The 57671-nt window shown below is 42.9% G+C and carries 55 protein-coding genes (1 of these 55 running past the window's edge); 9 read left to right on the plus strand and 46 right to left on the minus strand.

The genetic code is table 11. The annotated features are described in order from the left end of the window. Positions 1-313 (plus strand): cation:dicarboxylase symporter family transporter (locus EAG18_RS08580; RefSeq protein WP_125251973.1); only part of this gene is annotated, 313 nt, incomplete at its 5' end. A gap of 105 nt (positions 314-418) precedes the next feature. Here EAG18_RS08580 and EAG18_RS08585 read toward each other — a convergent pair. The 3 genes from EAG18_RS08585 to EAG18_RS08595 all read right to left on the minus strand — a co-directional run bounded on the left by EAG18_RS08585 (position 419) and on the right by EAG18_RS08595 (position 5225). Continuing rightward, the gene (locus EAG18_RS08585) at positions 419-3085 is read right to left on the minus strand and encodes a TonB-dependent receptor (RefSeq protein WP_125251974.1); all 2667 of its coding nucleotides are present in this window, start codon (positions 3083-3085) and stop codon (positions 419-421) included. A 672-nt stretch (positions 3086-3757) separates the two neighbouring features. Further along, positions 3758-4414: a DUF2987 domain-containing protein gene (locus tag EAG18_RS08590; RefSeq protein ID WP_125251975.1), complete on the minus strand. Its 657-nt coding sequence runs from the start codon at positions 4412-4414 to the stop codon at positions 3758-3760. Next, positions 4404-5225 carry a glucosaminidase domain-containing protein gene (locus tag EAG18_RS08595; protein WP_125251976.1) on the minus strand — a complete coding sequence of 274 codons (822 nt, stop codon included), beginning with the start codon at positions 5223-5225 and terminating at the stop codon, positions 4404-4406. The genes EAG18_RS08590 and EAG18_RS08595 overlap by 11 nt, the downstream gene beginning before the upstream one ends. Positions 5226-5482: 257 nt before the next feature. Here EAG18_RS08595 and EAG18_RS08600 point away from each other — a divergent pair, with 257 nt between their 5' ends. Next, on the plus strand, positions 5483-6775 hold the full coding sequence (locus EAG18_RS08600) for an anti-phage deoxyguanosine triphosphatase (protein WP_185745580.1): 1293 nt from the start codon (positions 5483-5485) through the stop codon (positions 6773-6775). A gap of 170 nt (positions 6776-6945) precedes the next feature. Here EAG18_RS08600 and EAG18_RS08605 read toward each other — a convergent pair whose 3' ends face one another. After that, positions 6946-8178, minus strand: coding sequence for a DEAD/DEAH box helicase (locus tag EAG18_RS08605; protein ID WP_125251978.1), 1233 nt, complete (start codon positions 8176-8178; stop codon positions 6946-6948). A 192-nt stretch (positions 8179-8370) separates the two neighbouring features. Between EAG18_RS08605 and EAG18_RS08610 the strand changes: the two genes are divergently transcribed. Further along, the gene (locus EAG18_RS08610; protein WP_125251979.1) at positions 8371-8631 is read left to right on the plus strand and encodes a hypothetical protein; all 261 of its coding nucleotides are present in this window, start codon (positions 8371-8373) and stop codon (positions 8629-8631) included. 198 nt (positions 8632-8829) lie between these two features. Here the strand turns inward: EAG18_RS08610 and putP are convergent, their stop codons facing one another. Beyond that, positions 8830-10311, minus strand: coding sequence for a sodium/proline symporter PutP (gene putP, locus EAG18_RS08615; RefSeq protein ID WP_125251980.1), 1482 nt, complete (start codon positions 10309-10311; stop codon positions 8830-8832). 415 nt (positions 10312-10726) lie between these two features. On the opposite strand from putP, the gene EAG18_RS08620 reads away from it, so the two are divergent. Together EAG18_RS08620 and EAG18_RS08625 are read left to right on the plus strand one after the other, a co-directional pair. Next, entirely contained in the window at positions 10727-11947 is a 1221-nt protein-coding gene (locus tag EAG18_RS08620) for an HDOD domain-containing protein (protein ID WP_125251981.1), read from the plus strand. Between the two features lie 91 nt (positions 11948-12038). Continuing rightward, positions 12039-14057, plus strand: a complete 2019-nt coding sequence (locus tag EAG18_RS08625; RefSeq protein ID WP_125251982.1) for a TonB-dependent copper receptor — start codon at positions 12039-12041, stop codon at positions 14055-14057. Between the two features lie 369 nt (positions 14058-14426). Here EAG18_RS08625 and EAG18_RS08630 read toward each other — a convergent pair whose 3' ends face one another. Genes EAG18_RS08630 through ccmA form a run of 10 tightly spaced genes read right to left on the minus strand, consistent with a single transcriptional unit; the run spans position 14427 to position 22168 of the window. Then, entirely contained in the window at positions 14427-15158 is a 732-nt protein-coding gene (locus EAG18_RS08630) for a VacJ family lipoprotein (RefSeq protein ID WP_125251983.1), read from the minus strand. Further along, complete coding sequence (gene ccmI / locus EAG18_RS08635) at positions 15159-16442, minus strand: c-type cytochrome biogenesis protein CcmI (RefSeq protein ID WP_125251984.1); 1284 nt, start codon at positions 16440-16442, stop codon at positions 15159-15161. Further along, positions 16439-16903 (minus strand): cytochrome c-type biogenesis protein, encoded by a 465-nt coding sequence (locus EAG18_RS08640; protein WP_125251985.1) that lies wholly within the window; start codon positions 16901-16903, stop codon positions 16439-16441. The genes ccmI and EAG18_RS08640 overlap by 4 nt, the downstream gene beginning before the upstream one ends. Further along, positions 16900-17472, minus strand: a complete 573-nt coding sequence (locus tag EAG18_RS08645; protein WP_125251986.1) for a redoxin family protein — start codon at positions 17470-17472, stop codon at positions 16900-16902. Before EAG18_RS08645 ends, EAG18_RS08640 begins: the two co-directional genes overlap by 4 nt. 1 nt (position 17473) lies before the next feature. Further along, positions 17474-19432, minus strand: a complete 1959-nt coding sequence (locus EAG18_RS08650; protein ID WP_125251987.1) for a heme lyase CcmF/NrfE family subunit — start codon at positions 19430-19432, stop codon at positions 17474-17476. 5 nt (positions 19433-19437) lie between these two features. Beyond that, positions 19438-19917 (minus strand): cytochrome c maturation protein CcmE, encoded by a 480-nt coding sequence (ccmE, locus tag EAG18_RS08655; RefSeq protein ID WP_125251988.1) that lies wholly within the window; start codon positions 19915-19917, stop codon positions 19438-19440. Then, the gene (gene ccmD, locus EAG18_RS08660; protein ID WP_125251989.1) at positions 19914-20117 is read right to left on the minus strand and encodes a heme exporter protein CcmD; all 204 of its coding nucleotides are present in this window, start codon (positions 20115-20117) and stop codon (positions 19914-19916) included. The genes ccmE and ccmD overlap by 4 nt, the downstream gene beginning before the upstream one ends. 2 nt (positions 20118-20119) lie before the next feature. Beyond that, a complete protein-coding gene (locus EAG18_RS08665; protein WP_125251990.1) occupies positions 20120-20857 on the minus strand; it encodes a heme ABC transporter permease in 738 nt (245 codons plus the stop codon). A gap of 1 nt (position 20858) precedes the next feature. Next, a complete protein-coding gene (gene ccmB / locus EAG18_RS08670) occupies positions 20859-21545 on the minus strand; it encodes a heme exporter protein CcmB (RefSeq protein WP_125251991.1) in 687 nt (228 codons plus the stop codon). After that, positions 21545-22168 (minus strand): cytochrome c biogenesis heme-transporting ATPase CcmA, encoded by a 624-nt coding sequence (gene ccmA / locus EAG18_RS08675; RefSeq protein WP_125251992.1) that lies wholly within the window; start codon positions 22166-22168, stop codon positions 21545-21547. The genes ccmB and ccmA overlap by 1 nt, the downstream gene beginning before the upstream one ends. Positions 22169-22271: 103 nt before the next feature. Here ccmA and EAG18_RS08680 point away from each other — a divergent pair, with 103 nt between their 5' ends. Further along, complete coding sequence (locus tag EAG18_RS08680) at positions 22272-24698, plus strand: flagellar hook-length control protein FliK (RefSeq protein WP_125251993.1); 2427 nt, start codon at positions 22272-22274, stop codon at positions 24696-24698. Positions 24699-24704: 6 nt separating this feature from the next. After that, positions 24705-25001: an EscU/YscU/HrcU family type III secretion system export apparatus switch protein gene (locus EAG18_RS08685; protein ID WP_125251994.1), complete on the plus strand. Its 297-nt coding sequence runs from the start codon at positions 24705-24707 to the stop codon at positions 24999-25001. A gap of 24 nt (positions 25002-25025) precedes the next feature. Here EAG18_RS08685 and EAG18_RS08690 read toward each other — a convergent pair whose 3' ends face one another. The 29 genes from EAG18_RS08690 to EAG18_RS08830 form a co-directional block, all read right to left on the minus strand. After that, entirely contained in the window at positions 25026-25457 is a 432-nt protein-coding gene (locus tag EAG18_RS08690; RefSeq protein WP_125251995.1) for a DUF2802 domain-containing protein, read from the minus strand. Further along, positions 25458-25955, minus strand: a complete 498-nt coding sequence (locus tag EAG18_RS08695) for a chemotaxis protein CheW (protein ID WP_010369098.1) — start codon at positions 25953-25955, stop codon at positions 25458-25460. A 24-nt stretch (positions 25956-25979) separates the two neighbouring features. Beyond that, positions 25980-26741: a chemotaxis protein CheW gene (locus tag EAG18_RS08700; RefSeq protein WP_125251996.1), complete on the minus strand. Its 762-nt coding sequence runs from the start codon at positions 26739-26741 to the stop codon at positions 25980-25982. An 8-nt stretch (positions 26742-26749) separates the two neighbouring features. Continuing rightward, positions 26750-27520, minus strand: coding sequence for a ParA family protein (locus EAG18_RS08705; RefSeq protein ID WP_125251997.1), 771 nt, complete (start codon positions 27518-27520; stop codon positions 26750-26752). Positions 27521-27641: 121 nt separating this feature from the next. Next, a complete protein-coding gene (locus EAG18_RS08710; RefSeq protein WP_125252078.1) occupies positions 27642-28787 on the minus strand; it encodes a chemotaxis response regulator protein-glutamate methylesterase in 1146 nt (381 codons plus the stop codon). A gap of 72 nt (positions 28788-28859) precedes the next feature. After that, positions 28860-31067, minus strand: a complete 2208-nt coding sequence (locus tag EAG18_RS08715) for a chemotaxis protein CheA (RefSeq protein ID WP_125251998.1) — start codon at positions 31065-31067, stop codon at positions 28860-28862. Positions 31068-31080: 13 nt separating this feature from the next. Continuing rightward, complete coding sequence (locus EAG18_RS08720) at positions 31081-31854, minus strand: protein phosphatase CheZ (protein ID WP_125251999.1); 774 nt, start codon at positions 31852-31854, stop codon at positions 31081-31083. Between the two features lie 19 nt (positions 31855-31873). After that, positions 31874-32257 carry a chemotaxis response regulator CheY gene (gene cheY, locus EAG18_RS08725; RefSeq protein ID WP_125252000.1) on the minus strand — a complete coding sequence of 128 codons (384 nt, stop codon included), beginning with the start codon at positions 32255-32257 and terminating at the stop codon, positions 31874-31876. 42 nt (positions 32258-32299) lie between these two features. Further along, positions 32300-33034, minus strand: coding sequence for an RNA polymerase sigma factor FliA (locus tag EAG18_RS08730; RefSeq protein ID WP_125252001.1), 735 nt, complete (start codon positions 33032-33034; stop codon positions 32300-32302). A 2-nt stretch (positions 33035-33036) separates the two neighbouring features. Then, complete coding sequence (locus EAG18_RS08735) at positions 33037-33897, minus strand: MinD/ParA family protein (RefSeq protein ID WP_125252002.1); 861 nt, start codon at positions 33895-33897, stop codon at positions 33037-33039. Next, on the minus strand, positions 33890-35365 hold the full coding sequence (gene flhF, locus EAG18_RS08740; RefSeq protein WP_125252003.1) for a flagellar biosynthesis protein FlhF: 1476 nt from the start codon (positions 35363-35365) through the stop codon (positions 33890-33892). The genes EAG18_RS08735 and flhF overlap by 8 nt, the downstream gene beginning before the upstream one ends. A gap of 19 nt (positions 35366-35384) precedes the next feature. Then, positions 35385-37487 carry a flagellar biosynthesis protein FlhA gene (flhA, locus tag EAG18_RS08745; protein WP_125252004.1) on the minus strand — a complete coding sequence of 701 codons (2103 nt, stop codon included), beginning with the start codon at positions 37485-37487 and terminating at the stop codon, positions 35385-35387. 72 nt (positions 37488-37559) lie between these two features. Further along, positions 37560-38690, minus strand: coding sequence for a flagellar biosynthesis protein FlhB (gene flhB / locus EAG18_RS08750; protein WP_125252005.1), 1131 nt, complete (start codon positions 38688-38690; stop codon positions 37560-37562). 15 nt (positions 38691-38705) lie between these two features. Continuing rightward, the gene (fliR, locus tag EAG18_RS08755; RefSeq protein WP_125252006.1) at positions 38706-39485 is read right to left on the minus strand and encodes a flagellar biosynthetic protein FliR; all 780 of its coding nucleotides are present in this window, start codon (positions 39483-39485) and stop codon (positions 38706-38708) included. 2 nt (positions 39486-39487) lie between these two features. Further along, positions 39488-39757, minus strand: coding sequence for a flagellar biosynthesis protein FliQ (fliQ, locus tag EAG18_RS08760; protein ID WP_125252007.1), 270 nt, complete (start codon positions 39755-39757; stop codon positions 39488-39490). 1 nt (position 39758) lies between these two features. Continuing rightward, complete coding sequence (gene fliP / locus EAG18_RS08765; RefSeq protein WP_125252008.1) at positions 39759-40496, minus strand: flagellar type III secretion system pore protein FliP; 738 nt, start codon at positions 40494-40496, stop codon at positions 39759-39761. Then, positions 40489-40926: a flagellar biosynthetic protein FliO gene (fliO, locus tag EAG18_RS08770; RefSeq protein WP_343327575.1), complete on the minus strand. Its 438-nt coding sequence runs from the start codon at positions 40924-40926 to the stop codon at positions 40489-40491. Before fliO ends, fliP begins: the two co-directional genes overlap by 8 nt. Positions 40927-40943: 17 nt before the next feature. Further along, a complete protein-coding gene (gene fliN / locus EAG18_RS08775) occupies positions 40944-41342 on the minus strand; it encodes a flagellar motor switch protein FliN (RefSeq protein ID WP_125252010.1) in 399 nt (132 codons plus the stop codon). Positions 41343-41409: 67 nt separating this feature from the next. Continuing rightward, on the minus strand, positions 41410-42504 hold the full coding sequence (fliM, locus tag EAG18_RS08780; RefSeq protein WP_125252011.1) for a flagellar motor switch protein FliM: 1095 nt from the start codon (positions 42502-42504) through the stop codon (positions 41410-41412). Positions 42505-42514: 10 nt separating this feature from the next. Further along, the gene (fliL, locus tag EAG18_RS08785) at positions 42515-43039 is read right to left on the minus strand and encodes a flagellar basal body-associated protein FliL (protein ID WP_125252012.1); all 525 of its coding nucleotides are present in this window, start codon (positions 43037-43039) and stop codon (positions 42515-42517) included. Between the two features lie 43 nt (positions 43040-43082). After that, positions 43083-45110 (minus strand): flagellar hook-length control protein FliK, encoded by a 2028-nt coding sequence (locus EAG18_RS08790; protein ID WP_125252013.1) that lies wholly within the window; start codon positions 45108-45110, stop codon positions 43083-43085. A gap of 132 nt (positions 45111-45242) precedes the next feature. Continuing rightward, positions 45243-45689 (minus strand): flagellar export protein FliJ, encoded by a 447-nt coding sequence (fliJ, locus tag EAG18_RS08795; RefSeq protein ID WP_125252014.1) that lies wholly within the window; start codon positions 45687-45689, stop codon positions 45243-45245. Further along, positions 45689-47020 (minus strand): flagellar protein export ATPase FliI, encoded by a 1332-nt coding sequence (fliI, locus tag EAG18_RS08800; protein ID WP_125252015.1) that lies wholly within the window; start codon positions 47018-47020, stop codon positions 45689-45691. The genes fliJ and fliI overlap by 1 nt, the downstream gene beginning before the upstream one ends. Positions 47021-47090: 70 nt before the next feature. Continuing rightward, complete coding sequence (gene fliH / locus EAG18_RS08805; RefSeq protein ID WP_125252016.1) at positions 47091-47906, minus strand: flagellar assembly protein FliH; 816 nt, start codon at positions 47904-47906, stop codon at positions 47091-47093. Positions 47907-47909: 3 nt separating this feature from the next. Continuing rightward, complete coding sequence (fliG, locus tag EAG18_RS08810; RefSeq protein WP_125252017.1) at positions 47910-48950, minus strand: flagellar motor switch protein FliG; 1041 nt, start codon at positions 48948-48950, stop codon at positions 47910-47912. Beyond that, positions 48943-50661, minus strand: a complete 1719-nt coding sequence (gene fliF, locus EAG18_RS08815) for a flagellar basal-body MS-ring/collar protein FliF (RefSeq protein WP_125252018.1) — start codon at positions 50659-50661, stop codon at positions 48943-48945. Before fliF ends, fliG begins: the two co-directional genes overlap by 8 nt. A gap of 20 nt (positions 50662-50681) precedes the next feature. Then, positions 50682-51014 (minus strand): flagellar hook-basal body complex protein FliE, encoded by a 333-nt coding sequence (gene fliE, locus EAG18_RS08820; protein ID WP_125252019.1) that lies wholly within the window; start codon positions 51012-51014, stop codon positions 50682-50684. A 255-nt stretch (positions 51015-51269) separates the two neighbouring features. Then, positions 51270-52640: a sigma-54 dependent transcriptional regulator gene (locus EAG18_RS08825; protein ID WP_125252020.1), complete on the minus strand. Its 1371-nt coding sequence runs from the start codon at positions 52638-52640 to the stop codon at positions 51270-51272. Then, positions 52637-53737: an ATP-binding protein gene (locus EAG18_RS08830; protein ID WP_125252021.1), complete on the minus strand. Its 1101-nt coding sequence runs from the start codon at positions 53735-53737 to the stop codon at positions 52637-52639. The genes EAG18_RS08825 and EAG18_RS08830 overlap by 4 nt, the downstream gene beginning before the upstream one ends. A gap of 182 nt (positions 53738-53919) precedes the next feature. Between EAG18_RS08830 and EAG18_RS08835 the strand changes: the two genes are divergently transcribed. Then, a complete protein-coding gene (locus EAG18_RS08835) occupies positions 53920-54522 on the plus strand; it encodes a DNA-3-methyladenine glycosylase I (protein WP_125252022.1) in 603 nt (200 codons plus the stop codon). A gap of 287 nt (positions 54523-54809) precedes the next feature. Here the strand turns inward: EAG18_RS08835 and EAG18_RS08840 are convergent, their stop codons facing one another. Together EAG18_RS08840 and EAG18_RS08845 are read right to left on the minus strand one after the other, a co-directional pair. Further along, positions 54810-56249 carry a sigma-54 dependent transcriptional regulator gene (locus EAG18_RS08840; protein WP_125252023.1) on the minus strand — a complete coding sequence of 480 codons (1440 nt, stop codon included), beginning with the start codon at positions 56247-56249 and terminating at the stop codon, positions 54810-54812. A gap of 145 nt (positions 56250-56394) precedes the next feature. Continuing rightward, entirely contained in the window at positions 56395-57180 is a 786-nt protein-coding gene (locus EAG18_RS08845) for a flagellin (protein ID WP_125252024.1), read from the minus strand. A 222-nt stretch (positions 57181-57402) separates the two neighbouring features. Here EAG18_RS08845 and pseB point away from each other — a divergent pair, with 222 nt between their 5' ends. Then, on the plus strand, positions 57403-57671 hold the start of the coding sequence (gene pseB, locus EAG18_RS08850; RefSeq protein ID WP_125252025.1) for a UDP-N-acetylglucosamine 4,6-dehydratase (inverting). The gene runs 733 nt beyond the window's last position; only the first 269 of its 1002 coding nucleotides appear in the window; its start codon is at positions 57403-57405; its stop codon lies off the right edge, out of view.

Consider the following 57671-nt stretch of genomic DNA (forward strand, 5'->3'; position numbering starts at 1 on the left):
TACAATAAATGATTACTTAATGGTTATTCTTACAGCCACACTCGCCTCTGTTGGTACTGCAGGCGTTCCAGGTGTAGGTTTGATTATGTTGGCTATGGTGTTAAATCAAGTTGGACTACCTGTTGAGGGGATTGCGTTAATTATCGGTGTCGATAGATTACTTGATATGACGAGAACTGCTGTTAATGTCACTGGTGACTGTATGGTCACTTGTGTCGTTGCGAAATCAGAAAATGAATTTGATGTCGCTGTTTTCAATGATCCTGACGCTGCAAAAGAGCTTGAAGAAACAACCTCTAGAGTCAAGGCCTGATCCCAATTATTACAGTTAGTCTTATCCTTATTCGTAACGATAAGACTAAGCACTGAAAAGCCGCACTTCAAAGTGCGGCTTTTTGCTTAATTAAGCAAATTGGTATTAAAATTGATAGGCAAACTTCACGTACGCTTGGCGACCAAGAATACTATGCGTTTTATTATCAATGCCCATAGACTCCGATGGTGCTAATGGTGCTTCTTCATTAAATAGATTAGATGCACCTAATGTCACCGTCAGCTTTTCAACACCGATGTAACTCACACTAGTATCTACTGTAGTCCAAGAGTCAATCTCGTACTTATTGCCTTCACTATCTGCAAGATCTTTATATGAATCGATGTAATTAACACTGATATTCGCTAGCCAATCGTTTCTCGCCCAATCCACGCCAGCAGTCCAGCGAAATTCAGGGTGTTGGTATTCACCATTTAGATCCTCAGAAAGATTGAATGAATTGCCCTGTTCGTCACTTGCAAACGATTGTTCTTCAAAGCTTAACGCATAAGTTAAATTGTAATTAAACTTAAACTCCCCTAACTCTTGCGTTGTTAGTGCATAAGCTAAATTAACATCGAAGCCATCTGTCTCACGTCCGCCGATATTAACGAAAGTATCATTGATTGTTAGAATACGACCTAGTGTACTACCTTGGTTAGGCGCTCGCACAACTAAGTTAGGATCAGTACCACAGCAATCTACCAGCTTTTGCGCACCTATCTTCTTAATAAGATCTTCCTGATCATAATTCCAATAGTCGACACCGATACTAAAGTCTTCAGTGGCTTGCCATACTACCCCTAAGTTATAGTTTTCAGACTCTTCAGGTTGCAAGTTTTTGTTACCAGAGACAATAGCAGTATACTCATAAGGGCTACAGTCATCATCTGCACCAGTTTGGCGACAACGTTCTCGGTCAATCACACTTGGTGATTCGTCAGTCCTGCCAAGGTGTAGCTGGACTAACGAAGGCGCTCTAAATGCAGTACCCCATGAACCACGTACAACTAAACTATCCAGAGGCGCCCATCGGAATGCCACTTTTGGATCTGTAGTGGTACCAAAGTCACTGTAATCTTCATAACGTAAGGCTAATTGTAACTCTAGCGTGTCAAGTAGCGGTACACTAAACTCCGCAAAAATTGCTGTGTTATCACGATCACCATTCGCTTGGGTCGCTTCAGTACCGAAGATTTCTCCTCGAATATACTGGCTATCAGGGTTGTCCTCTATTTTCTCGTAACGATGTTCAAAGCCAAATGCAGCCGCAACATAACCTGCACCAAATTCAAATAATTCACCTGACACCGTACCGTCTAGTGACTGCATTGTTGACGCGCCGTAACGTGTCGTCGTTGTTTCAAAAAATGCCAGTCCCGCTTCTGTGTTAGTACTTGGTTCAAATGGATTCCATAGCCCTTCGTCAATTGCTTGTTGCGCTCTTATTTTGTTAGGGAAACCATCAAAGCCTTTCTCTACTGCACTTGAGCGAATCGCCGAGTAAGCAATTTCCCATGACCAAGCTTGCCACTCACCACGTGCACCAAGTACTGCACGATAATACTCAGAATCAACATCTTTCTTACGATTACCTATATCCACAGTACGACGGCGCATTGAAATATCTACACCATGTAAAAAGTGATCCGGATCGTTAAATAGTGGGTGGTTTGGATTGTCACCATCCATAAATAACTCAGTAAAGCTTGGAGAGCCTGCACCTTGAATAAAGGTTGATGTATGCTGAGCTGAGATTTCTGCAAATCCCTCAACCCCATCCATAATTTCTTGCACGCCATTGTAGTTAAAACTAATACGCTCTGTAGAAGGGATAGCAGTCATATGTGGCGCGTAGTCATAACGACAAATATTGCCAATATCTAATGCGGGATCGCAGGTATCATTGCCCCAAACATCAGTAAAAATTGTTTGCCTTACTTGAGTGCCGTCATCTTCAACACGAACGACTGGCAGTCTTGCCCACTGCTCATCCGTTAGCATACTTCTGACTACCTCAACACTGCCCGGATAACCCGCCGAACTTAGGGAGTTATTTCCTCCTCTAAAGCGTTGATCTGCAGATGCTGTATAGTCCCGATCAGCATAAGTTAAGTGGCCACGCTTAAAGTAATCCAATGAAAAGTTATGATGACCATTTTGCGTTGACGATCCCCATAAAATAGTAAAGTTTTGCTCATCAGCGCCACCATCAGCAGTGTCTGATAGCTTAGCTGCAACTTCAAACCCGTCTATGTCATCGCGTAAAATAATATTAATCACACCTGCAACCGCATCAGAGCCGTACGTTGCTGAAGCACCGTCTTTCAAAATATCAATACGTTTTACCGATGATACTGGTATGGTATTCAAATCGACAAATGACGTTTCAATGTCTTTTGCAAATGGACTGACTGCAACACGTCGGCCATTTATAAGCACCAATGTCGATGACGCTCCTAACCCTCTAAGTGCGACACTAGAGCCGCCATTAGCGGTATCATCGCTCGAGTTACCTTGAGTACTGAATGTACCGGCACCGGATACCGGTAATTTTTGTAATGCACCGATGAGATCTGTTGATCCTGTTGATGCGAGATCCGCAGCAGATAAACTTTGGATAGGTGAAGGACCTTCGAGATCTGTACGCTTAATATGTGAACCTGTCACTTCAATACGTTCTACTTGTTCTGTTTCTTCAGCGTTAACTTGTTGATTCATGCCGATTAACACTGCTATGGAGAGCGCACTGAGTGGTAATTTGTAGGTCATCCTGTTTCCCCTTAAGTTAATAATTACTCTGTAGTTTTTTTAATAATCAAGCCATTATTAACACACCATTGAAACTTTAACAACGCATTTGTTTAACATTAAGTTTCCATTTAAGGGTTGTACCTACAACTATACAAGATGAATGACAAGATTAATTAGATATTGATATTATTGATAAAAGAACAATAAAAATATCAACTGAAAAGAGATGTGCTCAATACCATAAACTTCATTAAGCTTGCTATTTTGAGGCGAGAAAATCTTGTCGATAGCACCACTTCCGCGCCCTACTCTCGCTAAAGTACCTTTCCCCCTCTAGGCAAGGCAAATTCACTTCCAATAGCTGGCTATCGGAAGTGAACCCATCGCAGTTAGCACTAAAACTGGCTACTAGAAAGGCAGTCGTTATTCACAGATCGGGTAATTTAGTTGTTATATATAAGAAATTTTTAACGCAGTTAACGTCTGATTTGCTTCTTCAAACTGAGCAGGCAAGTAGTAGAGCTAATGGGTATAAGGCAAACTTGGAAACGGGCACCACATTGCTTATTTATGTGAAGTTTGGAATTGCTGGTTTTTTTTGGTGTGATAACATGAGTAAAAGTCAGTTCACTGCGCATTTGGCTATCTCAGCACGCAGTGAACGTGACATATCTGTGCTTAAAATTAGTGTTATAACGCGAGCCAAGGTTGAACTGATTTAATATCCGCTGTGGTTGCAAAAGGCGTTGTATCATGCTCCCAGTTTGATGGAATGCTAACTTGGCAGTTCTGCGTGCTACAGTTTGCAGCTGTATTTTTTAATGCTGCGTCAGGATTAAGTGTAACGATTACCCCTTTGTGCTCTGGTAAAAGGAACGATAGTAAATGCTTGATAAAGAAACCTGACAGATCAGCTAACAAGGATTCAAATTCCACCTGCATCCTGTATAAATCAGACCTGCTGATAGAATCCGCGTGAAACAGGTCAGCCTCTATTTGCATTTTTAGCTGGCATTCTGCATTACCACCTTGGGTATCAATAATGACTTTTGCTTTATCCTTRTCAAGCGTTTTATCAAACGGTAACAATAGTTGTGCTTCTTCAGTAAACGATAGCTGGAAGCTGGCCGATTCCGTGACAATGTTACCACTACTGATTTGGCAAGGCTGCATACTGGCAGTATCGACTAAGTAAAAGCCAATTCGAGCAAACTCAAACTCGCCTTTATTCACAACTTTTAGGCGGTCATAAAAACTATCGTAAGAAAATGTCACCGTGTTAGCAAAAGCAAGTGAGCTCCACCACGTAACCAACAGCGTTACCGCCACCACTAGTTTATTCTTCATCAAAATACGCTCTGTTGTGTCTGATCATATCATTAAGTTCACTAACATAATCTTCGCCTCGCTCCGAGTAGCTAAGCAAACCAGCGGTTAGTGCCGTTGCTTCTATAGGTACTTTTTCGGCTCTTAAACCTGCCCGTACCCTTCTTAATTCCCTGTACGCTTCATGCGTATTGATATTTCTAAAGTAGGATTTGACAGCTGCACGTACTGACTTGAATGCACGAACTTCATGCTCAGCCTCGTCGGCACGGCGCTTAGGGATCATACCGCAGCCTTTGGTATAACACCATTGTCCAAAAAAGTTTAATCCAATTCGCGCGAACCGAGAAGTGCCCCATGCCGATTCATTAGCCGCTTGCATTAGTGCTAGCTCTTTTGGAATGATATCCACTCGACGCAGTGCTTTTTTTAATGACGCTTCGTTGATTTTCTCATCTTTTAAATCGTACTTCGAAAAAATAACTGCAACTTTTTCAATCTGTTTACGTGTCAGTGTTTCGCCAAATTGTAACATCATCAGTGCGATATCGAGTGTTGCACGTTGCTCCAAAATCAGCTTGTTTTCAGCCTCAACATGAGGCTTGATAAAATCAAAAAACGCTTTCTTCTTTGCTTGAATATCTTTAATGGCTGAAAAGTTGGGTAACTTGACACTGTGAAGTGGCTTTTCAGGCACTACTTTAACAATCTCAATTTCTTCCTCATCATTTTCTACAGGTGTAAATTGAGGCTCTGGCTGTTGTAGAAACGGATAGATGAGCGCCCAAACCGTCACTAACGCAACCAATAGTTTAATTAATTTTACTTGCATACCTACTCCCCATTGCGACGCTGTTCTAAAGCAGAGCCTATCTCCTTATTACTCTCAGAACCTTGCTATGATCTACACATAATAATTACTTTCTTCTGTTACTATTTGGTGTAGATACACTTAATACGTCATAATTTACAGTATTCAAAATAGCGGCTGATAATATCAAAAGCTGCAATTAAACGCGAATTTTCGTGCAGTTATCGTACAAAGTTTAGACGACATCTTGAATTTAAGAAAAAGGAACAAGTAGTATGATGGTTAACGCTTGGCAGCAGCGGCTTTTAGAGCAGAAAAAGAATAGGCCTCATGACAATCGCTCGGCATGGCAGGTAGATCGCTCGAGAATAATCCATGCAGCAGCTTTTAGGCGCTTACAAGCTAAAACCCAAATCATGGCCATAGGCGTAAATGATTTTTATCGAACACGACTAACCCACTCGTTGGAGGTATCACAAATAGGAAGCGGGTTACTGCGTCACTTGAGAAAGCACCACCCTGAATTTGAACACTTTCCTTCAACCAGTCTGATTGAGACGTTATGTCTAGCTCACGATATTGGTCATCCACCTTTTGGTCACGGCGGTGAGATAGCACTTAATTATCTAATGCGTGATCACGGAGGATTTGAGGGAAACGCTCAGACCTTGCGTATTGTTACCAAGTTGGAGCCTTATACCAAAGGTTTTGGTATGAACTTAACACGCCGCACCTTACTCGGATTTATTAAATATCCTGCATTAATCGACACACTCTGGTATCACCAACCAACGCAAACACAAAGTCGAAAATATATACTCTCGAGTGATTGGCTGCCAGCAAAAGGGATCTATCAATGCGACGAATCTGTATTTGACTGGATCCTCTCTCCATTTTCTCAAAACGACCAGACAAAGCTGCAAGAAACTGAGGTGAAAGACTCCTTCCGTCGTAAGACTAAGTTTAAGTCGTTAGATTGTGCGATAATGGAATACGCTGACGACATCGCCTATGCGGTTCATGATTTAGAGGATGCGATTGCAACCGAAACACTCAACGAGGCCGAGTGGCATAATTTTGCGCTTCCTGAATTACATAAACTAGATTCAGCTTGGCTAAAGAATAATCTTGATAGGATCACACAGAGCCTTTTTTCAGAAGATGAATCACAGCGTAAAGACACAATTGGTGAACTGGTAAACCTGTTTAYTGTGCACTGTAAACTCACCGTCCAAGACTCAGATTTTGACTCAGCATTGCTCCATTTCACCGTTGAGATGGACTCCGAGTTTCAACAGATACTGCAGGTATTAAAGCTGTTTGTATATCAGAGACTTATTCGTGAGCCTAAAATGCAGCAAATCGAATTTAGTGGTCAAAACCTGCTTATTGATTTATTTGAAGTGTTTGCCAGTGATCCCATGCGTTTATTACCCTACACGACTCAAGCACTCTACCAAGAAGCAAAAGATGATACGCAGCAAATGCGCGTTTTGGCAGACTATCTCGGTGGTATGTCAGATGAGTATGCACGAAAAACACATCAGCGTTTATTTACTGGAGAGCGATAGTAATACCGATTAGCTTAATTAAGTGGTCTAAAATCCGATAGTTGAGGCAAGCGTGGGCAGTTGCAAAGGTAATCATTCGCAAAGTTGCGTAACAAATTGCATAGCCTACATTTGCCTGCCCAGCACATTTAGTAAAAGCTTCTCCCCTTGCAAGGTAGAACGAAAACTATTTACTTTCTGCGCTTAGTTCGTGTACCAAGAATACGCTTTTTATCCCGTTGCTTTTTGGACTTACCGGAGTTACGGCGAGAATCTTTAGGCTCTTTGGTTAAATCAGGCTCATAGCCAGGAAGCCATTGCGGCGCAAATCGTTCATCTAAGAAAATTTCTATTTCTTCCAGCAGCCATTGTTCATCAATACTCACAAGTGAAATAGCTTGACCATTTTGCCCGGCGCGACCGCTGCGACCGATACGGTGCACATAGTCTTCTGCAACATAGGGTAATTCTGCATTGAAAACATAGTTTAGTGAGTCAATATCAATGCCACGAGCTGCTACGTCTGTTGCAACTAAGACACGAATTTCGCCTGACTTGAATTGAGATAGTGCTTTATCACGCGCGCCTTGAGACTTATCACCGTGGATAGCGGCAGTTTTAAGTCCATCTTTATTTAACTCTTTGGCGTAGTTATCAGCACTATTTTTTGTGCGCGTAAATACCAGTACCTGATGCCAATTATTTTTGCCAATCAGATGAGAGATAAGTTCACGTTTGCGGTCTTCGTCTACTGAATAGAAAATTTGTGTAACGGTGCTCGCGGTACTATTTTGGGTTTCAACACCCACTCGTTTAGGATTATTCAACCAAGGTTTTACTTGGGATAGCACAGTATCGTCAACCGTTGCTGAAAATAGTAGAGTTTGACGCTCACGCGGCATGGTACGCATGATCCGCTTAATTTCACCCATAAAGCCCATATCTAACATGCGATCGGCTTCATCAAAAACCAAATGTTGAATATTCTTGAGCGTAAAAGTGCCCTTTATTAAATGATCGAGTAAACGTCCAGGCGTAGCAACAACAATATCCACTCCTGCCTTCAACCGCTTTTCTTGAGGGCCGATATTCGCCCCTCCATATAAACACACAACATTCAAGTGCGAATGGCTCAGCAATTTCTCCGTGTGTTCAGCCACTTGCTGCGCAAGCTCACGGGTGGGTGTTAACACCAGAGTTCTGACTGATTTTTCACTCTTTACACAGGCACTTAGCATACGATGCAAAATCGGAAGCATAAAAGCGGCGGTCTTACCGGTTCCAGTTTGAGCACTTGCTATGAGATCATTACCACTTAAGATCTGTGGAATACTCTTTTGTTGAATAGGTGTCGGCGACTCAAATCCAAGCTCAGTAATCGCGCTTAGAAGTTCTGGGTGAAGTTGTAATTCGTTAAATGTCATTAATTGCCAATGGTATAATTGTGCTGATAATTAGCAGATTATAACAAAAAAACGAATGCTCGATGCACCTTGTAACACGCTGCATTTATCTATGTTGACTTTTTCACCAGCCAGTTTTACCTTCGATGATTAGACTTTCTAGTTTTCAGTAACGAAGCTAGCATAACATTTCGGCTTTATAGGGATATATTCATGAAAACGCAAAATTTTAGACGGATATTATTTTACTGTTCCATAGTCGCACTTTTGCCGCTTTTAGGATTAATACTCGCCGAATTGCTCACAAGTATTTTAGAGTGTAACGTATCACAAAAAGAGACATCAAACTGCTCAGTAGCAGGAGTTGATATAGGCATGATTTTAGCAGTGCTTTACACCGGCGGCTGGGTAGGCTTAGTTACGACTCCCATCGCGGCGATATTAGCGCTTCTGTTACACCTAAAAACACAGTAGGAAAACACTGCTTTTACGTCCTACTCTCGCTAAGGTACCTAAACCCTCTAGGCAAGGCGAATTTACGCATCAATAGTCGGCCATTGGAAGTGAACTCAACACAGTTAACGCTAAAACTGGCTGTTAGAAAGACATTAATTCAGATTAATTACAAAAAAGTAGGCTGCAAACACTGTTTACAGCCCGCCTTGCACTCGCTTAATCTAGCGCATTTTCTACTTTATTAAAGAGTGTTGTAATTGCTTTACTTGGCTCTTTTGTCACTAAGCTAACCACAATAATTGCAGCTGTTGCGACGACAAAGCCCGGAACAATTTCATATAGTGTCGCACTAAGCGGCTCACCGTTATAAGTAAATGGTCCGTAGATCCAAACCAATACTGTCACTGCGCCTGAAATCATACCGGCAAGGGCACCTGGAAAATTCATACGAGACCAGAACAAACTAAGCAATACAAGTGGACCAAATGCTGCACCAAACCCTGCCCACGCATTACTTACTAAATCTAAAATTGAGCTATCTCTGTCATATGCCAAATAAATCGCAGCTAGCGCTACAACCACAACACTAATACGACCAACCAGCACTAACTCTTTATCTGTGGCTGCTCTGTGAATAAAAATCTTATAAAAGTCTTCTGTTAATGAGCTCGAGCTAACCAACAACTGAGATGAGATTGTACTCATTATTGCCGCTAGAATTGCCGCTAACAAGAAGCCAGCAATCAGGGGGTGGAAAAGTAGTTGAGACAAAATTAAGAAGATGGTTTCTGCATCTTCCACTACAATGCCCTTTTCGTGAGCATAAGCTGCGCCGAATAAACCAGTACCAACCGCACCTAAAGCTGCAACTATCATCCAAGTCATTCCTATCCGACGTGCTGTAGGCATATCTTTTACGCTTCGAACTGACATAAAACGTACGATAATATGTGGTTGACCAAAATAGCCAAGACCCCAAGACATCGCAGAAACAATACCAATTGCGCCCGCTGAACCAATCCAAGTTAACATGGTTGGATTTAATTCATTCAGGGTTTGCCCAAGAGGGTTATCCAATAGCGAGAAGGTTACCAGTGGCACCAAGATAAGAGCAATAAACATGATGCAGCCTTGAACAAAGTCGGTCAGACTAACTGCCAAAAAGCCACCAAATAACGTATAAAGAACGACTACCCCAGTAGTAATATATAGGCCGCTTTCATAGCTAAGTCCAAATGAGCTTTCAAACAACTTACCACCAGCAACTACACCCGATGAGGTGTAAAGCGTGAAGAATATGATGATAACCAAAGCCGACACAATTCTTAGTGCATTACCCTTGTCCTCAAAACGATTGGCAAAGTAGTCAGGGATTGTTACTGCATCATTGGCATACTCTGTATAAACCCTTAGACGTGGTGCAACCAGTAAATAGTTTAACCATGCCCCAATCACAAGGCCAATTGCAATCCATGTACTACTGAATCCAGTTAAGAACATCGCACCGGGCAGACCCATCAAAATCCAGCCACTCATGTCTGAAGCACCTGCTGACAATGCCGCTACGCTAGGGGGTAAGCTGCGACCACCCAACATATAACCTGACACATCACTGGTGGACTTTTTATATGCGTACAGCCCTATTCCCAACATTGCAATGAAGTAAAGTGCAAGTGAGATTATCGTACCTATCTCCAATTTAGCCTCCTAAGTAAGTTGGGCTCTTCTCCAAATGTGAGCTTTATAGTGCTCAATTGTTTGATTTATAACTCACTTTGAATAAAAGCCAAAACATAAAGGATCACTATAACATGCTGCTACTTCTCACCCAACCTCCTGAGACCAGTGTACTTTGCTATATCTTCCTTTGAAGCGTTCAGGGATCTGACGTTTGGATGCAAAATGAGCTGACTCTTCATTTTTAGTCACTGAAGGTTACTCTATGATCTAGCCAGCACACTTTGAAGGTGATGACGCGCTTTCAGCGTGAGGTTTACACATTTGGCTAGTGCATACTTTACTCAATCATTACAAACTATGTTTCCCTGCGTGACCTCGTAGCACTTTTACCTTATATTAAAGCCAATATCATTTTGTTTGGACGGTAGTATTTATGTATTTTTACACGGCTCGTCAGCCCATTTTTAATGTCCAAAGGGAGTTGATTGGCTACGAACTATTATTCAGAGACAGTCTGAATAATGTATTTCCCGAGATAGATGGCGATGAAGCCACAAGCCGCCTGATTGAAGGCAGCCAGTTCACTTTTGGTCTTGATGATTTGACCAATCAACACCCTGCCTATATTAACTTTACGCTGGAAACTTTATCCAAAGGTTATGCCCAAATGCTATCCCCAGAGCAGGTCGTTGTGGAAATACTGGAAACAGTACAGCCAGGAAAAAGACTGCTCGCACACGTTAAAGAACTAAAAGAAAAAGGCTATACACTCGCATTAGACGATTACCAACACCAAAATGTATGGCGGCATTTTTTTCCTTATGTTGATCAAATAAAAGTCGACTTTCTCTCTACCAGCACAGACCAAATCAATATCATCAAAGCAGCAATTAAAGATTTCCCTAACATTGACTTAGTTGCCGAAAAAGTAGAAACATACGAACAATTTGAATTGGCTAAATCTCTTGGCTTTAAATTCTTTCAAGGCTTCTTTTTTGCTAAACCAGAAATGGTAAAAACCAAAGCATTAGCGCCTTCAGAACTTGCAATGGCGGAGCTTCTGTATGAAACGTCAAGTGTCGAGCCTGATCTTGCACGAATTACGCAAGTGTTTGAGCGTGATGTGAATCTTAGTTATAAGTTATTGCGCTACGCCAACAGCGCTGTGTTTAAACGTAGAGCTGAGATTTCCACAATAAAACAAGCATTAGTTGTACTGGGTAGCATCGAGTTAAAGCGTCTTATTTCATTGCTTTTTGCATCGCAACTTAACACTGAAAAACCAAAAGAACTACTGTCTCTTTCATTACTACGAGCTCACTTTATGGAAGCCGTTGCCACCAAAGCTGGCAAAGTTTCTGATACAGGCAGTGCATTTCTTATTGGCATGATGTCACTTATGGATGCAATATTGGATGATGATATGGCAACACTCTTGACTAAACTGCCATTATCTCAAGAGATAAAGGCCACACTGCTGAAAAAGCCAAGTCAGTTTGGTATTTACTTAGATCTTGCAGAATCAATGGAAAAAGGAGATTGGGATAATGTTGAAACTGTCTCAAAACCTTTGGGAGTCTCACCTGAGCGCATTGCCCAGCTATATCAATCGTCGCAGTTATGGAGTGACACCCAAATAAAAGCCATTGAGTAATATGCAGCGGACTGCGACAATCTGTCGCATCCCACTACCATCATGAAAGCGATAAAATAAGCTCACAAAAACAATGGACTAATGTGAACTTATGAAACGCACGCTACTTTCTCTCAGTATTCTTTCTCTTTTATCGACAGCCAGTGCAGATGAAATAGAAAGAATTGTTATTATTGCTCCAATGCAAACACCGCTCACCCTCTCCACTGATACCAAAGCGGTACGCCAGCCTCTCCCAGCACAAGATGGTGCCGATTTACTGTCTTCTATTTCTGGTTTCTCTTTGGTTAAAAAAGGTGGCGCAAGCTCAGATCCGGTATTTAGAGGCATGGCTGGTTCAAGAATTGCAATTATCGCCAATAATGGACAAACGCTTGGTGGCTGTGGCAATCGAATGGATCCTCCTACCGCTTATATTACCCCTCAATCATATGACACTTTAAAAGTAATAAAAGGGCCTCAAACCGTTCTTTATGGTCCAGGTAATAGTGCAGCAACGGTTGTTTTCGAACGTGAAACTGATCGTTTGGATAAATCAGAAATAGTAGGTTTTGCAAATGCTGTGGTATCTAGCCAAGGTCGCCATAGCGTAAATTCAGATATTAAAGTTGGCAATCAAAATGGTTATGCACGTGTCGCAGCGAATTATAGCGACGCCGATGACTACGAGGACGGCAGTGGAGTCGATGTTCACTCAGCCTATGAACGGTGGAATATAGATACAGAGTTTGCCTACACACCTGATGATGACTCATTTTATTCCTTAACTTATGGCGTGAGTGATGGTGAAGTGGCCTATGCAGATCGTATGATGGATGGCAGCTTATTTGACCGAGAAAATATAGGTCTGAATATTAAATTATCTGCTTTGTCTGAAATGGTTGATGAGCTCAAATTTAATGCCTATTACAACTATGTTGATCACATCATGGACAATCATAGCTTGCGTCAATTCGTCCCCAACATGATGATGAAAAAGCCAACTTCTTCTAACCCTGATCGAAAAACATATGGTGCAAAGCTGACACTCACTTCGGATATTAACAGCAAACATACATTTATTTATGGGTTAGACTATCAAGAAAACGAACACCGCAACAGGATCAGTCGTGATCAGTATAATAGTCCAGTAGAGACAATGCCTCGTCAACTTGACGCTGAGTTTAAGCAGTTAGGTATGTTTGCTGAATTCGAGTATGAATTAAGCAATACAAGCCAATGGGTAACGGGACTTCGCATTGATGATTGGAAAAGTGAGGATCACCGCACCATGATAAGTGCGATGATGACAATGAAACCTAACCCAACAGCGAATCAAACAAGAGAAGACACCTTATATAGTGGCTTTACTCGCTATCAAGCGCAATCTGAAAACAGTAGCTACTTTATTGGTTTAGGAAGAACAGAGCGTTTTCCAGACTACTGGGAAGTGGTTGGCAGCAATAGAGGCAGTGAAACAGCCATTTCGGCTTTTAATGTCGAAACAGAAAAGACAACGCAATTAGATGTTGGCGTTGTTCATCAATTTAAAGACATTAATCTCAGTGCCTCTGCATTTTATAATCAAATTGATGACTATTTGTTGATTGACAATATGTTCAAAAAAATGAATATGGCATCAAAAGTGACGCGTAATATTGATGCTGAAACATTCGGCTTTGAAGCGGAAATAAGATGGCAAGTCAGTAAGGCACTACAATTAACCAGCAGCCTTGATTATGTTAAAGGTAACAATTTGACCGATAATACAGCACTGGCACAGCAACCGCCTTTGCAACTGCGATTTGCCGCAACGCAGGAGCTGTCAGACAAATGGCAAATAGGTGGTCTTGTACGACTTGTTAAGCGCCAACACAGAATCGCTATTGGGCAAGGCAATATTGCCGGGCAAGATACATCAACCACAGCCGGTTTTGGTACTTTCGCATTGAATACCAGCTATCAATATAACAATGCTATTCAGCTCAGTGCCGGTATTGACAACTTACTTGATAAAACATACGCAGAACATTTGAGCCGCTCTGGTGCTGCGGTAAGTGGCTATGAGCAAATAGCGAGGATCAACGAGCCTGGTAGAACATGGTGGGCAAACTTGAACTGGCGATTTTAATTGACCTAAATATAGGTGCTCATACGTCTATGCTCTGCTACAAGATATATAGTTATACGTATTAAAAGGTAATAATACCAATTTGACTTAATACATGCTCAATTTGAAGGAGTAAATCTGACACTAACAGCGTTAAAAATTTCTTATTTAGAACAACTAAATAGCAAAATTTTTGCCTCGTTATCGACAAGATTTTCTTGCCTCAAAATAGACCACTTAATTAAGAAAATTGGTATAAAACCTACCTCGTGAGCATCTGAAAATATAAAGGTCGGCATTAGCCGACCTTTATATTTACTAGCTTAGTCCATTGCTCCAGTTTGCTTAATTAAGCAGCCTCTTTTGAGCAAGTGTTAAGAAAAAATATCACTACAAGTTTTCTAAAAAGTTTTCATCAAAATCATCAGGCTCTTCCTCTAGTGGAGGGTTACCATCATATAGCTCATACAATTGACGCTGATAGTAAACATCTTTTAAGAATGTATATGGGTCTAATGATTCATTTAATAACTTTTCTTGCGACATCAATGCCGCTCTGGCCTCTACTGCCCGTAGCGCAAATACCAGTATGGTTTGCGGCGTACTGAGCGCAATTTCAGGCAACACTAGATTATCGACTACATCACCTGTTAAATTTCTTGCTGTGGTAGGTCCCATGCCTGGCACCATAATATAGGCACCATCACCGACTCCCCACACGCCAAGGGTTTGACCAAAGTCTTCATCTTTCAACTCCAGTCCGAGTGTTTTTGCTACATCAAATAGACCAAAAATACCAACGGTTGAATTGACCAAAAATCTAGCTACATTTATGGCCATGTGATCTGGCTTGCCTTGCAGCGCAGCATTCACCGCGTCAGTCGGCGCGGCAATATTTGTCGTAAAGTTGACAATACTACTTCGCACAGGCGCAGGGGTAACTGACACATACCCCTTAGCCACGGGGCGTAAAATATAAGCATCTAAAACATCCATATTAAAATCATATAGAGGTCTATTAATGGATTGTAATGGATCTCGTGGATCTTTTTTCTCTTCTGGTACCTGTGCACAACCAATGACGGTGAGCGCTAGTAAACCTGTGAGCACAACTTTAAGCATTTATTTCCCTGTATTTGTTAAGACACGACTAATCTCGACATTAACCTGACTGCCACCTTGTTTTAGCTCTATCACATTTGAAACCCCTTCCAGCTCACCATCTGATGGCATCACCGAACCGTCATTAGAAATGCGCGCGGTAACTGTAACGTGAGAAAAGTTAGATAAGGTTAATTCAGGCATCATTGCCATACTATCATCCAGAGCAACCGTGATTGGCAAGTTAAAGTTTGTAATTTTCGCCACAGCTAATGGCATCGCTGGACCATTTTGCGCTTTTGCAAAAACAAATAACGTGCTTCCTGACGGAATGTCGCCTTGTAACGCCTCGGCAATAGTAACTGTAGCGTTAATGCTCGCCGCACTATTTACAGCTTCTGGCTCTTGCTGCCCAAGCCTTTGTTCAAGCTCCGCAATACGACCGGCTATCATCTGATAACGAGGATCGTCTTGCGTTAGCTGTGCCATCAGCACTTCAAACGCTGCTTTAGACTCAGCCCAGTCCTGACGTTCATAGGCGATAAGTGCCAAAAGGCTAATGGCATCAATGTTCGTAGGCTCCGAATTCAGGACTTTTGAAAGCATCTTGGCTGCGCGGTTCATGCTCTGCTCTGACCCTTCAATCAACAATGCCTGGCTGTAATTAACTAAGACATTATTATTATCAGGCTGCATTGCTAACGCTTTATCAAAAGCTTGCGTTGCCATTTCAAAGTCACCCAACGACATTGCCACACGCCCCAGTAACATCCACGCCACTGCATCATCACCGGCAGTGGCAAGTTTTGTTCTAAGCCCTAGAGCAAAAGCTTGTAGCTCATTAGCATTTAACGGCTCACCAGTTTGCATTACGGCTCGCTCGCCATACTCTGGAAGATTTTCAATAGCTTCATTCCAGTTAGCGATTTGTCTATGGCTACCTGTGTAGTAGTAAAAAATCGCTGTTACAAGCACCATAAACGCGATCCCCGTGACCGCTAAAACTCGATTATCACCACGGCTTGTTAATGATTGCTCAGGAGACAGCTCATTGAGTAATCTACGTTTTAACTCGATAACTGATTCATGATAACTGTCTTTTTCTATTCGTTGATTAGCAAGCTCATCTTCGAGCTCTTCTAGCCTCTGATGAAAAATACCAATACGCTCGGCATTGGCGTCATCATCAACCACTACCTTTCTCTCTTTTTTGATAAAAGGAAAAACGACGAACAACCCAGCAAAAACACTAAGAAGCAGAAATAAAAACCACATTTGTGTTAAATCGGTTGAGAATTCACTCACAGCTCACGCTCCTGACGTTGATATTGGTTAATAAGCTCAGCGAGTTTTTGTTCATCAGTGGCATTCCAATCCTGCTTTTTCGCTGCACGCTTTTGGCGAAATACAATAAAGCCAAAGCCAAGCACAATAATCACGACAGGTAGTACCCAAAGCACAATGGTTGCAGGCGTGACAGGTGGCTGGTAATGCACAAAATAGCCATATCTGTCTATCATAAAGTCAATCACGTCTTGCTTAGACTTACCTTCGTTCACTAAAGTGATCACTTTATCGCGCAAGTCTTTAGCCACAACAGCATCCGAATCTGCAATATTTTGATTTTGACACTTAGGGCAACGCAGTTCATGGGTTAGTTCTCGAAACGTTTGCGCTCGCTCTGGAGTCGCAAAGTTGTACTTATCTTCTGCGGCCTCGCTTGCAAAACCTACGAACATAAACACAATTAGTATAAGGTATTTCATTGTGTTAACTCCTGATAGATTGAAGCAAACTTGCTGCGCCACACGCGTTCATTAATATCGCCTGTGTGATGCAGTAAGATCTTACCGTTTTTGTCTACTAGAAAAGTTTCTGGGGCTCCCGAAACGCCCAAATCAAGTGCCAAAGAACGCTCCAAGTCAAGGATATTGAATTGATAAGGGTCACCTGCACGACTCAGCATGCTAGTTACATCTGCCCTTAACGCATTAATGTCGAATTGATCGCCAAAGTCCGGGTCATACGCCTGTTCATAATACAGGCCTATGATCCTCACACCTCGCTCTCTTAGCTCTGTCAGATAGCCAAGCTCTGCAATACATGTTGGGCACCATGTGCCCCAAACATTCATAAGGTATACCTCACCTTTGAGTGAGTCAGCTGTCCAGACTTTGTTACTATCCATTAAGTCTGGTAAAGCAAACTCAGGCATCGTTTGCCCAAGTCGACCTGTCTGAAGCTCTCTCGGATTTCCAAATAAGCCTTGATATAAAAATACACACAAGAAGATAAAGATTAAAAAAGGCACTAAACCTAATAATTTACGGTTCATATTAAGCCTCCTGCTGTTGCGGCTTTTTTACGCGGCCACGGTATCGTTTATCTGCAAGTACAATAAACCCAGCAAATGAAATAAGTAAACCACCAAGCCACATCCACCTGACATAGGGTTTGTGATAAATCCTGAGTGACCATGCACCTGCCGACAATGGTTCTCCGAGCGCGAGGTACAAGTCACGGAAAAAGCCATCATCTATCGCAGCTTCAGTCATAAACTGCATACCAATATCATAACGGCGTTTTTCTGCGTACAGCTTAGTAACTTTCTCGCCATCTTTGAATACTGTCACGACCCCTGCGTGACCACCGTAATTTGGCCCTCTAATTTCTTTTACGCCGTCAAAGCGGTATTCGTACTCATTTAACATTGCCGTTTCGCCTGGTTTCATACTAACAGAGCGTTCTACCGAGTATGCCGAGGTTAACGTAACGGATGCGATAACAAATGCGATACCAACATGACCAAGTACCATTGCCCAATAGCTCAGCCCAAGCTTTTTAAGTCCGACAGTTAGACTCGAATGAACCGACACTTTGCTAAATAAATCAGTCGCAGTCGCAATAAAGATCCACACTGCCAATGCAGTAGCAACAAAAGTAAGGGGAGCAACTACTTCAAAACTTGAGAATAACCATGCAGTGGTAATGACTAAAGTAGCGACCAATAGTACTACCCACTTTTTAACTAGCGGTGGCATTTTATTTTGCTTCCAACGTAACATTGGCGCAATCCCAAGCAAAATAGCAAATGGCACGGTCAATATTGCAAACATCTGATTAAAGAAAGGGACTCCAATCGAAATGGAACCTAAACCTAATTCTTTATGGATCATAGGCAAAAGTGTTCCAAGTAGCACAATAAGAGTCGCTACGACCAAAAAGATGTTATTGACCCAAAGCGTTACTTCTCTTGAAATAAACTGGTATCTGCCTTCACTGTAAACTTGCGAAACTCGGGTTGCGTATAAGGCTAGACTCCCCCCAACCACCACGGCCAAGAAAGATAGAATAAATAAACCTCTATCAGGATCAGTTGCAAACGCATGCACCGATACGATAATACCTGAGCGAACAATAAACGTACCGAGTAAGCATAAACTAAATGCAGTAATGGCAAGAAGTACCGTCCAAGACTTAAACACACCCCGTTTTTCTGTTACCGACAATGAATGCAGTAACGCTGTTGCGACAAGCCATGGCATTAACGATGCGTTCTCTACTGGATCCCAGAACCACCAGCCTCCCCAGCCTAACTCTGAGTATGCCCACCAGCTACCAATGGTGATACCTAAAGTTAAAAAGCCCCATGCAGCCATCGTCCACGGACGAGACCATTTAGCCCACGTGTTGTCCAGCTTACCTGTTAACAATGCGGCGATTGCAAAAGAAAAGGATACTGATAAGCCAACATAGCCCATATACAACAAAGGTGGATGAATAATCATACCTGGGTCTTGTAACAATGGATTTAAGTCGCGGCCTTCTACAGGGAAATAAGGTAATAAACGCTCAAAAGGGCTAGACATCCATAGGGTATAAAGCATAAAGCCTACACCTAAAAAGCCTAATACGCCCAATACTCTGGCTCGAAGCACCCAAGGCAGTGATTTAGACATAACTGCGACCAACATGGTCCAAACTGACTGCATCACTAACCAAAGTAAAATAGCGCCCTCGTGCCCACCCCAAGTAGAGGTAATTTTATAGTACCAAGGCAAACTACTACTTGAATGATGGGCAACATAAGCCACGGTAAAGTCATCCATTAAGGTTATATAAATCAGTACCAAAAAGGAAAACACCACCAAAATACATTGACCAATAGCTAGTGAAGGCGCGGCTTTCATTAGCCTTAGATTGCCTGTGTATGCGCCCCATAACGGGAAAATACACAGTAGTAAACTCAACGACATCGCCAGAACTAAGGCGAAGTAACCTATTTCAGGGATCATCTTAGTTAGTTCTCGCTATTTAAATTATATTTTGGCTTTTCGTGCTTTATGCCTTTAACGGCTTCAGCAACTTCTGAAGGCATATACTCTTCATCGTGTTTTGCTAACACTTCAAATGCTTCAACCACATTGGTTTCAACCAAGGTTCCCTGTGCTACTATCCCTTGTCCCTCACGAAACAGATCCGGCAGAATACCGCGGTAACGTATAGTCACCATAGGTCCAGTATCAATCAGTTTAAACGACACATCTAGCGATGATTCATCTCGCTCAACAGAGCCTGGAACCACCATTCCACCAATGCGTAGTTTTTGTCCAATTTGAGGCTTTTCTTTGAGCTCACCTTTGCCTTCAACTAACTCACTAGGGGTGTAAAATAAATTGATATTTTCTTGCAGTGCATAGAGGGTTAAGCCAACCGCTGCACCAATACCAAAGACAGCTGCAACGACGGCAAATAGTCTTTTTTTGCGTCTAGGATTCATGCTTGTGACTCCTCTTTTGCTTTTTTAATCCGTGCTTCTCGTGCCATTTGAGCTTTCACTGCTTGCTTGAGCTTTTTACCATCGGCAAGAGAGCTGACTAAGATGCCCACTAATATAAGCGCACATGAACCAAAGGACAGCCATACATAGAAACCATAACCGCCCATTACTAGAAATTCACTGAAGGATTCAAACTGCATAATTATCCCCTATTCACTAATTCACGTACCCAAGGGCGATGTTGCTCGCAACGCAAAATCTCATTCTTTAAGCGAATAAGCGTTACTACTCCCAGCACACCTGCAAAGGCGACAATATTAATTAGTAATGGCCATAACATAGATGGATCGATTGCTGATGTATCAAACTTTGTGATGGTAGAACCTTGATGTAGCGTGTTCCACCATTCAACTGAAAAATGAATAATTGGTAAGTTAACCACACCAACTATTGCTAAAATACAGGCAGCTCTCCCCCCTGATTTTTTGTCTTCGAACGCATGATAAAGTGACAATACACCAAAGTATAAAAATAACAGGATAAGCTCAGAGGTTAATCTGGCGTCCCACACCCACCAAGCGCCCCACATTGGTTTACCCCAAGCAGCTCCGGTAATTAATGCTATTGCAGTCATAGCTGCACCAACTGGCGCGATTGAGATAACTGCCAGTTCGGCGTTACGAATTTGCCACACCAAAGCAATAATGGCTGCTATGGCCATAGATGAATACGCACCCATTGACCAAATTGCTGAGGGCACATGAATAAAGATTATCCGGTAGCTGTCTTTTTGTTGATAATCTGCGGGCGCATAGGCAAGCCCCCAAACCCATCCAACAAGTAAACCCACTACCGCAATCACGGCAAAGTAAGGAAGCAAGGTGTTACACAATTGGTAAGCACGCTCCGCTTTGGCATAAGGATGTAACCACTTCCACATTTTAACTTACACTCACTCTTAAAGCTGACGATATGGCAATTGGTGCGGCGACAATGGCAACGGCAAGCATCGCACCAAGGATTGCAAGCTGACCGCCATAAGCAAGAGACATGCTACTGGTATCAATGGCGGATGTTGCAAAAATTAATACAGGAATATACAGCGGCAGGACTAGTAAGCTCATCAAAATTCCACCTTTTTGCAATGCAACGGTGAGTCCTGCCCCTATAGCTCCAATAAAACTTAACAAAGGTGTCCCAATTAACAAGGTTAACACTGTCGCATTCAGGGACTGCGTTTCTAAATTCATTAACAATGCAAATAATGGCGCTAGTAGTACCATAGGTAGCCCACTTACGGTCCAGTGTGCAGCCACTTTGGCAAGTACAGACAATGACAACGGATAAGGCGATGCTATCAGTTGTTCTAGCGAGCCATCGTTATAGTCATCCCGAAATAGTTTATCTAGCCCTAACATAGTCGATAACAGGGCTGCTACCCAAATTATGCCCGGCGCAATTCTGGTAAGTAATGCAGGCTCTGGCCCAATCGCTAAAGGGAATAACGTGATGACAATCAGAAAAAACAGTAATGGGTTAACGATTTCAGCACGTTGCCTAAATGCAAGTGTCACATCTTTTGCATAAACGGATTTGAACGCTAACCAATATGAATGATGAGTCTGCATTACAAACGGTACTCCAATGTCAAAGTTTGTAACTGCGCGAAATGTGCGGTGAGATCTTGGTGTGTAGTCAGTAAAATTGCTCCACCTGCATCGAGGTGGGACTGAAACTGGGTTTGCAACAAGGCAACACCTTTTTTATCTAATGCGGTAAATGGTTCGTCGAGTATCCACAATTTAGCTTTGTTCAGCCATAAACGAACCAAAGCAACACGACGCTGTTGACCCGCTGAAAGGGTACGCACCGGTACATCTTCAAGCCCTATTAGACCCAGCTTTGCCAACAGCTCATAAACCTCTTCTTCACTGGCTTTTGCACCATGTACTTGCAACCAATATTGGACATTTTCGTAGGCATTCAGTTGCTGATTAACACCCGTTTTATGACCAATAAACAACAGTTCAGCTGCAAATGAATCATAATCTTCTCGAATATCGGTATGGTTATATCGGATCTGACCTTCATCCGCTCTGGCAAAGCCCGCAATTATTCGTAACAGTGACGTTTTACCGGCACCATTTGGGCCTTCTACTTGCATGATCTGCCCCGAATGGAGAGTGAAACTTAATGAGTCAAACAAGCATCTATCTTGTTTGGTACAAGTGACGGTGTCTATCTCTAGCAAATCTGGGCTTCTCTTTACCTAAAATTGGGCGTTAGTCTAACATAATGGTATGGTAATACGAATAATCCGATGCGATCGATTAGCGAAAATTTGATTTAAAATAATGAATAAGCTGCCAATTACAACAAATACTACGACAGCATCTGTGATAAGCACAGATAATAGCGAAGTATCTAAATTAGACTTGACTAACAACCAGCCTTTTGCAGCAAAAAACATTCACATTAGCAATGATAAACTAAAGATGGATGTAGCAATTGACGGTCGCTGGCAAACTATCCAAATTGCGCTGAAACCACCAACTCAACCTAATCAGCTCCAAGAAGCGCAAGTTAGTATCGACGAAACAGGGAAAGTAGTTACTTTCCATACCCCGAAATTACAAGCTCAAGTCACATTGACGAGTCAGCTGTTTGATATTTTGGCGACACTTAAAGGCCAAACCAACAGTACAATTATTCAGTCTTCGGCAACTGTGCAGCCTGATTCTACATTGCGCATTAATTCCCTTGATTTGAAGGTACCGGTACCACACCCCGTCGCACAATTGCTCGCAAGTGAGAGCAAACTGTTTGCTAATCTAAGTACTCAACAAAGCAATACTCTTTTGCAAATAGTGAATCAATTTAGTGATCCTCTGTTTAGCACCACATTACCTAAATCAATGATTATTAAACTTATCTCTAGCCAGCTTAGTCCTATCAATGTAAAGCCTCTAGTCAACGGGGTAATGCTTAATATTAACGATCGCCCAATTAGCTTACCGAGGATCCCCAGTAATTGGCCACCTTCTTCAACATGGCAAAAAGGTGAGCTCAAAGCAGCCATCAACGGGGTAGACGTGACAATGCCAGCACGACAAATAAAAGTGGAAACGATCAAACCGCTTAGCGCATTGCTGCATCAAGTAAGTGCGATTGCAAAACCCATTACGCCAATAAATAGCACCAACCCAACTTCAATACATACACTGCAATACGAAACACCATTACTTGAGGTAAGCCTGCAACAAATAAAGTCAGGCGTCGCGCGGGCATTGCAAGTGTTGATCGGCAGACCTTTTGGCAAACAACAACCCCATCAATCTAATGCTTCTCAAGCCTTGCTGACATCTAATAATCAACATGAGAGTATTAAGCGCCTATTACCAAGTTCCATCATACAAGCCCAAGACGTAAACCAGCACAACGAAAGTAAGATAAGTACTCCACTACAGCAGCTCACTGGCCAAATAAAGCAGGGCCTGCTCGATATGATGAGACAATCATCAGTACCATTACAACAGAGCCAGCCCCCTATTAATCGCGAGAAATTAACCGCCTCCATCATCCATTACTTACAACAAAACCCTAGCACAGAACCAAAATACCAAGCGCTTCCCGTCGATTTTGAAATGAAGCAAAAAGCCCTCTCTTTATTACTAGACACATTCACAGGTAAGGAGCAGCTAGACACTAAGCAGCTTCGGCAGGTTAATCAAATTCTAGAGAGACCACTGTATCTTAAAACACACACCGCACCTTTGCTTGTTGATAAAACTGCACAGTTTGTACCATATGCTTCGAGTGAACAGCTTACTCACTCTGTGACCAAAGAAGTTAAAGGGATCATAGAAGTATTACTAAACATACCAACCGCAAAGCTGGGAAGAAAAGACAATATTCAAGGCCCGCTACAGCAAGCCTCTAACACGATAGCAAAAGCGTTAAAAGCTGATTCGTTAAGTCAAATGCCTGAACTACAAAAACTGGTAAACCAAGCGTTCTCTCGGCTATTGGATGAGCGTTCTATTTCGGCACTCGCAGTTAAAAATCAGCTAGAAAGCCAACTGAGCTTAACGCCGTTTAGTAATACGACAACAAGCTTGAACCAATCTAGCTTTACACAAATGTTAGAACGCTTACTACTTTCTCTTTTAGGTGGCCAAGTCGCAGGTCAAGACACTAGCAAAGAAAGCGCAAATCAAAAGATGCAGGCACTGCTAGAGACGTTGTTGCCACAGTTAAAAATGCTCTCTCCTAAACAAGTTGCAGATGCGTTACAACAGCCAATCGCAAAAGAGCTTTTAAATGACTTGGGACAACTACACAACCAACTACAACCACAACAATCTCAATTACAAACCACGAGTTTAGGAAAACAAGATAGTGAAACGCAGCTCATCGTTAATTTGCTATTCCCTACAAAGGTTGGACAAGAGCAACAGCAAACACAGTTACAAATCGGAGAGTATAAAAAGTCGCCCAAAGCTGGAATGCCTGAGAAGTCAGTGTGGTTTATTCGCTTGTGTTTTGATTTTGCTGATAAAGGCCAGATCCATGCCCAAGCAGAGCTAATGGATAAAGCTCTGGAATGTGCACTAGTTGCAACTTCCAACCAAGTGAAACAACTCGCTGAACCCCATTTGGCAACTCTTAGGCACAAACTCGCCGCTCACGGACTGCAAGTAGCCGAGATAGACTTGAGGGAAGAAGCCAGTTTTCAAGACAAGTTCTTCTCTGAACATGCCATTATTAACATTAAGGTATAAATACTAATGACGCAAAAATCAGCAATTGGATTACTTTACGAAGCCGGAAGCGCACCTCAAGTGACCTTCAAAGGCTATGGTGAATTAGCGGAAGAGATTATTGCGCTCGCAAAAGAAAAGAACATCATGATCCATGAGGACGAATCTTTAGTACAGACATTAAGCGCCTTAGAACTACATCAGGAAATTCCTAGAGAGTTATATTATGTTATCGCTGAACTTATTGCATTCTCTTACATTATGCGTGGAAAGTTTCCTCCCGGTTGGGAGGGGTTTCGTGGCAAGCTAGATATAAAGGCTTAGTCCCCCTCTAGCTTGCAACTAACATTATTTTGATTTGTTATGTAAAGACATTAATAACTCGGCCTCAGCACGAGGCAACTCACACTCTCGCATGACTTCTTCAATATCAGCCCCCAGCTCAACCATTTTTACCGCTCGAGAGTAAATTTTTGCGTCTGGATCGTCATATTTTTGTGCTGCTTGCTGATTTGCAAGTTCATGGAGCTCCTGCTCTGTTGTGACTACTCGTTTACCAACACTCATTATGCTAGCGCGAAGCTCTGCAACTTCACTGCGCAATATTGCAATTTGCTGCTCAGCTTCCTGCAATGCACTTGAAGCTTGCATAATATTCGATCTTTCTTTTTGTAATTTTTTACCCAGCACAAAAACAAACCTCAAGCACACTATCGCAAGTACGCTTGAGGTTATTGATATGAAGAGTAAAACGATTTGAGCGTTTACTACTTCCAACATCTAAATATGACTCAGCTCATCCCATTCGTCATCACTTAATAACTTATTAAGATCAACCAAAATCAGTAACTCGCCTTCTCGGTTCGAGACACCTTGGATGAACTTAGCGCTCTCCTCTGTACCTATATTTGGAGCACTATCAATCTCCGAGCTACGCAAGTACACAACTTCAGCAACACTGTCGACTAAAATACCGATCACTTGCTTTTCAGCTTCGATGATTACGATCCGTGAATTGTCTGTAACTTCCGCGCTCTGAAGGCCAAACCTTGCTCGCGTGTCTATTACGGTAACGACATTACCACGCAAATTGATAATACCAAGCACATAGCTTGGTGCGCCTGGAACAGGTGCAATTTCTGTATAACGCAGTACTTCCTGTACTTGCATTACGTTAATACCGTAAGTTTCCTCTTCAAGCTTATAAGTAACCCACTGCAATACTTCATCATTACTATCAGCATTTTTGTCTGCAGAAAGTAGTCTATCTTGGCTCATGGTTTCACTCCATCAATATACTAGTTACTGCTCTCGACTATCGAGGCCTTGTTCTAGCAAACGGTTTAAATTCTCTACATCTATTAGCGCGCACATTTTTTCTTTTATCACCCCAGCTAGCCAAGGTCTCTTGCTGTCGCTGGTACGCCACTTTATGTCTTCAGGCTTGAGTGTCAAGTTATTGACGAGCTTTTCTGCCAATAGCCCCCAACTACTATCTCCAAGCATGATTAGGTATTGATAATTCAGGCTATCTTGAAGCTCAGGTGTCAATTTTTCAGGCATCACCCACATCGCAGTGTCTACAACATTCAGTTTTTCTTCGCGGTTTAACATCACCCCTCTAAACCATTTAGGTTTGCCAAACAATTGATTGACCTCACCTAACTGATGTATACCGCCAAGGGACTTCAGCGGAACCGCGAGCGTTAGACCTGCAACTTCAAAGAATAATGCTTGAAACTCACCTTCTTGATAAGCGTCACGTGCTGACGTCGCTTCTATCGTTGCCTGTTCTTTGATAATAGATGTATTTTCAGTGACTTCAAGATCTTGAGCAAATTTACTCACCTCTTGCTCTTGTACTTCAGTCATCGATTCAATCGTTGTTGGCTTAATGTCAGCGGCTGCGGGAACTATTTCTTGCTCCACATCAGGGTCTTTTACTTGTTCCAATAGCTTCGCAACAGGTGATAAAGCGCAATCTTGTACTTCAGGCTCTTCCTGTAGTAACGCACTAAGGTACTGTTTCATTACCTTTTCATTTGCAAATAAGTGCTTACTCATTCTCTTCTCTAGCTTAGCTGCTTTAAATAATCCAACAAAGCACGATAGGCAAATACGCCCCGAGACTTTGGACAAAACTGCACTGGAACTTGTTGTGCAAGGCTGGCATCTCTAAATTTTGTATCAACCGGAACCACGCCCGGCCAAACTGCATCTTTGTAAGTCGCCAACAATGTTTTATATGCCTCTAAAGATGCCTTTGTACGCTTATCATACATCGTGGGTATTATCGTATACTGATATTGTTTTTGTTGTGAAGATTGCATCAGCTCCATAGTTCGCATCATTCTATCGAGCCCCTTCAAGGCAAGAAATTCTGTCTGTACTGGGACCAATATTCTCTCACTTGCAGCAAGCGCATTAACCATCAATACACCAAGTACCGGTGGACAATCCAGAATCGCATAATCATACTGATCCGCAATTTTCTCGATAGACTTTTTCAAGATCAGACCCATGCCAGTCTTGTTGCCCATACTCCTGTCTAACGTGGCAATAGCCATAGTCGCAGGAAGGATATCAAGGTTTTCAATGGTTGACGGGCAAAGTGCTTGCAATATCTCTTCCCCCGTCATGCTATTTCCACGTATAAAAATATCGTAAACGCTAACTTCTAACTCTTCAGAATCTATACCAAAGTAATAAGTCAGTGAAGCATGTGGGTCGGTATCAATCAATAAAACACGATGGCCTTGTTCAGCTAAAATACCGCCCAGGCTTACCGTTGTTGTGGTTTTGCCCACGCCACCTTTTTGATTTGCTACCGTCCAAATTTTCACTCAATATTCCTTCGCTCATAACGGCCGCATAATGCGGCCTTTATTATACAAACTCAATGTTATTTTTTGTTTTAAAAGTTCGATAATTGCAAGCTTCGGCAACGTAACTTTGCCAGTGGGCTTATTGATTACCCGCTTCCTTGTTAATTCTCGACGCAAAGTCTTGTAACGCAATACTATCTGATGCTAGGCCCGCACTCGCAACCGCTTGCGGCATGCCATACACTACACAGGTAGCTTCATCTTGTGCCCAGATAGTCGCTCCAACCTGCTTTAACATCCTAGCGCCATCTCTACCATCAGCTCCCATACCAGTTAACACAACAGCTAATGCGTCACCACCATATGCTTTAGCGACACTTGCGAAGGTGATATCAACGCTAGGTTTGTAGGTTATTCTCGGACTGTCATCTTCAAAAACCTTTAACGTTTTACTGCCACCTCGACTTTCAACCATCATTTGCTTTCCACCAGGAGCAAGATAGGCTACTCCAGGCATGAGTCTATCTCCATGCTCTGCTTCTTTCACTTTAATCTTACACAGGCTATGTAGCCTGGCTGCAAATGCAGGGGTGAATGCGGCTGGCATGTGTTGGATAAGCAGGATCGGATGAGGGAAGTTTGCAGGTATTTGCGTTAGAATTGTTTGCAGCGCAACAGGCCCACCCGTTGAAGTGCCAATCGCTACTAAACTATATTTTTTCCCAGATGCTCTTGCGGCAGAGGCAGCCGGTGAAGAAGTGGTTGCCGATCTTTGAAAGCTTCTATCTGGCTGAGGCACTGCTGGTCTTAATGTCTCGTTTCGGACTGGCTTTGGCTCTATTGTTCGATTCGAAGTCGAAATACTTGGCCGTGTAAATCGGCTCACTCGACGTCGGCCAATCTCTTTCACTTTGTTCTGTAATGACTTTATCGCCTCTTCGCTGTTTCTAGCAATGTCTTCGAATTTTTTAGGCAAAAAGTCTACAGCACCAGCATCAAGCGCGTCTAACGTTGCACTGGCGCCTTCCCGCGTTAACGACGAAAACATCAGTATCGGTGTTGGCGTCGCTTGCATTATTTGCTTTACAGCGCTTATACCATCGAGTACTGGCATTTCTACGTCCATTGTAATCACGTCTGGACGCAACGAAGCGGCCTTTTCAACCGCCTCTTTACCATTAACTGCAAAGTCTATAACTTTGATTTCACTGTCTTTTTCTAAGATTTCACTGACTCGGCGACGAAAGAAGCTCGAGTCATCAACAACTAATACTTTAACTGCCATTGGCAACGCTCTTTTATTTTGCTCTACAGCAGAGCAGTCAAACTGCTCTAGCATTTGACTACGCTTAAAAACTTAAGCGTAGTGTTTTAATAAGTTAGGTACATCTAGGATTAAAGCAATGCCACCATCAGAAGTGATAGTTGCCCCAGCCATACCTGGTGTACCTTGCAATAAGGCATCAAGGGGCTTTATCACCACCTCTTCCTGACCGATAAGGGAGTCAACAACAAAACCCACTTGTTTAGTCCCTATCTGAGCTATTACAACATGACCCTCAGCTTTTCTCATGCTTCGGTCTGCGCCCTTCACCAGCCAATGTTCGAGATAAAACAGTGGTATGGCTTTTTCACGAACAATGATAGTGAGCTGTCCATCAACTACATTGGTCTTAGTCAAATCAAGGTGGAAGATTTCGCTCACTCCCGCGAGCGGTAGTGCGAAGGTCTGCTCTCCAACCACAACCATTAAGGTAGGTAAAATGGCCAGAGTCAATGGAACCTTGATTTCTAATACAGTGCCAACTCCGAGTTCAGACTGTATATTAACAGAGCCATTAAGTTGAGTAATTTTAGTCTTTACGACATCCATACCGACGCCGCGGCCTGAAATATCAGATATCTGCTCTTTTGTTGAAAAGCCAGGGGCAAATATTAGATTGTACGCTTCGGTATCCGACAATCTGCTTGCTTGGTCTGAATCGATCACGCCTTTATTAATAGCAATTTTCTTCAACTTTTCAGGATCCATACCTGCACCATCATCACGAATGGTCAGTAGAATATGATCCCCTTCTTGAGAAGCTGAAAGTGTCACGGTGCCCATTCTTGGCTTACCAGACGCTTCTCGAACATCTGGCATCTCAATTCCGTGGTCAACAGAATTTCGTACCAAGTGAACCAACGGATCCGCAAGCGCTTCAACTAAGTTTTTATCTAAATCAGTTTCTTCACCTTGTAAAACAAGATTGATTTCCTTTTTTAAGCTTCGAGCAAGGTCTCTTACAACCCGAGGAAAGCGACCGAACACTTTCTTGATGGGTTGCATTCGAGTTTTCATCACAGCGCCTTGCAAGTCAGCTGTCACCACATCAAGATTTGATATGGCTTTACCCATACTCTCACTATTTGTGTTATTCGCCAGACTGACCAAACGGTTGCGTACCAATACCAACTCACCGACCATATTCATGATTTCATCAAGACGTTTTGTGTCGACACGTACTGTTGTTTCTGCTTGTGCAGCTGGCTTTTTAGCTGCAGGAGCTGCGGCCTTTGCAGGCTCAGCTTCTTTTTGAGGCGCAGGTTTTGCTTCGGCTTTAGGAGCTGGTTTAGCCGCGGGCTTAGCCGCCGGTTTTGAAGCTGCTTTCGCTTCAGGCTGTTTGGGTGGTGGCGTTGGAGCTTGCGTTACCGCTTCTTCAGTTGCTTTTGGCGCACTGCCTTTTCCATGTAACTCGTCTAATAAGGCTTCAAACTCATCATCTGTGATTTCCTCATCATCTCCACCGTTGGCATTTGCTTGCTCACTGACTTGCGCTGGTGCTTGAGCTTCTTTAGGAACAGGGTCTTCACTGTTTGGTGCCCCGCCAAATTTGCCGACACCGTGTAACTCATCTAATAGATTGTCAAATTCGTCATCAGTAATGTCGCCATCATCACTGCTTGGTGGTGCACTTTCTGGGCTTTCTGTACTGGTCGGAGCGGGACCATTTCCTGAACCATGTAACTCATCAAGTAAATTTTCGAATTCTTCTTCAGTTATCTCATCAATACTAGAACTGGCGTCGCCGTCAGTATCGGCGTCAAATAAAATATCATCTGCACTAACTTCAGGTACTGGTTCAGTTTCTGCAACAGGTGCTGAAGCGACTTCTTCAACTACCTCGTCCTCAGATGCTGGTTGACTGAGTTTGTGAAGTGTTTCAAGCAACGCAGGATCAGCAGCTTCAGGCTCTTCACGATTTTGGATACAAGCAAACATCTCATTGATTGTATCCAAAGACTGTAAGATAACATCCATCAATTCGGAAGTTACTTTTCGTTGTCCCTGTCGTAACACATCGAATACGTTTTCCGCACCATGACAAGCGTCTACCAGCTCCGTCATGCCCAAGAATCCAGCTCCACCTTTAACAGTATGGAAGCCACGGAAAATCGCATTAAGAAGTTCTTTATCTTCAGGGTTGTTTTCTAGCTCAACAAGCTGCTCAGATAAAAGCTCTAATATTTCGCCTGCTTCAACAAGAAAGTCCTGCAAGATATCTTCATCGACTTCAAAGCTCATACACACTCTCCAACTAGAAGCCTAAACTAGATAGCAAGTCATCGACTTCGTCTTGACCAGAAACCACGTCGTCTCGTGATTCAGCGTCAATAATTGGACCTTCAGGCCCAGACAATTCATCACTGATAGTCTCTGTTGTTTTTATTTCATTTTCATTCGATTTAGTACCGGCCTGTGTTTCGTCTGCTGAACCAAACACAGTAAGGAGATGAATGAGACTATCTTCTACTTCTCGAACTAATTCAATGACACGGCGGATGACCTGACCAGTTAAGTCTTGATAATCTTGTGCCATGAGCACGTTTGTCATCAAACCTTGTAACTCGTCCGTACGTGTTTTCGAAGTCTGCATAAAGCTATCTAGGTCGTGGCACAGAGATTTGAATTCTCCGAGCTGAATATCTCTACTCATTAAACGATCCCAAGTTGGCTTTATTTGTGCTAGTTCGTCGGCAAGGTTTTGTGCCAACGGTAAGCTCTCTTCGACAGCGTCCATCGTTTTGTTTGCAGCGCTCTCCGTCATTTCCATGACGTAGTTGAGGCGCTGTTTAGCGTCAGGAATGGCCTCCGTTGTGAGGTCTGCAAGGCGAGTATCCAGCTCAAAGTTTTTCAATGACTCATGTAACTGACGAGTAAGCTTGCCAACCTCTGSAAATAATTCGGATTGCTCTTTGTTAGCAGCCTCTAAAATCAGCTGATCCGCTTTTTCTTGTTCACCTTGCTCTAATAGCTCTACAAGTTGTTTAGCTTGCTCGAGTGTAATTTGAGGCGCAGCGTTTACAGACATAGGCCATTTCCCCTTGCTGTTAGCCTAAGCGCTCAAATACTTTTTCAAGCTTGGTTTTAAGTGTACCTGCCGTAAATGGTTTCACGATATAACCATTAACCCCAGCCTGTGCTGCAGCAACGATCTGCTCTTTTTTTGCTTCCGCGGTTACCATAAGCACAGGAATATGTTTCAACTTTGCATCAGCTCGTATTGCTCGCAATAAATCGATCCCTTGCATTCCTGGCATATTCCAATCAGTTACTACAAAGTCAAACTCCTGATTTTGTAGCATCGGAAGTGCTGTACTACCATCATCAGCTTCTTGAACATTTGTAAAGCCTAAATCTCTTAATAGGTTTTTGATTATTCTTCTCATAGTAGAGAAATCATCAACCACGAGAATCTTCATGTTCTTATCCAAAACTTCCTCCAGTGAGGTTCGAACCCAACTATTTTATGTACTCTAATTTATCCAGTCATTGATTTTAGCTTTTAGCTTTATCATTGCCTGACCGTGAATTTGACTTACTCGAGATTCACTGACATCTAAAATGGCGCCAATCTCTTTTAAATTCATTTCATCGTTATAATAAAGCGACAAAACCATGGCATCTCTTTCTGGTAATGATTTTATCGCATTTACTAAAGACTCGTTAAAACGTTCATTTTTAACGTTATTAAACGGTTTGTCTAGCGCAAAATCGCTATTTGCAGGGGTAATCACATCTTCGTCTACCCCAAGATCCTCAATGCCTATTACTTTGCTTGCATTTACATCATGTAAAATATGATGGTACTCATCTAGAGATATATCAAGTTTTTCAGCGATTTCAGTGTCTTTTGGTTCTCGACCAAGGAGAGATTCGAGCTCAGATATAGTCTCTGAAACCATTCGGCTATTTTTGTGGACAGATCGGGGAGCCCAATCTCCACGACGAATTTCGTCAAGCATCGCACCTCGAATACGTATGCCCGCGAAAGTTTCAAAACTGGCACCTTTACTGGCGTCAAAGTTTTTTGTTGCCTCAATTAACCCTATCATTCCTGATTGGATCAAATCATCAAGTTGCACGCTTGCCGGAAGTCGAGCGATTAGGTGACACGCCACTTTTTTGACAAGTGGAGCATGCCTTTCAACCACCTTATGAATATGGTCAGAAGTTTGATATCCCGCAGCTCTGTTGACCGGAGAAGCCATAATCACCCGTTTACAAGTTGTTCAATAAAAAATTCTAAATGACCAGAAGGCTGATGAGGAATTGGCCACTTAGCCGCTCTCGTAGCTAAGCCTTTAATAGCAACAGCTGCAGGAGAGCTTGGAAATAAATCAACGATAGCCCTTTGTCGACGTGATGACTTACGCATATTTTCATCAAACGGTACTGTCGCGACAAGCTCTAGAGCCACGTCAAGAAAACGATCGGTCACTTTTGATAGTTTAGCAAAAAGTTCCTGACCTTCACGCATGCTACGAACCATATTGGCCACTATTTTAAAGCGGTAAACTCCATGTTCTCGACTTAATACTTTAATTAATGCGTAGGCATCTGTAATGGATGTCGGTTCATCACACACTACCACGAGTACGTCTTGAGCGGCACGAGAAAAACTCAACACCATATCCGAAATTCCGGCTGCAGTGTCAACAATTAACACATCAAATTGTGTATTTAGTTCACTAAAAGCTCTTATTAACCCAGCATGCTCTGCTGGAGTGAGCTCAACCATATTCTGAGACCCTGACGTAGCTGGTACAATTTTTATACCTGCAGGCCCTTCAACTAGAATTTCATCTAGTTCACACTCTCCTGATAAGACATGTGATAAATTCTTTTCGACTCTTAGACCTAGCATCACATCACAGTTTGCCAAGCCTAAGTCCGCATCTAAAACAAGAACACGCTGTCCTTGCTGACCCATAGCAATAGCGGTATTGAGCGAAACATTGGTTTTTCCCACTCCCCCTTTGCCGCCGGTCACGGCTATGACTTTTACACCCTGGTTGCTACTTTGACTCATTCTACGCAGGCCACTTGCTTGATCTAAAACTGTGTTAATCATACATTCCTACTGACTCTGACGCTACAGGTACACGCCGAGAGTGCTGTGCTTTTATTCTTTTTAAATACAGTTGCTCAGCCTTTTTTACTAGCTTTTGAGCATTTGCTACACGAATGTCCTCTGGCACTCGCTGACCGTTGGTAAGATACCCTATTGGCAAGCGATTTTGAATCGCTATGCTAATAATCTCACCTAAACTTAGACTTTCATCAAGTTTTGTGAAAATACAGCCACTTAAATTTACTTTTTGGAAGTGTCTTACCGTTTCTTGCAACACGTTCATTTGTGATGTCGCACTTAACACTAAATAACTTCTAATATCAACTCTTGCGCTACGCATAAGTGTATTTAACTGTTCAGTTAAGCGCAAATCTCTTTGACTCATTCCTGCCGTGTCTATTAATACTAGACGCTTATTGCGTAAATGATAGAGCACTTCTGCAAGTTCATTTGCATCTTTTACTTGCTTAACTGGACAGCCGATGATTCTACCATAGGTTGCTAGTTGCTCGTAAGCGCCAATTCTGTAGGTATCTGTTGTAATAAGTGCAACTTTATCTGCACCGTATTTTTGGGCGCCCAATGCTGCAAGTTTTGCCACTGTCGTTGTCTTACCTACACCAGTCGGGCCAACCATTGCAAAAACGCCACCTTGACGCAAAATATCATTGTTGGTGGTGTGCATCTGATTTATGACCATATTTAGGAGTGCGCTCCACGCCTCTTTTCTTGATACATCATCTGGAATGAAGCATGCCATTTGTTCAGCAACTTCTTTATCAATCCCCATCCCCTCCAGACGGTCTACAAGACAAGCTCGTGTCGGATCGCGACGCGCCATTTCTTGTTTCATTAGCCCAGATACCTGATGCTCTAGCAGCTGGCGAATTGAGTTCATCTCTTCGCGCATTGCACTCATTTCATCTTTTTTGCTATGAACCTCAGTTAAATCATCACCAAAGCCATTATCGAGGTCATCAGATTCTCCCCACGGCTTCGATTGCTCTGTGGCTTCATCTTCAAAGTCAAAAGATTGACGATGAGTTTGTGGCGCTGACCTGTAAGTAGGCTTCGCCTCTGGTTGCATCTTGCGTTGGTTGCCTAGCATCTGTTCTGTGTCAATGCCTGACTGCGAGAACATAGAGGCAAGCTCTGGTGAGCGAGGACGTGGAGCTTGACGCTCCAAAAGCGCCTCTAAGCTGTCAGCTACCTGAGCCTGCTTAGCTGGTTGTGCTTGACGAGGCTCTGGTCGCACAAAACGCGTTTGTGTTTCTTTTGGTGCACTAGCTCGGCCAGTTGTAGGTTGTTGCACCGGTGCAGCTGTGCGGTCATTATCAATTGCAGCAACAATTTCAACACCATCAGCCAGCTTTTTGTTAGACATGATGACAGCATCTGCGCCAAGCTCTTCTTTAACTTCATTTAAAGCCGTACGCATATCTTTTGCAAAGAAACGTTTAATTTTCATGTTACAGCCCCTTTATCCTCTATTGTCCTACCGAGCTTACTATCTTGATTTGTCTCTCTTCAGGCACTTCTTGATACGACATCACTCGTAAACCTGGGATAGTGTGTTTAACAAACCTAGACAATACACTTCTTAACATACCTGAGGTTAATAAGATGGACGGCTCACCTAGCATTTCTTGGTTATGATGTGCTTCTTTTAATGACTCTTGAAGCCTCTCTGCCAAGCCAGGTTCTATGCCTGCCCCCTCATCACCTGCGTTCTGAAGTGACTGATGCAACATCTGTTCCAACTCAGGTGCCAATGTTATGACAGGGATTTCATCGTCTCCTCCAACAGCATCTTGTACGATTAATCTACGTAGGGAAATTCGCACTGCAGCGGTTAGTACATCAGGGTCTTGACTGCGAGGGCCATACTCGACAAGTGTTTGCACAATTGAGCGCATATCGCGAATAGCAACGCCTTCATTAAGTAAATTTTGTAATACCTTAACCACCGTAGTCAAAGGCAGGATATCGGGTACAAGGCCTTCAACTAAACGAGGGTGACTTTTAGCTAGCATGTCTAAAAGGTTTTGTACTTCTTCATGGCCAAGTAACAATGAAGCATTATTTGTAAGCAGCTGACTGATATGAGTGGCAACTACAGTTGCTGCATCAACAACTGTATAGCCAAGAGAGTGCGCCTCGTCCTTCTGATCTGGCTTAATCCATACAGCATCCAATCCAAATGCTGGGTCTTTGGTTTCTATGCCCTTAATTGGGCCAAATACTTGCCCTGGATTAATCGCCAATTCGTCACCATGTTTTAGCTCCCCAGTGCCAGAGCCCACTCCCATCAGAGTAATATTATAAGCATTAGGGTCTAATTCTAGGTTATCGCGAATATGTACTGGTGGTACTAAAAAGCCCAATTCTTGCGAGAGCTTCTTACGAACTCCTTTGATCCGACTTAACAACTCACCACCTTGTGCCTGATCAACTAGCGGGATCAAGCGGTAACCAACTTCTAGACCTATTACATCGACAGGTTGAACATCGTCCCAGCCAAGCTCTTTTTGCTCTTGCTGCTGCCCACCGTTTGCCGAAGAACCTTTCGCCGATTGTTCTGCCTTTTCAATTTCGGCTTTTTTCTTCTGCTGGCTGGTGTAGTAAGCGATGTAACCCAACAAAGCCCCTAAACCCAAAAAAGCAACGTGAGGCATGCCTGGAACCAGACCCATCGTAATTAAAATACCAGAAGCAATCGATAGTGATTTTTCATTACCAAGCTGACTCTTAAACTGATCGCCCATGTTGTGCGATTCATTTTGACGGGTAACAACTATCGCGGTACCAATAGACAATAATAATGAAGGGATTTGTGCGACCAGGCCGTCCCCGATAGTTAGCATGGTATACACTTCCATCGCACGACCAAAGCTTAAGTCATGTTGGATCATGCCAACAAAAAGACCACCAATAATATTAATTGCTAAGATCACTATGCCAGCAATCGCATCACCTTTAACAAACTTACTGGCACCATCCATCGAGCCATAAAAGTCAGCTTCACGTGTCACTTCATCACGGCGAGTTCTTGCTTCGTCGGCAGAAATAAACCCTGCATTAAGGTCAGCATCAATCGCCATTTGTTTACCAGGCATTGCGTCAAGTGTAAAACGTGCGGATACTTCAGAAATACGGCCTGCACCTTTGGTAATAACGACAAAATTAATGATGATGAGAATAAGGAATACAACCAGACCAACGGCATAGTTACCACCAATAACCACACTACCAAATGCCTCAATTACTTTACCTGCGGCATCACCACCATTGTGCCCTTCAAGAAGCACCACTCGGGTACTTGCAACATTTAATGCTAAGCGCATTATTGTGGCTATCAATAGTACTGCTGGAAACATACCAAACTCTAATGGCTTCATGGTGTAAACCGTCACCAGGAGCACCACCAGCGCGAGTGCTATGTTAAAAGAAAATAAAATATCGAGTAAAAAAGGTGGTAAAGGTAAAATAACCATACCCAACGCAGCTAATACCAACAGAGGTGTCCCCACCCCCTTAGCGTATTCTTTTTTATCTCGATTGAGTTGCTGTAAAACTGCTTTAAATTCCATAACTTAACACATGCAAAAATTTGACACAGATAAATCAATGCAATATGTATTCCAGCTTGAAATCAAGATTAACTAGTGCTTAAGTTCATTAGGTATTGGTAGGTTTTTGCTTAAGGCAGTTGGCCGTTTGCCTTTGCCTTTTTGAAAACGGTTAAGTTGAAAAACGTAAGCTAGCACTTGAGCAACTGCTGTAAATAATTGCTCTGGAATTTGATCTCCGATCTCTGTTGTATGATAAAGAGAACGAGTCAATGCTGGAGATTCAACGATGGGTACATCTCGGCCAATTGCAATCTTTCTTATCTGCATCGCCAATTCATCAACCCCTTTTGCCAGAACAATAGGCGCTCCAGCCCGCTCAGTATCGTATTTTAGCGCGACAGAATAGTGAGTTGGGTTTGTTACTACAACATCTGCATCTGGCACATCCTGCATCATCCGCCGCTGCGACATTTCTCTTTGAGTACGGCGGATCCGAGCTTTTATTTGCGGATCACCTTCGGCGTTCTTATATTCATCCTTCACCTCTTGTAAGGTCATTTTTAGTTGTTTGTGATGATTATAACTTTGGTAAGGGGCATCAATCGCGGAGATCACTATCATAGTGCAGCTCAGAGCTAAAAACATCCACGCGATAATCTCTAGCGCATGCTCAATACTTGAGGGGATCTGCTCTATACTCAAATGCAATATTTCATAAAAATATATTTTAATCAATAAGATAGCAAAGCCGGCAACGAGTACAAACTTTAGTATTGATTTTAACAACTCTATTGCAGCTTGAGGCCCAAGCATGCGTTTAATGCCTTTCATTGGTGACATTTTACTGGCTTTTGGTGCTGCTGCCTCCCATGAGAAATTAAACCCACCAAGCAACGTATTCCCCACTATTCCAGCAATAGCGATAATAAAAACGAACATAGCCATCGGAAAGAGTAATTCATCAGCAACATCTGCCCAAACCGCAAACATTTTTGTCGTATCGTACGTTTCATTGCGATTTAACGATAGCATCCGGCCCATCACGTTGTAGAGCGCTTTGCCAATCCCAGGTCCATACAGCAACAATGCTATTGCAGAAAATAACAAGACAAATGTCGTCCCGAGCTCTTTTGAACGCGCCACTTGTCCTTTTTTTCTTGCCTCACTAATTTTTTTTGCTGTGGGCTCTTCGGTGCGCTCTTGACCTGAATCTTCTGCCATCTTTTACTTACACCTCTATACCGTACAACCGATAAGGTTACACATTAGCTCTGTCATTTTTAGCCACTGAAATTCAAATTGTGCTAAAAAATTGCCTAAAGTAGCCCAAATAATCGTTAAACCGGCCACAAGTGTAAACGCAAAGCCGACTGAGAATATATTCATTTGCGGAGCTGCTCGGGTCATAATCCCAAACGAGATGTTGATAACCAACATAGCGGTTAGCGGAGCCAAGGATAATGCAAGCGCAGTTGAAAACATCCACCCTCCCCAGTTGACAATAAGCCAAAAGTTATCAACTTTCCACCAATTACCAGCAATGGGGAAGCTCTCAAAGCTGTATACAACCATCTGGATCATCATGAGATGTCCGTTGTAAACAAAAAACAGCAGTGTTGCTAAGATTAGATAAAACTGACTGACCGCAGGTACGCTTAATCCATTGGCGGGGTCGACAACTGACGCAAAACCAAGGCCCGTTTGCATCGCCAATATCTGGCCGGCAATAATGAAAGTATTTAACAATAGTAGTGACCCAAATCCTATCGCAATACCTGTTATCATTTCCTGAATAACAACAAAAATCATAGAAAATGAAAATAAGTCGGTAAATTCCGATTTGGGTAAAGCGGGAACGACTGCAAATGTAATAACAACGGCAAGCGCAAACTTGATCCGCGCGGGAATACTTTGTGCTCCCAACCCTGCCATTACCATGATCATCGAGCTTATACGCACCAGCGGCAGCAAAAAGTCGCTCAACCACTGCATGATCACTGCAAAGGTAAACTCCATGATTAACCCGCTATTTCAGGGATTCGCATCACGAGTAGGTTAAAGTAGTCCATCAGGACTTGAGTTATCCAATGACCTCCAGCAATTAGTGCCATAATTGTGATAATAAGCCTTGGCAAAAAGCTGAGCGTTTGCTCATTGATTGACGTCGCCGCTTGAAACACCGCAACCACTAGTCCAATTAAAAGCCCAGGTATCACTATAGCAGACACTAACTTTATTACGATAAACAGCGCATCACTCAAAATATCAACGAAAACTTCTGGTTCCACGTTACACCCCCAGCCCGAAGCTTCGCGCGAGCGTACCCATCACTAAGCCCCACCCATCTACCAATACAAATAACATAATTTTAAATGGCAAAGAGACAATCATAGGTGAAAGCATCATCATACCCATGGCCATTAATACACTCGCGACCACCAGGTCGACAATCAAAAATGGAATAAAGAACATAAAGCCAATAATAAAGGCAGTTTGTAGCTCAGAGGTAACAAAAGCGGGGATTATCACAATAAACGGGGTGTCTTCTGGACTATCTAATTTGTCATAGCCGGCAATTTTTGCAAATGTCTCTAAATCTTTTATCCGTGTTTGCGACAACATAAAGGCTTTCATTGGCTCTTTTGCCCGCTCTAACGCCTGTATAGATGTGATTTCTTCTTTAATATAAGGCTGAACGGCCTGATCATTAATTTGTGAGAAAATTGGCGCCATAATAAATAATGTCAAAAACAAGGTTAACCCTAGAAGGATTTGATTAGAAGGAGACTGTTGAAGACCAATAGCTTGTCTTAAAATTGCTAACACAACGATAATACGCGTAAAGGAAGTCATCATAATAACAGCCGCAGGAATAAAACTTAACGCTGTCATTATTGCTAATACTTGTAGCGTGACAGAATACTCCTGAGAGCCATCGGGATTGGTCGTAACGTTTATCGCTTCGATGCCTTCGGCGCCAACAGTGCCAGAGAAAATAAGTAAGCAGAGTATCAGCAATCTAATCATGATTTGTCTTATTGTTGTTATTTTCAGCGCGACCTTTTCCTGCCAAGAATTTCTGTAACTCATTGGCAAAAGGCGTTCGATTAATATCATCAAGTGGTGTTTCTAATTGATAGAGATAATTGATATTGTTCGGCGTCACTCCAAGCAGGTGGTGTTTATTGTCCAGTTCAATAACTAACAACCTCTCCTTGGTGCCAAGCGAAACACTACGGATCACTTTGAAATCTTTTTGGTTGACCATATTTGGATTCAAGCGCTTTAAGATGAAAGCGAGCCCTAACACCAGTCCAATGACCAGTATTAGTGACAGTCCCATAGAAAGTAGCTCAGCACTTAACCCAGAGGCTGCTGACCCAACTGGCGTTACCGTCGCGACAGATGATGGTGCCGCGTTAGCGGTTGTTGTAACCGCTAAACTAAATAAACTCAAGTACCCACCTATTTGCATCAGCGTAGCTTTTTAATACGCTCAACTTGGCTTATTACGTCGGTTAAACGAATACCAAATTTATCATTCACAACTACAACCTCGCCATGTGCAATGAGTGTTCCGTTAACTAGCACATCTAGCGGCTCACCTGCGACACGATCCAGCTCCACAACAGAGCCTTGGTTTAGCTGTAAAAGGTTTCGTATGTTTATTTTTGAACGACCTACTTCCATTGAAATAGTGACTGGAATGTCTAGGATCGTGTCAAGTTTCCGTTTTTCATCTGACGATAAGGCAGTGCCAGAGTCTTTCAGCTCATCTAATTCAGCAACTTCTGGCTCGCCATCGTTGTCAGAGCCTTCTGCTTCAGCTAATGCTGCAGCCCATTCGTCCATAGTATCTTGATCATCGCTCATTGATTACTACCTGATTAAATTTATTTTTACCCACAACTGGCGCCTCATGATAACAATCACCCAGAGACTACCAGTCTAAATCAACACCTTCTGATAGGTGCAAATCCTCTTCAAGCTCAGCAAGCTCTGCGTCTGAATCCAGCTTTTTACCACCTTTGGTAAATACATGAAGTTCAGATTTAACAGACTCTGGGCGCTTAATTTTTTCACTGATCTGCAATGCAACGTTATCGCGAGACCGTCCCATTTTAGCTCTAAAGGTCGGCAACTCTTCAACAAATACCGTTACATGTTCAGGCATTTCAACTGGAATAACATCCCCGGCCTGTAACTTCATTATCTGCTCTAATGACAAATCTACTTCGAGCAATTGTGATGAAATTTCTACTTCCACGTCCATTATCTCATCGCGTAGTGCCTTACTCCAGCGCAAGTCTGTATCTTCGGTATCAGATTGTACACCAGCGTCAAGCAACTCACGGATAGGTTCAAGCATTGAGTACGGGAGTGAAATGTGAAAATCGCCGCCACCGCCATCTAATTCAATATGAAATGAGCTGATAACAACAACTTCTGTCGGCGATACGATGTTCGCCATCGCTGGATTCACCTCCGAGTCTAAGTACTCAAAAGACACATCCATCACGGGTGCCCAAGCTTCTTTATAGTCTTCAAAGATGATTTTTAGTAGCATTTGAACGATACGTCGTTCTGTCGGCGTAAACTCCCGTCCCTCAATCTTGGCATGATAGCGGCCATCTCCCCCGAAGAAATTGTCTACCAAAATAAATACTAATCGTGCTTCCATGGTAATTAGGCCAGTCCCTTTTAATGGCCTGAACCTCACCATGTTTAGACTAGTAGGTACAAACAAGGTATGAATATACTCGCCAAACTTGAGCATCTGCACGCCGTTAATAGACACTTCAGCGGTACGTCGCATCATGTTAAAAAGGCTGATCCGCATGTGGCGTGCAAAACGTTCGTTAACGATCTCAAGTGTCGGCATGCGCCCACGCACAATCCTATCTTGAGATGAAAAGTCGTATTGTAAGGCGCCGGCACCATCACCGTCTTCACCATCTGCGATTTCGTCTTCTTCGACTTCATCTACACCATGGAGTAGCGCATCAATTTCGTCTTGGGATAATAAGTCGCTCACAAATACTACCTTATTGCATTACAAAGCCGGTAAATAACACGCGCTCAATCACTTTACTACCTTCAACCCCTTCCATTGCTGCTTGCACTTTGTCAAGTGCAGTCAACCTTAGCGTTTCCTTGCCAGCACTGGTGCTTAACTCATCAGCGGTTGTCGTTGAGAACACACTAAGCAGTGTCCCCTCAATCAGTGGGATATGTTTTTTGGCAACTTCTTCGTTGACATCTCCACGCACCAATAGCTGCACTTTTATTTGCACAATCCTATCGCGGCTTGCCCCGGGTACATTGAAAACAAAAGGTCTTGGCATCGCGACATACAACGCACTACCAATTTGCGCTGAGTTGCCTTGCTCCGCTTTCACTTCACTTGCTGTTGTTTCTTCAGCGAGCGTTTCCTCTGGCGCATCTGAGCCTGAAAATAGGAAAAATCCGGCAACACCACCGAGCACTAAAACGGCAGCCGCAATAATAATAATCAGTTTCTTCTTCGAGCCACCTGTTTCTTCTATTTCTAAGTCAGTTTCTTCAGCCATAGCAAACCCTTATATTCTTTTGTAACTACAATAATAGCAGGTGTTAGGCATAGTAATCTATTGCAGAATCAGTATTTCTCTGCGGTGAAGCTTGTACATTTTGTGCTGTGTCATCACTACTACCATGTCCAGCTTGTCTACCAGCACTACCCGAATTTCCTTCAGCATCACCATCGCTCTGCCCTTGTTGCTGATGAGATATTTGGCTATCTCCTAACTCAATCCCTTGTTCTGCAAGCATTTCTCTCAATCTGGGCAAGGACTGCTCTAGTAACTCTTTTGCCTGTTGATTTTGCACAACGATATTCACTTGAGCTTGCTCTGCATCACTTTTTATTCGTATCTGCATTGCCCCCAACTCAGGAGGATCAAGTCTGATCTCAGCCTCTTTATTGTTTAGGTTCAACATCATACCAACTCGCTGATGCAGCTCCTTGACGGCATCTTGACGCGCAATGTTGATTGCCTGTTGAAGGTTAGCATCAGTTGCAGGTTTTGTCTGTGCTGTTGATTGGTTTGAAGACTGTGTTTGTTGAACTTGCTGAACTTCTTTTAAGGTTTGGTTTAAAGAGGAATTATCCTGCTGTGGTGTTTGAACAGGGCTTGTTTCTTGCTTTAGTGCTGCTTGCGTAGTTGCGGCGAAAGGCTGACGTTCAGATTTGAGCGCTTCCTTATTTGAATGCGCTTCAACTTGCGCTGAACGACTTAACTCTTTTTCTGCTAGCTTTTCGATAACTTGCTTATCGGTATTTTGTTTTTCTACGTTCTGTTTTTCAAGTACGCTGCTTTCAACATCTTGTAACTTTTGATTCTCACGATTTTGATCTACATTCTGTTTTACCGAGGTAGGGATATCTTTCCCCTCTTTAAGGGGCGTCGTTATTACCTTTTCCTTAGTAAGTTGTGTCTCAGAAGTCACAATATCATTAACTGATGTTTTCCCCTCTGACGTCACATTCTCAGAGTTTAGCGACTGAACAAGAGGTTTGAGCTGTTCTGGCGTCGTTACGCCAGAGCGGTTTCCTAGGAGCTGTGCTATTACTTTTTGAACACCTGGAGAAGCATCATAAACATCCAATTTACCATCAATTACCGCTTTTAATTGTTGTTGTTCTTGATGGGTCAACTTTGCAATTATCTGAACTTGTTGTTCACCACCTTTTGCTGCACTTTTCTTGGTATCTATAGCTACTGTAGCATTCGATTCAGTAGCTGACTCTTTCAACTTCGCTTTACTCTGCTTTTCATCAGCAAGCAAGTCATCATCAGACGTGGTAGATTGAGTGCTTTGTACTTTTAAAACGGCTTCATCGGTACTATTTTTCAGTCCTATTGCCGCTTTACTCCCTAAGTCTGCATCATCAACTTTATTGTTTTGTAACGCGCTCTCTACCCCTTTAGTCGCAATGGCAGTTGCTACAGTTGACTTCTCAAGTTGATCCTCAGCATGTTTCTCAGGCTGGCTTTGCATTGGCAGCTTGTCCATACTTTGAGCTTTTGGATCTGTTCTTTGCTCTTTGCCAGTCGAAATGAGCGTACCATCTATGGCTGAAACAGGTTTAGTTTGCTCCTTTTGTCCCTGCACCTCTGCGTCTTCTGTCAATTTTGCACCAGAAATACCATTAGACTCTTTCTCTAGCGCTTCTTTGACAGATTGCGCTACTAAACTTGGATGCTGCAATGAAGTATCTTGCTTCTTTGATGCACTGATTTGTGTGTATAAATCATTATCTGGTAAATCAGGTAACACTTCGCCTGACATCTCTGAAGGTATACTATCGCCTTGATACTGAGATAGCACAGCACCTTCTCCCCCCTTTTCTTTTACTGATGGTGTAACATTTTGTTCAGACTCAGCTAATTCCTTAGTGACACCAGACCCCAAGTCTGATAAAGCATCTGAATCGACTTGATCTTGAGCAGACTTATCGCCTTGATGAGTTAGCTCAGCCATCAATACGCGAAACCCAGTTTCACCCTCTTGGCTATTAGCGTCCTGCTCTGAGGCTTTACCTTTAACCTCAACTTCTTGACTGCCTCGTTGCAGCATAGATGCAAGCATTACATTCATTATTAAGCTACCTCAAAAAGTGGCAATATACTGCCGTTGTAATTAACGCTAACACGCCTAAAAGCCGCATTATTAAGCATTCACTACATAAATTTGAAAACGTTTTAACTACTTTGCATATTTCGAGCCAACCTACCAAGAGCGTGCTCTTCGAACAAATTGGTTGGTGGCAAACTCATCCAGCATTCTTTGCTCTGCTTTGGCTAATTTTTGCTGCTGTGCCAACGCTTGTTTCTCTATTAGCTTTTCAATGGCTTTGGTTTTCGCTTGTTGCGCTAACCACAATTTACGGCGCTGCTCAACGACTTGTTTAGCAGTATTCACGGTTTTCGCCTGCTGATCTATCGCCTGTTCAATCTTATTAATAAAGTTATGATATTGATTGAAACCACCACTCGTTAAACCAACCTTTGCCTTATTGTGAAGCTGCATACTGTACTCCATCCGAAAATCGTTGAGCCCAGATAATCTTTGTTGGTTGGTAGTAAGATGTTGCTGTGCTTGCACAAAGTTTGCGCGCAAGTTATCTTCTTTGTCTTTTTCTAATTTCAGCAGTAGGTCTAATTTATTGTTTGCCATTATGCTTGTCCCAGAAGCTGCGCAAGGTTTTGTAGACACTCATCATAGTTGATAACGTCTTTCATTCCTTGCTGTAAGAAATTATTGACCGCAGGCATCATGTTTATCGCCTGATCTAACATTTGGTCACTACCTTTTTGGTAGGCACCAAGTGTGATCATATCTTTGTTCTGCTGATACATGGAGTAGACTTGCTTTAGCACTCTAGCTTGCTGCATATGCGCTTCAGATACAACTTGTGGCATAACACGGCTAATGGACTTTTCAATATCAATTGCTGGGTAATGCCCACTATCCGCAAGTTCTCTCGAAAGTACTATATGACCATCTAATATCGCACGAGCAGCATCCGCGATTGGGTCTTGCATATCATCGCCTTCACTCAATACCGTGAAAAATGCGGTAATTGAGCCTTGTCCTTCACCGCCATTACCCGCTCGCTCAACCAATGCGGGTAGTTTTGCAAACACCGAGGGGGGGTAACCCTTTGTGGCTGGCGGCTCACCTACCGCGAGTGCAATTTCCCGCTGCGCCATGGCATAACGCGTTACAGAGTCTAATAGTAGTAAGACATTTAGGCCTTGATCGCGAAAATACTCAGCGATTGTCACTGCGCTTTCACAGCCTTTAAGGCGCATTAAAGGTGAAGCATCCGCCGGTGCGGCAACCACCACAGAACGTCGCCGCCCCTCTACGCCAAGTATTTCATCAATAAACTCTTTAACTTCCCGCCCACGTTCTCCTACAAGGCCAACAACGATAACATCAGCTTCACTGCCTCGGGTCATCATGCCAAGCAATACTGACTTACCTACACCACTACCTGCAAACAAACCCATACGTTGACCTTGCCCAACAGTGACAATAGAATTTATGGCTCGTACCCCTACGTCCATTGGGGAGTCGATCGGTCTTCTAGCAAGTGGGTTTATCGGCGCCGCTGCAAATTTCAAGTGCTGCTGGGCATCTATGGCACCGAGGCCATCAAGAGGGCGGCCTAAGCCATCAACAACACGGCCAAGTAGCTCCATACCGACAGGCAGACCTGAATCTTTCACTTTGGGAATAACGCGGGCGCCAGGAAGCACACCAGTAATATGATCGTTAGGCATCAAATAAAGCGTATCTTGATTAAAGCCTATCACTTCAGCGTCAATGAAGCCGCCGAGTGTTTCAATTTTGCACTGACTGCCAATAGGTGCATTCAGTCCTCTTGCTTCCAGCGTTAACCCAACCACTCGAGTCAGGCTACCTGCAACGGCCACGCCATAAGGCTTTACAAACTTTTTGTATTTACTGATCCGCTCGCTCAAAGCAGCTGATGTAGACATTTCGTAGTTACCTATTTAGATGCTCCCCTCAAATGTTTACGAACAACAGGCAATGAGGGCAAGTTCTTATTTACGGGTTTATACCACTGTCTAGCAAAAATGATTCCAATACTTCACTGATGCGGTTTTTCAGTGTCATATCAATTGATGATTGTGGTGTTTTGACCTCACATCCCCCTCTATCTAGAGTTGGTTCAGGGATCAGCTGCCAATGCTGTGATTCGATGTGTTCCGCACCATACATAGATTGTACTAACTCGAGATCTTCTGGATGCAGATGTATTCGCACCGTTTGCTCTTTAACTGGTAGCGCATCCATTGCTTTTTTCAATGCGTTCAAAATAAGCTCAGGGCTGGTTTTCAGTTCTTTAAAAATGACTTGCTCTGCCAATAAATTGACAAGATATACCAGTTGCTTTTCACACTCATCATCAACACGTGTAAGTGGCGATTGCATCTCGTCTAATAAGCTTGAAAGTGCTTTCATGCGTTCTTCGATAATTGGTTGTGCTTCTTCGATGCCCTTCTCTTTCCCTATCTCAACGCCTTCTTTATAGCCAGCTTCTTTACCTTCTGATACGCCTTTTTCAAAGCCCTCAATATAACCTTGCTCATGACCTTGTTTGATACCTTCGTCATAAGCATCTTGGCGAATTTGTTCAAGCTCTTCGAGTGTTAGCGTCGGAAATTCAGGCTCTTGTGGCTCAGGCTCTTCGTGAACTTGTTTCTTACTATAGAGCTCCTCCAACGGCGTGCCAAACGCAGTCGATCGCCCTCTAAATTTCTCTGGTTTATCAGACACATCTGGTATTGGCCAGTTTTCTAGCAATTCATCTAATGCTTCGGTACTGACAGGGCGACCTTTATACAGCTTTTTATCGACCATGGTTTACAAGAACTCCTCACCACCACCACCACCAAGCATGATTTCGCCTGAATCGGCCAAACGTCTCGCGGTAGCAAGAATTTCTTTTTGTGCTGCTTCAACTTCACTTATCCTGACAGGCGGCATAGCTTCTAAGTCATCTTGCATCATTTCAGCTGCGCGCTTGGACATATTTTTCAATATCTTATCTTTCAGTGAGTCATCAGCGCCTTTAATCGCTTTCATCAGTACATCTTGCTGTACTTCACGCAAAATTGCTTGGATCCCTCGGTCTTCTACATCCATTAAATTCTCAAACACAAACATTAAATCTTGGATTTGTTGTGACATCTCTTCATCATGTTCGCGTATAGAATCCATCAGCTGGCCTTCAACGTTAGTATCAAGATAGTTCATGATATCAGCGGCCGCTTTTAAGCCACCCATTTTCGCAGCTTGCGCGCCAGCTTGGCCGGCAAATTGTTTTTCCATAATTTCGTTCAGCTCTTGTAACGCCGCAGGCTGAACTTCTTCTAAGTTGGCGATTCTCATCGTTAAGTCTAAGCGCACTTTCTCGGGGAACTGAGACAATATTTCCGCAGACTGCTCCGGCTCTAGGTAAGACAAAACAATGGTTTGGATCTGCGGGTGTTCATTACGAATGATATTTGCAACTTGCTTAGAGTCCATCCATTTTAATGAATCCAAGCCTTTTGCCCCTGAACCCATTACTATTTGATCTATTAAGCTTGCCGCTTTATCTTCGCCAAGCGCTGCAGTCAGTGCTTTTTTGATAAAGTCTTCAGATTGGAAGCCTATGGTACTAAAGCTTTGTATTTGCTCAATAAACAAGTTATGCACTGCCGCAATTTTAGCTTGTGATAAGTCATCCATAGATGCCATCGCCATTCCCACCTTTTGTACCTGTTTTGGTTCTAGGTGTTTTAAAATTTGAGCTGCATCTTCTTCTGTCAAACTAAGCAGTAAGATGGCGGCTTTATCAACGCCATCTAATTTTTCAACGTCAAAGGCCGCGGGTAATTGTTTTTGTTCTTCATCAGTCATCTTCGGTTAACCACGCTTTCACAACTTGTGATGAGAGTTCAGGTTCATTCGCAACAAGGGCACGTACAGCTTTTAGTAGGTCCTCATCACCATGTAAGTCTGGCAATTGTAATCTACCGTCTGATGAGAAGCCAACTGCTGACTCGTCGAAATCGTTATTTAGCATATCTAACGTGCTATCACCTAGGTCAACACCGCTGGTTAAAGCATCTTCATCAAAATCTTCTAGTGTATCATCTGGGTAAATTAGACGTTTAAGCATAGGTCGTACCACTGCTAAGATTAGCACAATGATAACTAACGTTCCCGCAACTAAGCGAATGGTTTTTTGGAACCAATCTTGTTCCCACAGTGGTAACTCTTGCATTTCCATCAAATCTTCGCGAACGAATGGTACAGTAACCACTTCTAGTGCATCGCCACGCTGCATGTCAAAGCCGACACCGCCTTGAAGCAACCGACGGATATTGTTTAGCTCCTCTTGTGAACGAGGTACCATAGCCATATTACCTTCGGCATCTGGCTTGGGTAGGTAATCAACCGCCACACTCACACTAATCCTGCGAATAACGCCAGTTTGTTGACGCTTATGACTAATAGTCGTATCTAGTTCGTAGTTGCGGGTCGCTTCTTTTTGAATACTGCTAGGCGTAGTACCATTACCATTTCCCCCTTGACCTGCAACTTCAGGGATATTTGAGTTGACTGGAGGTTGGTTCGTCAGAGCACCTGGGATCCCAACTGACAGACCGCCAATATTGTTTTCTTCGTAAGTTGTTTCACTTCTTACTGCTGGTAAATCAGGGTTGTACCGCTTTTGTGTTTCTTCAACTGCACTAAAGTCCATCGTGAGATCAACTTGGGCTGTAAAATTGCCAAGACCCACTGTTGGGATCAGTATACTGTCTATCTTTTCTAGGTACTCTTGCTCTCGCTTACGTTCAATTTCGTACTCTTTTCTCGAGCGAGCAGCAAGCGAGTCTTGCGAACCTGAGTTTAGCAAGCGTCCATTTTGGTCAGTCACCGTTACCCGTGATGGCTCAAGCCCCTGTACCGCTGATGCCACGATATCTACGATGGAATCAACCTCCTCCCCTCCTAAGGTTCTACCACGCTTTAGCGTGATCACCACTGTCGCGGATGGCTTCTTCTCACGACGGGCAAAGACGTTCTCCTTTGGAATAGCTAACAGTACTTTTGCACGATTTACATCTTGCAGCTCTTCAATCGTTCTTGCCAGCTGCTGTTCACGACTATGCTTTAGCCGCTCTCTTTCCAGACGCTGGCTAACACCAAAACCCATATCCTGCATTAAAATATCAGTACCTGAGCTTGGGGATTGGGTAAAGCCATCACGTGCCATACGCAGCTTAACATCTTGATAATCTGAATCAGCAACTAAAATGGTATTACCGTCTAGCTGGTACTCAATTTTTTGTTGATCAAGGAAGTCTAACGTCTCGACTAGCTCTTCCGTGGGATATTTACCTAGCGGACGCATGTCTGGCTGGCGGGCCCAAATAATGATAAAGATGGCAATTGCTAAGCAAATAGCTAACGCAATAACCAGAGTAACCTGGCGCAACATATCGACACCGCTTAGCGCACTGAAGTAGCCAGACTTTTGCTCTTGTTGCTCATCCGAGCCGCTGTCGTTGTTCAGCGCTGCGTCGGAAAGTGTAAGATCTGTTGATTGATTAGTAGCCACGATTACTCTCCACAGTCACTTTATTAAACTGGCATGCTCATGATTTCTTTATAGGCTTCGACAAGCTTATTGCGTACTTGTACCGTTGCCTCAAAAGCGACCGATGATTTTTGTTTTGCGATCATCGCCTCAGCAAGAGAAACGCTACGATCACCCATCTCCACCGCCGTCACTTTTTTCTTTGCATCTTGTTGAAGGCCATGAACAGAATTAAGTGCATCAGAGAGTAAATCTCCAAATTGAGCTGAAGAAGATGCTGCTGTTTTAATTGGTTGCACAGTAGGCTGGGTATTTCTAGTCGCTTCTGCGGCCATCGCCTGCATTTCTTGGAATAGCGCTGATGATTGTACTTTCATGATGCTTTACTCAAAATAACTCTTGTTACCTTGATGAAAGCAGGAAACATGCCAAAATTAAAACACTTTAATTTCAGTTAGTTAAGTTGAAACTTACCCTGTCGAAAAATTGGCAGTCGGAGGAAAAGGAAGGTGCCAGAGAAAAGCAACAGCTTAGTTTAGGCTGATGTTGTATTAGCCTGATGTGTACAAATGAAGGTAAGCTCACATCCGACTTTTAAGCTCACCTTCAAGATATCTGAGCGACTCTTTCACCTAAGCTGGTAACGCAATACCTAGATCTCGCATTTTTGCTAACTTATAGCGCAATGTCCTCGGGCTCATGCCTAACACTTCAGCCACTTCTTTGCGCTTACCATTAAATTTGGCAAGCGTATCCAAAATAATTTGATGCTCTTTGTCCTGTAGCTCATCCTTATAATTGATGATGCCATCATCATTGGGAGCGTCTTCTGTAACGGACTGTGTGAGGCAAGTTTCTGACTCAACCAAAGACATCGGTGAAAAGTTTTCAATAAAAATATCATCTTCTGTGATTTCAAGGCCCTGAAACAATATCAAAGCACGCTGGATGACGTTATCAAGCTCACGCACGTTGCCAGGCCAGCTATGAGAATTTAACTTTTGCTTAGCACTAGTACTTAACTTAGGTGTTGGTTTACCCGCTTTTTGCATATGTCTTGATAGCAAGTGCTCAGCCAATACCGTGATGTCTCCTGCTCTATCTCTAAGCGGCAGCCATTCCAATGGGAAAACATTAAGGCGATAGTATAAATCTTCTCTAAATACCCCATCTTCAACCGCTTCTTTCAAATCTCGGTTACTGGTTGCCAACACCCTAACATCTAGTGTTATGGTTTTTCTACTACCAAGTCGCTCCACTTCCCGCTCTTGTAAAACGCGAAGTAATTTTGCCTGAAGCCCCAAATCCATTTCTGTGATTTCATCCAGTAATATTGTCCCTTTTTGCGCTTGTTCAAACTTACCTGGGCATGCCTGAATTGCACCTGTAAATGCGCCCTTCTCATATCCAAACAGGGTAGCCTCAAGCATATTTTCTGGAATTGCAGCACAATTAATTGCAATAAATGGTTCGTCAGCCCTGTCTGATTTATCATGAATATAACGGGCTAATACCTCTTTACCTGATCCACTCGGCCCAAGCACCATTACACTGGCATCAGACTTTGCTACTTTTGCAGCCAACTCAAGCAGCTTTATACTCTTTGGATCAGCGACGATAGGACCCTCTGTTTCTTTTTCTTTTTCAGGTAAGTAACGACCCACCATATTTAACAACACTTCAGGCGCAAAAGGCTTAGCCATGTAATCAATGGCTCCCAAACGCATCGCTTCAACCGCATCATCAATGGTCGCATAAGCTGTCATCATTAACACTGGCAGCTCAGGGTAGTTAAGCTTTATGGATTTCAACAAATCTAGCCCACTCATTGCACCCATTTGAACATCGCTTACCACCAAAGAAAACGTCTCTTGCTTGAGTAACAATACGGCTTGCTCTGCACTGTTTGCTTCGACACACTCAATGCTTGAAAGCTGTAACGTATCGATGAGCGCTTCTCTTAAGCCGGCATCATCTTCAACAACTAACACTTTATTACTCATAATTCCTCCGCTTTGATCAGTGGTAGTATCAGACTAAACTGTGCACCTAGACCTTTGATATTTTCAGCCCTGACAAACCCTTTGTGTGCATTTGCTACCGAGTTTACAACTGCCAAACCTAATCCTGTTCCTTGCGATTTGGTGGTAAAGAACGGTTCGAACAGCTTATCGACTAGCGCTTCATCTATACCTGGACCATTGTCTGTGACAGAAATACGCACGTGCTCGCCACAGGGCTCACGCTCTGCTTTAAGCTTAATGTGGGCGTCACTGCCAGTAATTTGAATACTGTTATGGATAAGGTTCTGAATAGCGCTCGCCAATGCAGTACGATTACCGAGTATCTCAATATCCGGCTCAGGCAAATCGGCTTCCAACTTAGCGTGATTAAGTTCAACCATAGCGTCAGCACCCGCTTTGACTTCACTTAGTAAATACTGCATAGAGACCCGTTCAACCACTTGTTGTTCGCCACTTTTTGCGAATAACAGCATGTCATTCACCTGATTTTCTAAATCTTTTAATCGTGACATCAATTTGTCATGAAACTTTTCCCGAGATGCTTGTGGTAAGTTTGTAGCGCCTAAATTGGCACCATAGAGCATTGCTGCTGACAATGGCGTTCTAACTTGATGCGCCAAAGAAGCCACCATTTTTCCCAATGCGCTTAGCCTTTGCATGTGAGCAACTCGACTCTGCAGTCGCCGAGTTTCTGTCAGATCAGTCATTAGGATCAGTTGCCCAGGCTCGGGCGCTAATGCTGTTATATCCAGCTTAATTCGGCGACCATCTTTAAGAGAGACCTCATGACCATCATCTTGCTGTGGCCTAAATGAGCGTTGAATAATACTGAACCACTTTTCTCCCTCGAGCGGCTCTCCAAGCATATCCATTGCTATCTGATTTGCTTTGGCAATCATCCCTTGACCATCTAAAACAATCACGCCTGCTGGCATAGTGTCAACCAGATGACCAAGCCAACTTGCTTGTTGTCGTAGATCGCTCAACTCACCCACATATGCTTCTTGAAGTAAGCAAGGGTTATAATGACCAGTAGTTGGTACAAACTGAGGATTAATAACATGTGCTAATGCCATTTTTCCGCTCTCTTAAAAATAAACTCATGTAGAAAAAGCAAAAAGCATTCCAACTTTATAATCCTTTAAAAACATGAAGTTAAAGAAGCATTGTAAAGAACAATTTATTGACACTGTATTTATGTACAGCCACATGTTAGAGTCCTAAAACTCGAACAATAAATAAGCTAAAGGACACTTTCATGAATAGACGATGCAGTTGGGTTGATCAAAGTAAACCCGATTATATTGAATACCACGATAAAGAATGGGGAAAGCCAGTACTCAATGACAAAAGCTTATTCGAGTTTCTGACCTTAGAGTCCGCTCAAGCAGGCCTTAGCTGGTATACCATACTAAAAAAACGTGAGGGTTATCGGCAGGCATTTCATAACTTTGATGTGCAAAAAGTCAGTCAAATGACAGAACAAGATATTGAAAGGTTATTGACGTTTGACGGTATTATTAGAAATCGAGCGAAAATCGCTGCCACCATCAATAATGCTAGGCACTTTATTGAGATCCAACAAGCCTTCGGCAGCTTTGCTCGTTATCAGTGGGGGTTTGTTGACTATCAACCCATTGTAAATAAAATGCGTGATAATCAAGACGCCGTTGCTACTAGCGAAGTCAGCGACAAATTCGCTAAAGACTTAAAAAAGCGGGGATTTAAATTTCTTGGTTCTACAACAGTATACGCGCACATGCAGGCCTGTGGAATGGTAAATGACCACGCAGATGACTGCTTTTGCAAACAGGCTATTATTGATAGTTATGCCTCTTTGGATTTTTCGAAAATAGAGTAAACGCTTAAAGTGGCACTTATTTCAGGACAAGTGGTTCGAAGTTATACCAATTTTCTTAATTAAGTGGTCTATTTTGAGGCGAGAAAATCTTGTCGATAACTCCGCTACCGCGTCCTGCTATCGCTAAGGTACCTACATCCATATAGGCAAGGCAAAAATTTTGCTATTTAGTTGTTCTAAATAAGAAATTTTTAACGCTGTTAGCGTCAGATTTACTCCTTCAAATTGAGCTAGTATTAAGTCAAATTGGTATTAACCATAGCAACTGTTAACTTCGGTGTAATAAGTTAATCGCGATTAAGATTGTACTTTTTCATTTTTTCTACCAATGTGGTGCGGCGAACACCTAAAATTTCCGCTGCACGCGCAACAACATAGTCATAACGTTCAAGCGCTTGCGTGATTAAATCTATCTCTAGTTCAGCTAGGTATTCTTTGAGCTCGATCCCCTCATCCGGCAACAAACCTACGTCTGCCGTTTGCGACGTAAAGTCTTGTACTAACGTATCCTCTTCATCGTCACTAAAGCCTTCGCTGAATAATTCATTAAAAGCATCTTTTTCTAACAATTCTTCTGGATATTCAGGTTCAAATGCTTCGACTTCGATGTAGCGATACTTTTGCGGTAGATCGGTGACATCTACAACTTTATCAGGGAACATAATCACCATACGTTCTACAAGATTCGCAAGCTCCCGAATATTGCCAGGCCAAGCATGTGCTTTTAAACTTTCTACTGCTCTATCTGTAAATTTGACCGAATTACCTGACTGTTCATTCACACGGCGTGTCAGCTCTTTCAGCAGTAGCGTAATATCTTCAGCACGCTCATTAAGTGATGGATTTTCGATTGGAAAAACATTGAGTCGGTAAAATAAATCTTCTCGAAACTTACCTTCTTCAATCATGGTTTCCAAGTTGCGGTGAGTCGCCGCAATAACACGAACATCAGCTTGAATTGGCTTTGTGCCCCCCACCCGCTCATAAGTTCGCTCTTGAAGGACACGTAGCAGTTTAACCTGCATTTGTAGTGGCATATCACCTATTTCATCAAGAAAAAGTGTGCCGCCTTGCGCCAATTCAAAACGCCCTTTTCGTGCTGATATCGCTCCGGTAAACGCCCCTTTTTCATGACCAAATAGTTCGCTTTCCAACAACTCCCCTGGAATCGCACCACAGTTTACTGGCACAAATGGGCCATGAGCACGCTTAGATAAAAGGTGTACATTACGCGCAACTACTTCCTTACCCGTTCCTGACTCGCCTAAAATCAGTACGTTAGCATCTGTTTTTGCCACTTGAGAGATTAAAAAGCGTACATTTTTAACCGCTTCCGTCTCTCCAACTAGGCCGTCGAAACTCTTATTTTGCAGCTTGTTTTCTTTATTCGGCAGCATCCGTAAGTATTGTTGACAGTCATGAAGCAACTGCATGGTGACTTCTTGGCTGAACGGTTCCGTGATGAGGCCAATAACATTGGGTAGTGAAAGCAATGGCCTAAGCGTCTCACCTATCAATAAAAAAGGCACTGCTGGGTGCGATTTGATCAAGGCTTCGTGAGAAGCGTGTTGTAATGCACCTAACACAAAAATCGGCTCTTGGTTTCTATCAATGATACTTGGCGCGTATTGCTCTTCAGCTAGCACGTCATTTGCCTGACCGACAAAGCTAAGCGCTGCGCCTAATCCGATCGCTCTTTTATTGTTGTTATCTAAGATCAAGACCATTGCTTGAGAACCAATCTACTAAAATTTCCAATAGTTAGATTGTAAGAGAGATTAAAGGGGATGCAATACCTAAGTGGCAATTTTTTGACATAAACGCCAAAAAATCGCCACCTGTACTGTTCTATATCAATACTTTGGTATTAATTTACAGTAAACCTAAGACTGATGATGCGGACTGATTTGCTTGGCCTCTCAATGCAATGGAAGCCTGCGATAGAATATCGTTAGCCACTTGATCGCTAACCGCTTGGGCGTAATCCGTGTCTTGGATACGACTTTGGCTTGCAGCTATATTCTCTCGTTGATTGCTTGCCGAGCGAATGGTACTAGAAACCGAATTTTCAAACGCCCCCAACTGCGCGCGCTGGCTGTTTAACTCTTTAGAGACTGTATCAGCAGCGTCAATTGCTGATTGCGCCCCAGCCTGTGTGGAAATATCTACACTGAGAATCGCACTAGCAAAGCCACCGTCGGTCTGCTCTAGACTCTGCGTCGTGTTAGCGTCGGGACCTACCTGGAAACTACGTGATTCACCGTCAAATATTTGTGCTCCACCAAACGTCGTGTTTTCAAACGTTTCTGTTATTTGCGTTTGAAGCTGAGACACTTCTTCTTGCAGTGCTTGGCGGTCGCTGTCTGTCAGCGCCCCATTTCCTGCTTGAATAGACAACTCTCGGATCCTAGAAACTGCGTCATTCACTCCTGACAGAGCAGAATCGGCGGTCTGCGAGTATGAGATACCATCATAAGCATTACGAATAGATTGACTGTACCCATCTTGCTGAGAAGTGAGCCTGTCAATAATTTGTAATGCGGCAGCGTCGTCGGCAGCTGAATTAACCCGCTTGCCCGAAGATAGCTGCTCGTTTAATTTGTTAGCCGTCTGCTCTGTTCGATTAAAAAAAGCAGCACTTTGTGATTGGATTTTCATATCTACCCCCATTCACTATCATTAGTTTTAATCTACGCTATTTTGAGTAAAAAGTCATCATAATCGTTAAATTTCCTGTGATGACTGGCATAAATACTGCAAAATGATTAGAAGTGATATAAAGTATTGAGTAGTAGCTAGTTTATCGTATCAATACAGTGCTTGTAGCAGTTCCAGTATTTGATACTGTAAAGTTTTGATTGCACCTTTAGGTGGACCCCAATGTTTGATAATAAAACCATTTTAATTACCGGCGGCACAGGCTCTTTCGGCAAAAAATACGTAAAAACTCTGCTAGAACGATATAAGCCAAAAAAAATAATCATTTTTTCTCGAGATGAGCTTAAGCAGTTTGAAATGCAGCAAGAGTTTAATCATCGGTGTATGCGATATTTCATCGGGGATGTCAGAGACAAAGATCGATTGCGAAGAGCAATGCAAGGCGTAGATTATGTCATTCATGCCGCAGCCCTAAAGCAAGTCCCTGCGGC

Source organism: Pseudoalteromonas sp. J010 (assembly GCF_003934235.1).
GTDB classification, from domain to species: domain Bacteria; phylum Pseudomonadota; class Gammaproteobacteria; order Enterobacterales; family Alteromonadaceae; genus Pseudoalteromonas; species Pseudoalteromonas peptidolytica.

Excerpts from the sequence above, each read along its gene's own strand:
- EAG18_RS08585 (WP_125251974.1), bottom strand. The coding sequence starts at position 3,085 with ATGACCTACAAATTACCACTCAGTGCGCTCTCCATAGCAGTGTTAATC.
- EAG18_RS08595 (WP_125251976.1), bottom strand. The coding sequence starts at position 5,225 with ATGCAAGTAAAATTAATTAAACTATTGGTTGCGTTAGTGACGGTTTGG.
- EAG18_RS08605 (WP_125251978.1), bottom strand. The coding sequence starts at position 8,178 with ATGACATTTAACGAATTACAACTTCACCCAGAACTTCTAAGCGCGATT.
- EAG18_RS08610 (WP_125251979.1), top strand. The coding sequence starts at position 8,371 with ATGAAAACGCAAAATTTTAGACGGATATTATTTTACTGTTCCATAGTC.
- EAG18_RS08620 (WP_125251981.1), top strand. The coding sequence starts at position 10,727 with ATGTATTTTTACACGGCTCGTCAGCCCATTTTTAATGTCCAAAGGGAG.
- EAG18_RS08625 (WP_125251982.1), top strand. The coding sequence starts at position 12,039 with ATGAAACGCACGCTACTTTCTCTCAGTATTCTTTCTCTTTTATCGACA.
- EAG18_RS08630 (WP_125251983.1), bottom strand. The coding sequence starts at position 15,158 with ATGCTTAAAGTTGTGCTCACAGGTTTACTAGCGCTCACCGTCATTGGT.
- EAG18_RS08640 (WP_125251985.1), bottom strand. The coding sequence starts at position 16,903 with ATGAAATACCTTATACTAATTGTGTTTATGTTCGTAGGTTTTGCAAGC.
- EAG18_RS08645 (WP_125251986.1), bottom strand. The coding sequence starts at position 17,472 with ATGAACCGTAAATTATTAGGTTTAGTGCCTTTTTTAATCTTTATCTTC.
- EAG18_RS08650 (WP_125251987.1), bottom strand. The coding sequence starts at position 19,432 with ATGATCCCTGAAATAGGTTACTTCGCCTTAGTTCTGGCGATGTCGTTG.
- ccmE (WP_125251988.1), bottom strand. The coding sequence starts at position 19,917 with ATGAATCCTAGACGCAAAAAAAGACTATTTGCCGTCGTTGCAGCTGTC.
- ccmD (WP_125251989.1), bottom strand. The coding sequence starts at position 20,117 with ATGCAGTTTGAATCCTTCAGTGAATTTCTAGTAATGGGCGGTTATGGT.
- EAG18_RS08665 (WP_125251990.1), bottom strand. The coding sequence starts at position 20,857 with ATGTGGAAGTGGTTACATCCTTATGCCAAAGCGGAGCGTGCTTACCAA.
- ccmB (WP_125251991.1), bottom strand. The coding sequence starts at position 21,545 with ATGCAGACTCATCATTCATATTGGTTAGCGTTCAAATCCGTTTATGCA.
- EAG18_RS08680 (WP_125251993.1), top strand. The coding sequence starts at position 22,272 with ATGAATAAGCTGCCAATTACAACAAATACTACGACAGCATCTGTGATA.
- EAG18_RS08685 (WP_125251994.1), top strand. The coding sequence starts at position 24,705 with ATGACGCAAAAATCAGCAATTGGATTACTTTACGAAGCCGGAAGCGCA.
- EAG18_RS08690 (WP_125251995.1), bottom strand. The coding sequence starts at position 25,457 with ATGTTGGAAGTAGTAAACGCTCAAATCGTTTTACTCTTCATATCAATA.
- EAG18_RS08695 (WP_010369098.1), bottom strand. The coding sequence starts at position 25,955 with ATGAGCCAAGATAGACTACTTTCTGCAGACAAAAATGCTGATAGTAAT.
- EAG18_RS08700 (WP_125251996.1), bottom strand. The coding sequence starts at position 26,741 with ATGAGTAAGCACTTATTTGCAAATGAAAAGGTAATGAAACAGTACCTT.
- EAG18_RS08710 (WP_125252078.1), bottom strand. The coding sequence starts at position 28,787 with ATGGCAGTTAAAGTATTAGTTGTTGATGACTCGAGCTTCTTTCGTCGC.
- EAG18_RS08715 (WP_125251998.1), bottom strand. The coding sequence starts at position 31,067 with ATGAGCTTTGAAGTCGATGAAGATATCTTGCAGGACTTTCTTGTTGAA.
- EAG18_RS08730 (WP_125252001.1), bottom strand. The coding sequence starts at position 33,034 with ATGGCTTCTCCGGTCAACAGAGCTGCGGGATATCAAACTTCTGACCAT.
- EAG18_RS08735 (WP_125252002.1), bottom strand. The coding sequence starts at position 33,897 with ATGATTAACACAGTTTTAGATCAAGCAAGTGGCCTGCGTAGAATGAGT.
- flhF (WP_125252003.1), bottom strand. The coding sequence starts at position 35,365 with ATGAAAATTAAACGTTTCTTTGCAAAAGATATGCGTACGGCTTTAAAT.
- flhA (WP_125252004.1), bottom strand. The coding sequence starts at position 37,487 with ATGGAATTTAAAGCAGTTTTACAGCAACTCAATCGAGATAAAAAAGAA.
- flhB (WP_125252005.1), bottom strand. The coding sequence starts at position 38,690 with ATGGCAGAAGATTCAGGTCAAGAGCGCACCGAAGAGCCCACAGCAAAA.
- fliR (WP_125252006.1), bottom strand. The coding sequence starts at position 39,485 with ATGGAGTTTACCTTTGCAGTGATCATGCAGTGGTTGAGCGACTTTTTG.
- fliP (WP_125252008.1), bottom strand. The coding sequence starts at position 40,496 with ATGATTAGATTGCTGATACTCTGCTTACTTATTTTCTCTGGCACTGTT.
- fliN (WP_125252010.1), bottom strand. The coding sequence starts at position 41,342 with ATGAGCGATGATCAAGATACTATGGACGAATGGGCTGCAGCATTAGCT.
- fliL (WP_125252012.1), bottom strand. The coding sequence starts at position 43,039 with ATGGCTGAAGAAACTGACTTAGAAATAGAAGAAACAGGTGGCTCGAAG.
- EAG18_RS08790 (WP_125252013.1), bottom strand. The coding sequence starts at position 45,110 with ATGAATGTAATGCTTGCATCTATGCTGCAACGAGGCAGTCAAGAAGTT.
- fliJ (WP_125252014.1), bottom strand. The coding sequence starts at position 45,689 with ATGGCAAACAATAAATTAGACCTACTGCTGAAATTAGAAAAAGACAAA.
- fliI (WP_125252015.1), bottom strand. The coding sequence starts at position 47,020 with ATGTCTACATCAGCTGCTTTGAGCGAGCGGATCAGTAAATACAAAAAG.
- fliH (WP_125252016.1), bottom strand. The coding sequence starts at position 47,906 with ATGGTCGATAAAAAGCTGTATAAAGGTCGCCCTGTCAGTACCGAAGCA.
- fliG (WP_125252017.1), bottom strand. The coding sequence starts at position 48,950 with ATGACTGATGAAGAACAAAAACAATTACCCGCGGCCTTTGACGTTGAA.
- fliE (WP_125252019.1), bottom strand. The coding sequence starts at position 51,014 with ATGAAAGTACAATCATCAGCGCTATTCCAAGAAATGCAGGCGATGGCC.
- EAG18_RS08825 (WP_125252020.1), bottom strand. The coding sequence starts at position 52,640 with ATGAGTAATAAAGTGTTAGTTGTTGAAGATGATGCCGGCTTAAGAGAA.
- EAG18_RS08830 (WP_125252021.1), bottom strand. The coding sequence starts at position 53,737 with ATGGCATTAGCACATGTTATTAATCCTCAGTTTGTACCAACTACTGGT.
- EAG18_RS08835 (WP_125252022.1), top strand. The coding sequence starts at position 53,920 with ATGAATAGACGATGCAGTTGGGTTGATCAAAGTAAACCCGATTATATT.
- EAG18_RS08840 (WP_125252023.1), bottom strand. The coding sequence starts at position 56,249 with ATGGTCTTGATCTTAGATAACAACAATAAAAGAGCGATCGGATTAGGC.
- EAG18_RS08845 (WP_125252024.1), bottom strand. The coding sequence starts at position 57,180 with ATGAAAATCCAATCACAAAGTGCTGCTTTTTTTAATCGAACAGAGCAG.